This is a genomic window from Streptomyces sp. NPDC001219 (assembly GCF_053597915.1).
On record NZ_JBSFJF010000037.1, the window covers coordinates 1 to 57,671 of the forward strand.

The following is a 57,671-nucleotide window of genomic DNA, read 5'->3' on the forward strand; positions in this document are numbered from 1 at the left end:
CCGCTACGAGAAGACCGCAACCATCTACCTGGCCGGACTCCACATCGCAGGCATCTTCCTCTGGTCAGCCAGATGATCCAAACGAAACTGCCTAGATGACCGACCCCGCGCCACCCTTGCCGTCCGAGACGGGACGGCCGGCGGCCTCCCATGCCTGCATGCCCCCCGCGACATTCACCGCGTCGAGACCCTGCTGGATCAGATACTGCGCCACCTGAGCCGAACGTCCGCCGACCCGGCACAGCACATACACCTTGCCACCGCCGGGAGCCGCCTCGGTCAACTCACCGTAGCGGGCGACGAATTCACTCATCGGGATGTGCAGAGCGCCTTCGGCGTGCCCCGCCTCCCACTCGTCGTCCTCCCGCACGTCCAGGAGGAAGTCCTCCGACGTGAGAACGTCGACACCGACCGTGGGCACAGAACCAAATTGCATGTTCCCGACGCTACCCGACCAGCTGCGCGAGGTACGTCTCGCGTTCCGCGACATCGGCGAGAAGCTTCTCGGCGATCTCCTCCAGCAGCGCGTCCGGGTCCTCCGGCGCCATCTTGATCATCGCGCCGATCGCACTCTCCTCCAGCTCGGCGGCCGCCGCGGCCAGCAGCTCCTTGCGCTCGGCCAGCCACTCCAGCCGCGCGTAGAGCTCCTCGCTCTCGCTGAGCCGCTCCTCGACCGGCGCGGGACCGGCCTCCCACTCCCGCGCCAGCTCGCGCAGCGCCGCCGCGTCACCCTGGGCATACGCCGTGTTGACCCGTGCGATGAAGGCGTCCCGGCGCGCACGCTCCGTGTCATCCCGCGCCAGGTCCGGGTGGGCCTTGCGCACCAGGTCGCGGTAGACCTTGCGGGCCTCTTCACTGGGCCGCACCTTCTGCGGCGGCTGCACCGACTGCTCGGTGAGCATGGCCTGAGCCTCGGCGAACAGGCCGTCCGACCCCATCCACCCGTGGAACAGCTCCTCGACCTCCGGCATCGGCAGCACCGACGCCCGTGCCTCGCGCGCCTTACGGATGTCCGCGGGATCGCCGGTACGCGCCGCCACCGCCTCGGCGATCTGCGCGTCCAGCTCGTCCAGCCGTGCGTACATGGGGCCGAGCCGCTGGTGGTGCAGGCGAGAGAAGTTCTCCACCTCCACCCGGAAGGTCTCCACCGCGATCTCGAACTCGATCAGCGCCTGCTCCGCGGCCAGCACCGCCTTCGCCAGCCGCCGGGTCGCCTCGTCCTGAGCAGCGGTCGCCTTGTCGTCCGGCGCCTCACCCGGCTCGGCCCCTGCCGCAGGCTGCTCCGCGCCCGCATCGGACTCCGCCGCGGCCTGATCGGCACCGGGCTCAGCCCCGTGCCCGGCCTGACCGGCACTCGTGCCAGGCGCTGCCGCGTCCTGATCCACGAGTGGCTCGGTCGGGGCACCCTGACCGAAGTCCAAGCCGTCCGGGCCCGTGGCCTGATCTTCCGAGCCGCCGCCGTGCCCGAGCCGGGTGTCCCGCCCGCCGCCGCGGGCGTCCGATGCCTGCGGGTCGGCCTGGGCGTCCGGGGTGCCCGGTACGTCCGGTCGGTGCTGGCCGTCCTGCGCGTTCTCCGCGTGCGAGTTCGTCACCCGGCCAGCGTACGGCCCCACGTGACACGGCTCTCCACGGCCATTCCCTCGCTTGGGGCGCTGCGCTTGGGGGCCCTCCCCTCCCCCCAGCCCACCCCCTCCCGCCTCCCGCCCCATCGCCCCAGCCCAGCCCAGCCCAGCCCTAAGCAGCCAAGCCAGCAGTCAGACCCCAAACCACCCGTCGCCTCCCCCTCACACCCCCAGCTCTGCCGCGATGCGCCCGTTCTTCACTGCTGTGGTCAGTGCCGCGTGGTCCGCTTCCGTGCGGTCCGCGTAGGAGGCCGCGAAGGTCGCTATGGCGTCGTCCAGTTCTTCGTTCTTGCCGCAGTAGCCGGCCAGCAGGCGTGGGTCGGCGCTGTGGGAGTGTGCGCGGGCCAGGAGGGCGCCGGTCATCCGGGCGTAGTCGTCCATCTGGTCACCGGACAGCTGTGTCGGGTCCACGCTGCCCTTGCGGTTTCTGAACTGGCGGACCTGGAAGGGCAGTCCCCCTTGTGGGCCGTTGTCCGTGCCCGTGCCGGCCGTGCCCGGCGACGCCACGCCCCGCACCGTCGTCCAGCCCAGCAGGATGTCGCTGACCACCTGCATCCGGCGCTGCCCGAGCACCACGCGGCGGCCCTCGTGCACCACCGACGGAACGGGGAAGCCGGCCTTCTCCACGAAGGGGGCCAGCACCGAACGACGGGCCTCCTTCACCTGCAGGACCAGCGGCTCGCCCCGGTGGTCCAGCAGCAGCACGACATACGACCGCAGGCCCACGCTGCCCGTGCCGACCACGCGGAAGGCCACATCGTGCACCACGTACCGCGCCAGCAGGGGCAGCCGGTGTTCGGCGATCGTGTCCAGATAGCCGGTGAGGGACGCGGCCACGGCTGCCGCCTCCTCATCCGGCACCCGCCGCAGCACCGGCTGCGCGTCCACGAACCGGCGGCCGCCGTCCGCTGCCGGCTCCGTCGCCTTGGCCGCGTATCGCGCGCTGGTGTTCTTACGGGCCTTCTCCGCGACCTGCTCCAGCGTCCCCAGCAGATCCCGGGCGTCGCTGTGCGAGACCAGCTCCTCGTCGGCGATCGCGTTCCACGCCTCGATGACCGGCCGCTTGGCCAGCAGCCGCATCGTGCGCCGATAGGAGCCCGCCACGTCACGCGCCGCCTTGCGGCACTCGTCCTCGTCGGCGCCCGCCTCCCGGCCGGCCAGCACGACCGATGTGGCGAGCCGCTTCACATCCCACTCCCACGGCCCGTGCAGGGTCTCGTCGAAGTCGTTGAGGTCGATGACGAGGCCACCGCGGGCGTCGCCGTAGAGGCCGAAGTTGGCGGCGTGCGCGTCTCCGCAGATCTGGGTGCCGATGCCGGTCACCGGGCCGGCGGCCAGGTCGTACGCCATCAGGCCGGCGGAGCCGCGGAGGAAGGCGAAGGGGCTCGCGGCCATCCGCCCGACCCGTATCGGCGTCAGCTCGGGCAGCCGGCCGGCGTTGGACTCCTCGACCGCCGCCACTGCGTCCGGTCGCCCGTCCGTGATCGGCAGCTCGGCCTGCCCGGAACGCGGGAGCCTCTCCCGCAGGGCCCGCCCAACGGCCTTGGGCGACGGCCCCGCTGTCTCTGGATGGGCAAACCCCGGTACGTACGGCACACGCGGCATAGCGGGCCACCTCCCCCTTCACGACCTGTGTTGTCGATGTCCCTGCGGTTGTTGTTGATGTCCCTGCGGTGCAGTGTCGCTGTCCGATGCTGCTGTGTCTCCATGCAGCGCCGCCGTGTTCTGCGCGCTCCGCATCTTCTGCATTGACCTCCGCATGCTCTGCGTTGATCTGTGCATCTTCTGCGTGGTTCCACACTGCTCTGCTCTGCCTGGAACAACGCCCCTGCTGCGTCCTTCCGTGCACCGGGCGGTTCCGGCCCGCCGACACGCATGACGTTACCGAGGCCCCGGCACGCCCCGCAGAGCCTGTGGATAACTCTCCAGAGCCGCTACACGCCCACCGCCTCCGCCATCTCCTCTTCCCCCTCCTCCAGCGCCACGGCGGCATCCCCGGCCCCGTGGACCGGAGCCGCGAGAGCCGGTTCCGGCACCGTCGCCGCCACCGCGGCCGCCGCCACGGCCGCGGCCTGGGCCGTCTCCTCCGCCTCCGCGGTACGCCGCCGCTTCTCGGCCAGCGCCGCCACACCGACCGTCACCAGGCCGACGACCAGCCACCCCACCAGCGACCAGACGTGACCCGGCAGGCCGTAGCCGTCGAAGTAGACATGGCTGCGGGAGCCTTCCACGAAGCCCGCGCCGTTCCAGAAGGAGTGCAGCGCGGCGAAGAACCCGTTCTGCATCTCGGGGCGGAAGATCCCGCCGGAGGACGTGAAGTTGAGCATCACGAAGAGGGTCATCACACCGAGCGTCGTCCAGCGCTTGAGGAAGGTATGCAGGCCGGTGCCGATGAGCAGAATGCCCGCCGAGTAGAGCCAGGCCAGCGCCCACAGTCCGCCGAGGCCGTGGTCGACCAGGTGGAAGACCGGACCGGCGAACGCCGTCCCGATGAGGGCGACCACGAAGGAGACGCCGAGGGCCAGCGCCGTCCGCAGCCGGAGCGGCAGCACGGCTCCGGCGCCGCCGATCACCGCGACCGACGCATACGAGCCGATGCTGATCGCGACCAGCAGGAAGAAGATCCCCTGCCCCGTCGGGTCGTCCTCGGCGGGCGGTGCCACGTCCGTGACCTTCAGCGGGGCACCCTGGTGCGCCGCGATCGGGGTGAAGACCTTCTGGGCGACGGTTGCGCTGGTGTCGGAACCAGCCGTCGCCACCAGCAGCTCGGGCACGGGCGCCGCCAAGCCCGCCGCCCCGCCGGCACCGGCCCTGCCCGCCGATCCACTCGACGCCCCCGCCGCACGCCCCACTCCGTGCGCACCCTGCGCGCCCTTCACGTCCTTCGAAGCCTTCGCCGCCTGCTTGCTCTCCGCGGGCATCACATACGCCCCGAAGATGTCCTGGTGCCTGAGCCGGTCGACCGCCGCCGACCGGTCAGCGACGGTCCGTACCTCCAGCTCACCGTCCGCCTTGTCGTTGATCGACTGGGCGAGCAGCTGGGCGCTGGGGCCCGATCCGACGACCGCGACGGGCAGATGGTGCGGCACGGGGTGCGCGAAGGCCCCCAGATACGCCAGCCCCATCCCGATGCACATCAGCAGCGGGGTGATCAGGTGCGTCAGGACGTGACGCAGCCCGGCGGTGTGGGCGGACCGTGCGGAACGGTGGTCGCTTCGGTGGTCGGGACGTCGGACCGTACTCATGGGGCCTCGCCTTCTCAGCTCGTCGGCTCAGCTGTCGCCACTGGGCTGGTCTTCACCTCAGCCCGAGCCCGCGGAGCCTGGACCGGTCCCGGACCGGCGGGCCCACGGGTAAAACAGTTGGCTTCTACAACTCTCTATCGCGTTGTACTATACAACTACCTCTACGAAAGGCAACCCGTGGCTCACCGCGAGGACTCCGTCGAGACCATCCAGCAGGAGATGACCGCGTTCGCCCGCCGCGCCCGCGCGACCGCCGCCCGGATGCACCCCGAGCTGTCACTGGTCTCCTACACGCTGCTGGCGCACCTCGATGACCAGCAGGGATGCCGCGCCACGGATCTCGCGGCGCACTACTTCCTGGACAAGTCCACAGTCAGCCGACAGATCGCCGCACTGGAGAAGCTCGGGTTCGTCGAGCGCCGCGTCGACCCGGAGGACCACCGCGTCCAGGTGCTGCACCCCACGGACAAGGGCGCCCAGGTGCTCGCCAACGTCACCGCCAGCCGCCGCCAGGCGTTCCACGAGCGGCTGGCCGACTGGGAAGAGGAGGACCTCGACCGCTTCGCGACCTATCTGCGCCGCTACAACGCCGCCCAGGAGCGGCTGGGGTGACACACCCGCCCGAGGGCAGGGACCGCCACGCCGCCCGCCGGCACTCCCGCCCCGGCGGCGCCTACTTCCGGAACCGCTGCGGGCACTGCCCACCGTCGGCCAGGTAGGTCTCCGCCCAGCGCCCCAGCTCCTTGAGTGCGGGCTCCATGGCCCGCCCGGCCTCCGTGAGCCGGTAGGAGACGCGCAGCGGCGGCCCCGCGTCCACCTCACGGACGACCAGGCCGGTCGACGCCAGCTCCATGAGGCGGTCGGAGAGCATCCGCTCACTGATCCCGGGGATGGCCCGCCGCAGATCGGCGAAGTGCACCGGACCCGGCATCAGGGTGGCGACGATCAGCCCCGTCCAGCGCTTCCCGAACAGCTCGAAGACGCGCGTCATGCCGCCGTCGACCTGCCTGCACATCGCCTCGCCGTGGTCCGCCATGCCCCCAGGGTACCGCCTTCCCGTTGGCTACTGCGGAAAAGTAAGTACCTGTGCTATCAATAGTCACGTACGGAATTCAACCAGTGGTCGAGCGCCGCCCGGCCGCCTATGGAAGGACCGGTCCCCATGGCCACTCTTCTGCTCATCGACTCCTCCCTCTTCCCCGAGGGCGGCTCCGCCTCCCGCTCGGTCACCGCAGCCTTCCGCAAGGCCTGGGAGGAACAGCACCCCGACGGCACCGTGATCCACCGCGACCTGGCCGCCGACCCGCTGCCGCACCTCGACGGCATCGGCGCCTCCGCCGGCTTCTCCGACCCCGCCACCCACACCCCCGAGCAGCAGGCGGCCTTCGCACTGCGGGTTCAGCTCGCCGAGGAGCTGGAGCAGGCCGACGCGGTCGTCATAGGCGCGCCGATGTACAACTTCACGATCCCGTCCACGCTGAAGGCATGGCTCGACCAGGTGATCATCATGGGCCGCACGTCGGGTCAGCAGCCGTCGGCCAAGGGCACCCCGGTCACCGTCGTCGCCAGCCGCGGCGGCTCCTACGCGCCGGGCACGCCCCGTGAGCCCTTCGAGTACGTGCAGAACTACCTGGCGGCCGTACTGAACGGCGGGCTGGGCCTCGAGGTCGACTTCATCGTCCCCGAGCTGACCATGGCCCCGAACAACCCGGCCATGGCCGAGCTGATCCCGCTCTACGAGACCTCCCGCGACCAGGCCCACAAGGACGCGGAGGCCAAGGCCAAGACCCTCGCCGAGCAGCTCGCCGCCTGAGCCCGGCCGGGACGCCCGAGCCGGAGTGCGGGCTCCGGCACGGTTTCCCACGCCCTTCCGCAGCCACCTCCGGGCGGGCGGCCGCCCACGGCGCCCCGCCCGCACCCGCAGGAAACCCGGATGTGACGTCGGCCTCAGCGCCCCACCCGAGGCCCGCCACCCGGGACGCCGCCACCCAAGCCGTGACAGCCACGCACCCGTGACATAGCCAACAACGTGACGAGCACAACGAAAGACCCCCGGTCTCCGGATTTCTCCGGAGACCGGGGGTCTCATCTGTGCGCGAGGGGGGAGTTGAACCCCCACGCCCTTTCGGGCACTGGAACCTGAATCCAGCGCGTCTGCCTATTCCGCCACCCGCGCATGAGTGCTGCCGGTTGATTCTCTCACGCGATCCGGGCCGTTCGGTCCGGGTCCGCTGCGAGCGCCTTCCGACATCCAGAACACTAGCACGGTGTCAGGGGTGCCTTCACACGCCTTTCCCCCGGTCCCCGCCTCGCGGCAACCCGGGCGGCCACCAGGGCGGCCACCAGGGCGGCACCCCCTCTCACCGTGGGCATTCGCGGAGCGCTGCCCAAAGGGTCCACACTCGCGGTAGTCGACATCGGGGTGCGGGCCCCCCGGTCCGCCTCCGGGCCGGCCGGGCACGGCCGGCACCCGCGTCACGTCCGACTCCGGCCCCCGCCCGGCCGGAGCGGTCGGCGGTTGCGGGACACTGTGTTCGGGGCACATCTACGATCGCAGTGCACGAACAGTGGGCAGGAGCAAACGAGCACCGGGCAACCCTGTGAGGGGCGACACTCGTCCTCAAGGCGGGAAAGGGGAACCAGCCGATTTCCCGACGCGTGGATACGATCAGTAAGCAGTATCAGGACGACTCGATCAGGACGACCCCGTCGAAGACTGAGGAAGGAGGTGCCCCGTGGGAGTACTGAAGCGTTTCGAGCAGCGTCTCGAAGGTCTCGTCAACGGCACCTTCGCCAAGGTGTTCAAGTCCGAGGTGCAGCCCGTTGAGATCGCCGGCGCGCTGCAGCGCGAGTGCGACAACAACGCCACCATCTGGAACCGCGACCGCACGGTCGTCCCCAACGACTTCATCGTCGAGCTGAGCACCCCCGACTACGAGCGGCTGAGCCCCTACAGCGGGCAGCTCGGCGACGAGCTGTCCAGCATGGTCCGCGACTACGCCAAGCAGCAGCGGTACACCTTCATGGGCTCGATCAAGGTCCATCTGGAGAAGGCCGACGATCTCGACACCGGCCTGTACCGCGTCCGCAGCCGTACGCTCGCCTCCAGCTCGTCGCAGGACCAGCCGGGCCCCGCTGCCGACCGCCGCTCCGCCGCGCCCCCGCGCGGCGGCCAGCCCGGCGGCGGCCATGTGAGCCCGCCCCCCATGCCTTCGGCCCCGCCCCCCGGCGGCGCGCAGTCCGTACCCCGTACGGCACCGCCCGGTGCAGGACCGCAGCCCCAGGCGCAGACACGGCGCTGGATCGAGATCAACGGCACCCGCCACCAGATCTCGCGCCCCACACTCGTGCTGGGTCGCAGCACCGAAGCCGACGTACGGATCGACGACCCGGGTGTCTCCCGGCGTCACTGTGAGATCCGGGTCGGAACGCCCCCCATGATCCAGGATCTGGGCTCCACGAACGGCATCGTGGTGGACGGGCAGCACACCACTCGCGCTAATCTCCGCGACGGCTCGCGGATTGTCGTGGGCAGTACCACCATCGTTTACCGGCAAGCCGAAGGGTGAAGCGGGGGCAATGTCAGAGCTGACCCTCACGGTCATGCGGTTGGGTTTCCTCGCCGTACTGTGGCTGTTCGTCATCGTGGCCGTTCAGGTCATCCGCAGCGATCTGTTCGGCACACGCGTCACACAACGCGGTGCCGCCCGTCGCGGCGGTCAGGAAGCACGTGCGCAGCGCCAGGCCGCCGCGCCACCGCAGCAACAGCAGCGCCGCCAGGAAGGCGGCCGCGGCAACAACAACCGGCAGCGCCGCGGCGCACCCACCAAGCTGGTGGTCTCCGAGGGCTCGCTGACCGGCACCACCGTCGCCCTCCAAGGCCAGACCATCTCCCTGGGCCGTGCGCACGACTCCACCATCGTGCTGGACGACGACTACGCGTCCAGCAGGCATGCCAGGATCTACCCGGACCGTGACGGCCAGTGGATCGTCGAGGATCTCGGTTCCACCAACGGCACGTACCTGGACCGGACCCGACTGACGACCCCGACACCGATTCCGCTGGGAGCCCCGATCCGCATCGGCAAGACCGTCATCGAGCTGCGGAAGTAGTACGACAATGAGCGAGCGGAGCGAGCGAGCCGCGGCGGTCCACTCGGCGGACCCGGGCGTGCTCCCGACCGGAGGGTGGGCAGTGTGGCTCGAAGAGACCGGCTGTACCCCGAGCCGACGGGTGAGGTGCGCATGAGTCTGTCACTGCGCTTCGCCGCCGGATCGCACAAGGGCATGATCCGCGAGGGCAACGAGGACTCCGGCTACGCCGGGCCGCGGCTGCTCGCCATCGCCGACGGCATGGGCGGCCAGGCCGCCGGTGAGGTCGCCTCCTCCGAGGTGATCTCCACACTCGTCCAGCTCGACGACGACGTCCCCGGCTCCGACCTCCTGACCTCGCTGGGGGCGGCCGTCACGCGCGCCAACGACCAGCTGCGGGTCATGGTCGAGGAGGACCCCCAGCTGGAGGGCATGGGCACGACCCTGACCGCCCTGCTGTGGACCGGGCAGCGGCTCGGCCTCGTGCACGTCGGCGACTCGCGCGCCTATCTGCTGCGCGACGGCGCCCTGACCCAGATCACCCAGGACCACACCTGGGTGCAGCGGCTGGTCGACGAGGGCCGGATCACCGAAGAGGAAGCCACCACCCATCCGCAGCGGTCGCTGCTGATGCGGGCGCTGGGCAGCGGCGATCATGTCGAGCCCGATCTGTCGATCCGCGAGGTGCGGGCCGGCGACCGGTACCTGATCTGCTCGGACGGGCTGTCCGGGGTGGTCAGCCACCAGACGCTGGAAGACACCCTCGCCAGCTACCACGGTCCGCACGAGACGGTGCAGGAGCTGATCCAGCTCGCGCTGCGCGGTGGCGGACCCGACAACATCACCTGCATCGTCGCCGATGTCCTGGACGTGGACGGCAACGACACGATGGCCGGCCAGCTCAACGACACCCCGGTCATCGTCGGTGCCGTCGCGGAGAACCAGCACCAGCTCAGCGACCCGAGCACGCTCCAGACGCCCGCCGCCCGGGCCGCCGAACTCGGCCGGCCCGGCGGGCCGAACCCGGGTGCCCCGGGCGGTGCCTTCGGGCCGCCCGGCAGCGGTGACCCGGAGGTCGGCGGACAGCCGCAGGGCTCGTTCGGCGCGTTCATGGACGAGGACTTCGTCAAGCCCCGGCGGCGCGGGCGGTGGCTCAAGCGGTCGCTGTTCATCGCGCTGGCGCTGGCCGTCGTGGGCGGCGGCTGCTACGCGGGCTACAACTGGACGCAGACCCAGTACTTCGTCGGCGCCAAGGACGACCACGTCGCGCTCTACCGGGGCATCAGCCAGGACCTCGCGTGGATCAGGCTCAATGGCGTGGACGAGGACCACCCCGAGATCGAACTCAAGTACCTGCCGCAGTACCAGCGGAATCAGGTCAAGGAGACGATCGCGGTCGACAGCCGCACACAGGCGGGCGAGAAGGTCACCGAGCTGAGCAAGCAGGCCAACGCCTGCCGCAGCAAGGAGCAGCGGGAGGCCGCCGAGCGGGACGCGGCGCGTCATCCCGGCCGCGGCCAGACGGGCACGCCGAAGAAGCCCGGCTCCCCGTCACCGTCCACTTCGCCGAGCGCCAAGCCCGGCAGCACCGGCAAGAACAGCGGCACCGGCACGGCCGGCACGCTGGCGGCGACCACGTCTCCGTCTCCCAATGCCACTCCCAGCCAGGCCCCTTCCCAGGAACAGCTGAAGCTGGAAAAGAATTGCAGCACCCAGCAGTGAGGGCGTAGGGGGCCGTAGATCTCATGAGCAGCAGCACCACCAACACCACCACCATCGGCAATATCGGAGCCCCGAGCCGCCGCAACACCGAGCTGGCGATGCTCGTCTTCGCTGTGCTGATTCCGGTGTTCGCGTACGTCAACGTCGGCCTGGCGAAGGACGGTACGGTGCCGGCCGGTGTGCTGGGCTACAGCCTCGGGCTCGGCCTGCTGGCGGGCGTCGCGCATCTCGTCGTCCGCAAGTGGGCGCCATACGCCGATCCGCTGATGCTGCCCATCGGCACCCTGCTCAACGGCCTGGGTCTGATCTTCATCTGGCGGCTGGACCAGGAGCCCTCGCTGGGCAAGGCGATGGCTCCCAACCAGCTGATGTGGTCGACCTTCGGTGTCGCCCTCTTCCTCGGCATCCTGATCTTCCTCAAGGACCACCGCGTCCTGCAGCGCTACACCTACATCTCGATGGTGGTCGCGCTGGTGCTGCTGGTCGCCCCGGTGTTCTTCCCCGGTGTGAACGGCGCAAAGATCTGGATCACGATCCCGGGTCTCGGCTCGCTGCAGCCCGGTGAGTTCGCGAAGATCATCATCGCGATCTTCTTCGCCGGCTATCTGATGGTGAAGCGGGACGCGCTGGCGCTGGCCAGCCGCCGCTTCATGGGCCTGTACCTCCCCCGCGGCCGCGACCTCGGCCCGATCCTCGTCATCTGGGCGCTGAGCCTGATGATCCTGGTCTTCGAGACCGACCTGGGTACCTCGCTGCTCTTCTTCGGCCTGTTCGTCGTGATGCTGTACGTGGCGACCGAGCGGACCAGCTGGATCGTGTTCGGTCTGCTGCTCAGCGCCGGCGGCGCGGTCGCGGTGGCGACGTTCGAGTCGCACGTCCAGACGCGTGTGCACAACTGGCTCAACCCGCTGGAGCTGCTCAACGGCGGTGTCACCGAGACCGCCCAGGCCATGTACTCCTTCGGCTCCGGCGGCATCCTCGGCTCCGGTCTGGGACAGGGCTACTCCCGCCTCATCCTGGGCATCGCGCCGAAGAGTGACTACATTCTCGCCACGGTCGGTGAGGAGATCGGGCTGGCCGGCCTGATGGCCATCCTGATGCTCTACGGCCTGCTGATCGAGCGCGGTATCCGTACGGCGCTGGCGGCCCGTGACCCGTTCGGCAAGCTGCTGGCGATCGGCCTGTCCGGCGCCTTCGCCCTGCAGGTCTTCGTCGTCGCCGGTGGTGTGACCGGCCTGATCCCGCTGACGGGTATGACGATGCCGTTCCTCGCCCAGGGTGGTTCGTCCGTGATCGCCAACTGGGCACTGATCGCGATCCTGCTCCGGATCAGCGACACCGCGCGCCGCCCGGCGCCGGCCCCCGCCCCGTCCACCGACGCCGAGATGACCCAGGTGGTCCGTCCGTGAACAAGCCCCTGCGCCGGGTCGCGATCTTCTGCGGCCTGCTCGTCCTCGCCCTCCTGGTCCGCGTCAACTGGGTGCAGTTCGTCCAGGGTGACGAGCTCAAGAACGACCCGCACAACCGCCGGGTCGCCATCGAGCGCTACAGCACTCCGCGCGGCAACATCATCGTCGACGGCAAGGCCATCACCGGCTCCACGACCACCGACAGCGGCGACTTCAAGTACAAGCGGACGTACAAGAACGGCAGGATGTGGGCGCCGGTCACCGGCTACGCCTCACAGGCCTTCGACGCCAACCAGCTCGAGAAGCTCAACGACGGCATTCTCACCGGCACCGACGACAGGCTCTTCTTCAGCCGCACGGTCGACATGTTCACCGGCAGCAAGCAGAAGGGCGGCAACGTGGTGACCACCCTCGACGCCAAGGCCCAGAAGGCCGCCTTCAACGGCCTCGGCAAGCAGAAGGGCGCGGTCGCCGCGATCAACCCGGAGACCGGCGCGATCCTGGCGCTGGCCAGCACCCCGTCCTACGACCCGTCCACCTTCGCGGGGATGAGCAACAAGGACGCCGAGGCGTACAACGGGCTGCAGAAGAAGAACAACGCCGACGAGCCGATGCTCAACCGGGCGCTGCGCCAGACCTACCCGCCCGGCTCCACCTTCAAGGTCGTCACGGCCTCGGCGGCCCTGGAGAACGGCCTCTACGACGGCGTCGACACCAACACCCGGTCGCCGCTGCCCTACACGCTCCCCGACACCTCGGGCGTCGAGCTGAAGAACGAGGGCAACATCCCCTGCAAGAACGCCACCCTGCGGGAGGCGCTGCGGGTGTCCTGCAACACCGTCTTCGGCAAGATCAGCGCCGACCTCGGCAACAAGAAGATGAAGGCCGAGGCGGAGAAGTTCGGCTTCAACGACCCGGGGATCAACACCCCGGTCCGCGCCTCGGAGAGCATCTTCCCCGAGGACAACCGGCCGCAGAACGCGATGGCCGGCATCGGCCAGGCCTCCAACCGCGCCACGCCGCTGCAGATGGCCATGGTCGCCTCGGCGGTCGCCAACGACGGCAAGCTGATGAAGCCGTACATGGTCGACCGGCTGGTCGCGACGAACCTCAACGTGGTCCAGCAGCACACTCCGCAGGAGATGAGCCAGCCGCTCAGCCCGGAGAACGCGCAGAAGGTCCAGAGCATCATGCAGACCGTGGTCAAGTCGGGAACGGGAACCAACGCCCAGATCCCGGGCGTCACAGTGGGCGGCAAGACGGGTACCGCGCAGCACGGCGAGGACAACAAGGACAATCCGTACGCCTGGTTCATCTCCTACGCGAAGACCGACAAGGGCACGCCGGTCGCGGTCGCGGTCGTCATTGAGGGATCGGACACGCTCCGGGACGACATCGCCGGCGGAAAGCTCGCAGCTCCGATCGCGAAGCACGTCATGCAGGCGGTACTCGAAGGCGAGAAGTGACGCGGATCATGCCAATACCGGTCACGTATCAGGTTGCGGCTCCGGCCCGGTCCGGTACGGCGTGGCGGGTACGGTATGCCCGGACAGCACACCGCCGGACCACACACCGGTGCGGTCGGGACTGACGGAGAGGGCTGGAGAAGCTTATGGAAGAGCCGCGTCGCCTCGGCGGCCGGTACGAGCTGGGCTCGGTGCTCGGCCGCGGTGGCATGGCCGAGGTGTACCTCGCGCATGACACCCGCCTGGGCCGCACCGTGGCTGTGAAGACGCTGCGGGTGGACCTCGCCCGTGATCCGTCCTTCCAGGCCCGGTTCCGCCGTGAGGCCCAGTCGGCCGCCTCGCTTAACCATCCGTCTATCGTCGCGGTCTACGACACCGGCGAGGACTACGTCGACGGTGTCTCGATCCCGTACATCGTCATGGAGTACGTCGACGGCTCCACGCTCCGTGAGCTGCTGCACTCGGGAAGAAAGCTGCTGCCCGAGCGCTCGCTGGAGATGACCACCGGTGTGCTCCAGGCGCTGGAGTACTCGCACCGGGCCGGCATCGTCCACCGCGACATCAAGCCGGCCAACGTCATGCTGACGCGCACCGGCCAGGTCAAGGTCATGGACTTCGGCATCGCCCGCGCCATGGGTGACGCCGGCATGACGATGACGCAGACCGCGGCGGTCATCGGCACCGCCCAGTACCTCTCGCCCGAGCAGGCCAAGGGTGAGCAGGTCGACGCCCGCTCCGACCTGTACTCCACCGGCTGTCTGCTGTACGAGCTGCTCACGGTGCGGCCGCCGTTCGTCGGTGACTCACCGGTCGCGGTGGCCTACCAGCATGTCCGCGAGGAGCCGCAGAAGCCGAGCAACTTCGATCCCGAGATCTCGCCGGAGATGGACGCCATCGTCCTGAAGGCGCTGGTCAAGGACCCGGACTACCGCTATCAGTCGGCGGACGAGATGCGGGCAGACATCGAGGCGGCGCTCGACGGCCAGCCGGTCGCGGCGACCGCCGCCATGGGCGCGGGCGGCTACGACCAGGACCAGCCGACGACCATGCTGCGTCCGCAGGACCCGGCCGGCCAGACCTCCATGCTTCCGCCGATGAACCCGGACGACGGGGGCTACGACGACCGTGGCGACCGTCGCCGCGGTGGCGGTCAGAAGAAGAGCAACACCTCGACGATCCTGCTGGTGATCGCGGCCGTGCTCGTCCTGGTCGGTGCGATCTTCATCGGCAAGGCGATGTTCACCGGCAACAACAAGGGTGGCTCGGTGACGGTGCCCAACCTCGTCGGCAAGAAGAGCGCCGAGGCGAAGGAGTCCGGACGGAACGCCGGGTTCAAGGTCTCCGAGGACGGTCGCAAGGCCTGCGACAACGTCAAGCGGAACCAGATCACCGAGCAGAGTCCGAAGCCCGGCACCACGATCGACAAGAACGACACGGTCAAGTTCATTCTGTGCACGGGGGCGGTCAAGGTCACCGTTCCCGACGTGGAGGACCTCTCGTACGAGAACGCCGTCGACCGCCTCAAGCGCAAGGGCTTCACGCGCATCCGGCAGGTCAACAAGGAGTCCGAGCGGACCCCGAACACCGTGCTCAGCCAGGACCCCAAGGCCCAGAGCGAGGCGCCGAAGAGCACGGAGATCGTCCTCACCGTCGCCCAGGAGTCCCCCAAGCGGAACGTCCCGGACGTCAAGGGCCAGGACTTCGCGGCCGCCGAGAAGCAGCTGAAGGCCATCGGCTTCGAGGTCAGCAAGAGTGAGCAGGACGTCACCGACCCGAACCAGGTCGGCAAGGTCCTCGCCCAGAGCCCCGACGGCAACACCCAGGCCAGCGAAGGCTCGACGGTGACCCTCACCATCGGCAAGGCGGGGGCGCAGACGCCGGTGCCGAACGTCGTCGGCCAGCCGGTGAAGGTGGCGAAGAAGGCGCTTCAGCAGGCCGGCTTCACCAATATCCAGTTCGCCCCCGGCAGCCAGCAGGACGACAACGCCCGCGTGGTCTCCCAGGACCCGCCGCAGGAGACCCCGTCCGACCCGGCGACCACCACCGTGACGCTGACCACCATCGGTGGCGGTAACGGCAATGGCGGTAACGGCGGCGACGGCGGCGGCTTCCTCGGCGGAGCCTTCGGCTGAGGCCGTTGGCCGGCGGTCCCTTCCGGCCAGGCACAACGAAGCCCCGGCAGCCCTCCAAGGGCGCCGGGGCTTTCGGTTGCGCGCACGCGGCCAGGGCCGTGCGGACCGGCGCCTGCCGTTCGGACCGCGTTAGCGGAGTTCCTTCGGCGGCGTGCGGTCCGCGTCGACCTTCTCGGTCCGCTCCAGCTCGCCCCAGACGACATAGCGGTAGGTCGAGGTGTAGACCGGGGTGCAGGTCGTGAGGGTGATGTAGCGGCCCGCCTTGTGCTTGCCGGATTCCTTGGGGATGTCGTCGAGGACGTCCACGTTGTACTTCGAGGTCTCGGGCAGGGTCGCGAAGACCTTGTAGACGTACCAGGTGTCCTTGGTCTCGAAGACGACCGGGTCGCCGTCCTTGAGCTTGTCGATGTTGTGGAACTTCGCGCCGTGGCCGTCGCGGTGCGCGGCGAGCGTGAAGTTGCCCTTCTTGTCCTTGGGCAGCCCCGACTTGACCGGCTTGGTGTAATAGCCGGCCACGCCCTCGTTGAGGATCTTGGAGTCGGTGCCCTTCTCGACCAGCACCTCGCCGTTGTTCATCGCCGGCACGTGCAGAAAGCCGATGCCGTCCTTGGTGTCCAGCTCCCCCGGCCCCTTCGGCCCGCTGCGCGCCCAGTGCTTGCGCACCTGGTCACCGTGCTTGTGCGCTTCACGGTCGGCGAGGACGTTGGTCCACCAGAGCGAGTAGGCGACGAACAGGCCCAGGATCAGCCCGACCGTGATCAGCAGCTCGCCGATGACGCTGACGGTGGAGGCGATGGCCCGGCGCACTCGGCGCGGTGCGAGCGGCGGCGCGGAACGGTCGCATGCCTCGTCGTTTCCGGTGGCAGTCACCGCGTAGCACCCCTCTTGTGTTTGCTCAGCCGGCGAGCGCGTCCGGTTTGCCCTTGCTCCGCGGCCGCTCGTCGACCATCTTGCCCCAGACGATCATCCGAAAGGTACTGGTGAACTCCGGGGTACAGGTCGTCAGGGTGATGTAGCGGCCGGGCCGGGTGAATCCCGAGCCGGGCGGCACCGGACCGATCACGCTGGTGTTGCTCGGAGACGTCTGCGGGAGGATGCTCTCCATCTCGTACGTGTAGTACGAGCTCTTCGTCTCGACGATGATCTTGTCGCCCTTGGTGAGCCGGTTGACGTAGCGGAACGGCTCGCCGTGGGTGTTGCGATGGGCCGCCACCGCGAAGTTGCCCTTCTTGTCCCAGGGCATCGCGGTCTTGATCCCGCTGTTCTTGTCGTAGTGACCGACCATGCCGTGGTCCAGCACCTTGTGCTTGTCGATCCCCTCGGCTATCGGGGCCTTCACGTCCAGCTTGGGGATATACATGATCCCGAAGCGCTCACCGTCCGCGAGGTTCTTCTTCTCGCCGCCGCCCTTGTCCCACTCGTGCTGAAGGTTGCTGGCGGCGCCGCCCGCCTCCTGTTCGGCCATGACGTTCGTCCACCACAGCTGATAGGTGACGAACAGCAGCATCAGCACACCGAGGGTGATGAACACCTCGCCCAGCGCGCGGCTGGCGATCAGGCTGGGACTGTCCTTGGCGGCGCGTGCGGCCTGGCGGGCCTCCAGCCGGGACATGGGGGCGGACGCCGGTTCCGCGGCGGTGTCAGCGGCCGTTGCCGTAGCGGCGGCGGCGCCACCATGGCGTCCGCGCCTGCCGCCCCGCTTGGCGGCCTCCTGAGCGGCCTTGCGCCGGGCCGCTCGTCCTCCGGGCGCCGGGGCCGTCGTCGTTTCACGTGAAACGGTCGCGCCTGTTTCACGTGAAACGGTGTCCCCGTCGGGGCTCTCGGCCTGGCGCAGCGCCATGGTCTCGTCGTCCTGCCAGGACGCGGGGGTGGCGGCCGCCGGAGCGGGGCTCCCGGCCTGGTCCTGGCGCACCCGCGGAGCGGGGGCCGACGGCGCGGGGGCCTCGGGGGCGGTATCGCGCGGGGGTATCGGCTCGGAGGTGGCCGGGCGGGGGACGTGACCGGAGCCGTACGCCGGGCCGTAGGCGGCCGCCTGAGGGCCGTACGACGGCTGATCCTGCCGGGAGGGCGGCTCGGGCTCCAGATGCGGCCGGAACCACGGTGAGCCCTGCGTCATGCCCTCCTGAGCGGGTTTGCCCCGCCGACGGCCCCGGCCCGGCTGGCCGTACGGACCGGGGGCGGGCGCCTGCGGCGTCCGGCCCGGCAGCGGATCGGTCAGCGGGTCGGCCAGCCGCTCCACCGCAGCCTCGAACGCATCGGGCGGGCCGTACGGGTCCTGCGGAGAGGAGGACCGCGCCGGCTCGTTCGGCTCATAGGGTCTTTCTTCACGTTCGGGGCGCAGAGCGGTCACCCACCGGCCTTGCCGACCACGGGGGCCAGCCCCGTCGAGCGCTCCACCGCCCCCTTGTCGCCGCATTCGACGAGCCAGTTGGCCAGCATCCGGTGGCCCCACTCCGTCAGTACCGACTCGGGGTGGAACTGGACGCCCTCGACCGGGAGTTCGCGGTGCCGCAGGCCCATGACGATCCGTCCGCCGGGGACGTCCTCGGCCTCCGTCCAGGAGGTGACGAGCAGTTCGTCGGGGACGGTGTCCGGCTCGACCGCCAGGGAGTGGTAGCGGGTGGCGGTGAAGGGGGACGGCAGTCCGCAGAAGACGCCGACGTCCTCGTGGTGGACCGGCGAGGTCTTGCCGTGCAGCAGCTCGGGGGCGCGGTCCACCACGCCGCCGTACGCGACAGCCATCGACTGCATGCCCAGGCAGACGCCGAAGACCGGCACGCCGGTGTCGGCGCAGTGCCGGACCATGTCGACGCAGACACCGGCCTGCTCGGGCGTCCCGGGCCCGGGCGACAGCAGCACCCCGTCGAAGCCGTCCTGGGCATGCCGCGTCTCGACCTCGTCGTTGCGCAGCACCTCGCACTCGGCGCCGAGTTGGTAGAGGTACTGGACGAGGTTGAAGACGAAGCTGTCGTAGTTGTCGACGACGAGAATCCGTGCGGTCATCGGGTGGCTGCCATCCCTTCATCGACAGTGACGTCATTGAACGGCAGCAGCGGCTCCGCCCACGGAAAGACGTACTGGAAGAGCACGAAGACGACCGCCAGCACGAGCACCAGGGAAATCAGCGCTTTCACCCAGGTGTTGCCCGGCAGATGCCGCCAGATCCAGCCGTACATGCTGTCGCTGTCCCCTTGCCGATGCCGATGACGATGTCGATTGCGACACCAGAGTAAGGGGCGAGGGTGGGCCCGGGTGGGTCAGCCGGTCAAAGCCGATGGCCTTCCCTGTGCCACGGGTTGGGTGGCGTCCAGGTGTGCCCAGGCGATCAGCCGGTGGCTGTGGCCCCATTCCGGCTCGCAGGTGGTCAGGGTGAGATAGCGCCCGGGCCCGTTGAAACCGGACTTCCGCGGGACGGGGTCGATCACCCCGATGTCGCCGGGCAGCGTCGTGTAGGGCCGGTTGTCGATGCGGTAGGTGAACCAGGTCGTGCCGTCACTCAGCACCACGGCGTCGCCGGGGCGCAGCCGCGGGAAGTCCTTGAAGGGGTCGCCGTAGGTGCGGCGGTGGCCGGCGACGGAGAAGTTGCCGGTCTCGCCGAGCCGGGCGGTGCGGGCGTAATGGCCGAGGCCTCGCTTGAGGACGTCGCTCGCGGTGCCTTCCAGGACGGGCTTGGTCCAGTCGGCGCCCAGGCGCGGGATGTACATGACGGCGAAGGGCGCGCCCGGGGTGTAGCGGCGGGGCCGTTCGGCCGGGGCGGAGTCGCCGTCGGGGGCCGGGGGGCGGTCGGGGACGGTGACCGGGCCCGTGGACCACTGGTGCCGGAGGGTGCCGATCTCGTCGTCCATGGCGCTGTCGGCCCGTACCCCGGTCCAGAAGAGGACGTAGGCCACGAAGAGCACGATCAGCGCGCCGGCGGTGACACAGATTTCGCTGAGCGTCCGTACGATCCACCGCACCGCCGTCCGGCCCCGCAGCGTCATCCGGCCCCGCCCCTCCCCGGTGCCCGCGGCGTGCGGGCTACGGCTTCACAGGCTGTGCGTAGTGGAGATCCACTGTGCCGGAGTAGCCGGGAAGAGTCACCGCCTCGTGCTGGTCGACTTTCCAGCCCAGGCCGTAGGCGTTCACGTACTGGAGATAGTTCTGGATGGCGGGGGACGCGGTCAGCGCGGTGGTGAGGGCCTCGCGGTTGCCGACGGCGGTGACCTTGTACGGCGGGGAGTAGACCCGGCCCTGGAGGATCAGGGTGTTGCCGACGCAGCGCACCGCGCTGGTGGAGATCAGCCGCTGGTCCATGACCTTGATGCCCTTGGCGCCGCCCTTCCACAGGGCGTTCACCACGGCCTGCAGATCCTGCTGGTGGATGACCAGGTCGTTGGGCTGCGGCTCGGGCAGCCCGGGGATCTTGGCGGTGGCGTTCGGCGGGGCGTCGGTGAGCGTGACCGTGACGCCCTGGCCTTTCAGCGCCTTGGTCCCGGCGTTCTTCTCCAGCGACTTGAGCTTGGCTTCCTCGGCCCGGGAGCTGCCGTTGTCGCGCTGTGCGAGCGCGTCGACCTCTTCCCGCAGAGTGGCGTTACGGTCGTCCTGGGCGCCGTTTTTGTGGCTGCGTTCCTGAATGAGGTCGGACAGCCGGAGCATCGAGTCGTCCGAGCGCAGATTCGTACCCCGTGCGGTGTCGAAGCTCAGCCAGAACAGCAGCCCGGCGAGCGCGAAGACGACCAGGGTGAGGAGGCGCACAGGCCGCAGGCGGGAACGAGCGGGGCGGTCGGGGGAGTCAGCGGAATTGCTCAACGTACCCTTACTCCTTACGGCGCCACGGAAGCACTACGCTAACGGACGCCCGGGAAAGGAATCCGCTCCCCACCGCGTCCGCGCCCTGGCGCACACCTCGTACCTCCCCCGCGGATGGGGGCACCGCCCGCTCGAACGAAGCCACGAGCGGGGGAGCAGCGCATCGACAGGAGAGTTCCTCGTGCCGAAGTCACGGATCCGCAAGAAGGACGACTTCACGCCGCCGCCGGCGAAGACCACCAGCCTGAAGATGAGCTCAGGCCGTGGTTGGGTGGCGCCGCTGATGCTGGCGATGTTCCTGATCGGGCTCGTATGGATCGTGCTGTTCTACGTGTCCGAGGGCGATCTGCCGATCGCGGCCATGGGCAACTGGAACATCGTCTGCGGCTTCGGCTTCATCGCGGTGGGCTTCGGCGTATCCACCCAGTGGAAGTAGCGCAAGCCCTGCCCAAGGCCATCCACACGGTTATCCACAGCCGGGGAAAACTTCAGAAGATCTGTGGATAACCCTCCGGATGTTGACGCCGGTGTGATCGACGGCACCCTCCTCCGGCCTCCGGCTCCCCCTGTCCTTGCTGGGGAAACGCAGGCCGGAGCGGACCGGAACAAGAGTTCCGCACAGCTTGCACAAGATCGGCCACGCACTGTGGACAACGTGGCGGTACGGACTCTCAGCCCAGCAGCTGCAGGGTCCGTACCCACACCACCGCGACGATCGCGAGCAGCATCGCCGCACAGGTCGCGCCGTGCACCAGGGTCCGGTGGGCACGCGGCGCATGCACCATCCCGAACGCCACCGCGGCGCCCACGACCAGGCCGCCGACATGGGCCTGCCAGGCGATGTTGGGCCACAGGAACGTGAAGGCCAGGTTGAGGCCGAGCAGGATCAGCACCGGCTTCATGTCGTACTTCATCCGCCGCAGCAGCACCGCCGTCGCACCGAGCAGCCCGAAGATCGCGCCGGACGCCCCCAGTGAGGGCTGGTTCTGCGCGGCGAGCAGATACGACAGGGCACTGCCGCCCAGGCCGGCCAGCAGATAGAGCGCGACGAACCGCAGCCGGCCGAGCGCCGCCTCCAGCGGCGGGCCCAGCCACCACAGCGAGAGCATGTTGAACGCGAAGTGCGCGATGGCCTGGTGCAGGAACATCGCGGTCAGCAGGCGGTACCACTCGCCCTCGGCGACACCGACGAGCTGGTACCGGCTCGGGTCGGCGGCGAGCCCGAGCAGATCGAGGCGGTTGACCAGCGGGCTCAGCTCACCGCCGGTCGCCAGCACGGCGACGAAGACGGCGGCGTTGATGCCCAGCAGGATCTTGGTGATCAGCCGCGGATCGGCCGCGATGGTGCCGCCCGCGATCGTGCGCGGTGCGGCGGCCTGCGGCGGATGTCCGGTGCCGCCACCGCTGCGTACACAGTCCGGGCACTGGAAGCCGACCGAGGCACTGACCATGCACTCGGGGCATATGGGCCGGTCACAACGGGTGCAGCGAATACCGGTGGTGCGATCCGGGTGGCGGTGGCAGCCCGGCAGGCCGTCGTCACCCCGCGCTTCCTGCGGCTCCTTCGGGCTGCCTGGCACCTGGTCCATCCGTCCCTCGTCCTCTTCTCCGTCCGGCGCGTCAGCACCTCGCCTGCCCGCCCGGCTTGACCCCGCGGACGAGCGTCGCGCCCCGCCTGATGTACGACCGGGCGGGGCGCAATGGTTCCCCGGACCTCTCCGGGGCGTATGACGCGGGTCAGCGGGTCTCGATGGCCACCGACTCGATCACGACGTCCTGGAGCGGACGGTCGGTGCGCGGGTTGGTCTGGGTGGCGGCGATGGCGTCGACGACCTTCTTGCTGGCCTCGTTGCTGACCTCACCGAAGATGGTGTGCTTGCCGGTCAGCCAGGCGGTCGCCCCGACGGTGACGAAGAACTGCGAGCCGTTGGTGCCCGGGCCGGCGTTGGCCATGGCCAGCAGGTACGGCTTGTTGAAGGCCAGGTCGGGGTGGAACTCGTCCCCGAACTCGTAGCCGGGGCCGCCGGTGCCGTTGCCCAGCGGGTCGCCGCCCTGGATCATGAAGCCGCTGATCACACGGTGGAAGACGGTGCCGTCGTACAGCCGGTCCGTGGACTTCTTGCCGGTGGCCGGGTGGGTCCACTCCCGCTCACCGTTGGCGAGCTCGACGAAGTTCTTCACCGTCTTCGGTGCATGGTTCGGCAGGAGCCGAATCTCGATGTCGCCCTGGTTGGTCTTCAGGGTGGCGTAGAGCTGCTCAGCCACGGTCTACCTTCCATAAGTCTTCACTGACGGTTCCTGATCCTCGCATGGACCGGCCCGCCGAAGACCTCGTCGCCACATGTGCGCGCCGTCCGTCCCGCACCTCTTCACGTTTTTCGTACCGATTTCCAGCGCCCGGGGCGGCAAATCGTGGCATTGTCGTCAACAGGACTCCGGAACGTCCGCAATGACCCGGATGCCCGCTCGCACATGCCGTACCACGCATGAGCGGGCATGATCTTCAAACGGGTGGACAGGCGACAGAGAAGACACGGGGGACCAACCCCCCAAGCCCCGGACACGCCACCGAGGAGGAGGATCCCGTGACCCGCAAGAAAAGCGTGCGCGCCGCGACCGATACGGCCAAGGACAGCGTGCGGCACGCCGCGGAGGTGGTGGCTCCGTATGCCGGTACGGCCAAGGAAGCCGCCGCGCACTTCGCTCACGAGGCCCGCACACGCGCGGCTCCGAAGGTGGCCGAGGCCGCTCATCAGGCACGTGCGCAGTACGACGCGCATCTGCACCCACGTATCGAGCACGCCCGTGGCACGCTGCCGCCCAAGGTGGACGCCGCGGCGACCCGGGCCGCCTGCCGCACCCGTAAGGCGGCCCGCCAGGCGGCCGACTACACGGCACCGCGGCTGGAGCACGCGGTGACCCACGCCCGCGCCGCGGCCGAACCGGTCCGCGAGGAAGCCTTCGCCCGCGGTACCGCCGCGCTCGCCGCGCTGCGCGGCCAGGTGACGGCCGCCGAGATCGCCAAGCTCCAGAAGAAGCACAGCCGGCGGGCCAAGTGCGGCAAGCTCGCCAAGCGCCTCACCGTGCTGGGCATCCTGGCCGGCGGTGCGATCGCCGCCTGGAAGTGGTGGGACAAGCAGGCCAACCCGGACTGGCTGGTCGAGCCGCCGGCGCCCACCGAGGTCAGCGACCGCGGCCGGCTGAGCGCGGTCGACGGCAGCGAGGGCGCCACGCTGGACCCCGACGTCGAGGCCAAGCAGGCCGAGGCCGACGAACGCCGCGGCGGCAAGGGCTGAAAGCCGGACCACCGGCTTCCCGGGCCGGGCCCGTCATCCCTACGGGGGCGTCGGGCCCGGCCCGGTCGTTTACGGCCCGACGGTGCCGGTGCCGAGCGGTGCCCGATATCTCGTCAGAAACCTGAAAAACCCTCCTGACCAGCGATTTTCGCCGATCGGGAGGGCTTTGAGGAGTGGAGCCTAGGGGAGTCGAACCCCTGACATCTGCCATGCAAAGACAGCGCTCTACCAACTGAGCTAAGGCCCCTTCGCGCACCAGGGTACCCGGTGTCCGGACGCTTTCCCGACCGGGTATCGCCGCGCACCGTCGCTCTCCGTAGGATGCTTCGCGAGATTCGCGGCAGCGAAGCGATCGGGGAGACAGGGGAGAGGGTATGGACTCGGCACAGCAGGAAGCCACCGCGCGGGCCCGGGAGCTACAGCGCAGTTGGTACGGGGAGCCTCTGGGTGCGTTGTTCCGCCGTCTCATCGACGATCTCGGGCTGAATCAGGCACGGCTGGCCGCGGTGCTCGGCCTTTCAGCCCCGATGCTGTCCCAGCTGATGAGCGGGCAGCGCGCGAAGATAGGCAACCCGGCCGTGGTGCAGCGGGTACAGGCGCTGCAGGACCTGGCCGGGCAGGTCGCGGACGGCAGTGTGAGCGCCGCCGAGGCCACGGACCGTATGGAGGAGATCAAGAAGACGGCGGGGGGTTCGGTGCTGAACAACACGGCGCAGCAGACCTCGTCGACGGGGGCGACCACGGTGCGGCGCGTGGTGCGTGAGATCCAGTCGCTGCTGCGGTCGGTCGCCGACGCCGGGGACATCATCGATGCGGCGAACACCCTCGCCCCGGCTCACCCCGAACTGGCAGAGTTCCTCCGGGTCTACGGTGCCGGCCGCACCGCGGACGCGGTCGCCCATTACGAGGCGCACCAGGGTTAGCCGCAGGGGACGTCGCGGATTCAGAAGGCGGACGGGGCGCAATGGGTGAGGTCTTCGCCGGTCGGTATGAGTTGATCGACCCGATCGGACGGGGTGGGGTGGGCGCCGTCTGGCGCGCCTGGGACGCCCGGCGCCGCCGCTACGTTGCCGCCAAGGTGCTGCAGCAGAGCGACGCGCACACCCTGCTGCGCTTCGTCCGCGAACAGGCGCTGCGGATCGACCATCCGCATGTGCTGGCCCCGGCGAGCTGGGCCGCCGACGACGACAAGGTCCTGTTCACCATGGACCTGGTGAACGGCGGCTCGCTGGCACATCTGATCGGGGACTACGGCCCGCTGCCGCCCCGCTTCGTGTGCCTGCTCCTGGACCAGCTGCTGGCCGGGCTGACCGCGGTGCACGCGGAGGGGGTGGTGCACCGCGACATCAAACCGGCGAACATCCTGCTGGAGGCCACCGGCACCGGGCGGCCGCATCTGCGGCTGTCCGACTTCGGCATCGCGATGCGCAAGGGCGAGCCGCGGCTCACCGAGGCCAACTACGTGGTGGGGACACCCGGTTACTTCGCTCCGGAGCAACTGCTGGGCGCCGAACCGGACTTCCCCGCTGACCTCTTCGCGGTCGGTCTGGTCGCGCTCTATCTGATCACCGGCACCAAGCCGGACGGCGAGGCGCTCAGCCGGCACTTCGCCGAGCACGGCATCCCGAACGCGCCGGAGGACGTCCCGGAGCCGCTGTGGCAGGTGCTGGCGTCCCTGGTCCACCCAGATCCGGACGCGCGGTTCAAGACGGCCACCGGGGCGCGCAAGGCGATGCTGTCGGCCGTCGAGCTGCTGCCGGAGTCCACGATCGAGGACGAGGTCGTCGAGGTCTTCGATCACATAGGGCCACTGCCGGCCGGCTTCGGGCCGGACGGGCCGCTGCGTCCCAGGGACACGGCGGGCCCCGCGACGGCCGGTGCCGCCACGGGCAGCGGGACCACCGGTCATGTCTCCATGTCGGACACCGGCAGCTTCCAGCTCGCCCCGCCGGAGCCGAGCACCCCGCAGACACCGCCCCCGGCGCCCACGCCCGCCCCGATGCCGACGGCGATGCCGGGCAGCGCAACCACGGGCCACAGCGGGGCGCCCACCGGCCCACACGGACTGCCCACCGGCCACGGCGACGCATCCACGGGGCACAGCGGCGCTTTCCCGGGCCACGGCGACGCCTTCACCGGCCACAGCGGCACCTTCACGGGGCACAGCGGCACGTTCACGGGGCACGGCGGTGCGCCGACCGGCCACGGCACCCACCACGGCGCCCCGGCCGGTCCGCCCGCATCGTCGGGTCTGCCGCCGGCGCCGCCCCCGGCACCCTCGTACGAGCCGACCGCAGCCCCTCCGGAAGTGGCCGCGACCCGCCCCTACACGGCGGGCCCGCTCCCGGTTCCCGGGCAGCCCCCGGCGGGCGCCCCGGCCACCGTCCCGGGCATGGCCCGCCCCGCGCCGTACCGGAAGCCGGGACCGCCCCCGAAGGTCGCGATCCCGGTGCTGGTCGTGGCACTCCTGTGCATCGCGGTCGGCGTGTGGGCTCTGATCGCCGCCTGACGCCCCGCCACGGCGCCGTGGGGCGCCGGGAGGGCGCCGCCCCTCGGAGCCCCTCTACCAGCCCTGTGGCGGCCCGAACCGGGTGTTCTGCGGCCTCTGTTGTGTGGTGTCCGCCAACTGCCCCGGCAGCGAGGGCTGACCGCCCGGCCCGGCCTGCGCGCCCGCCGCACGTGCCGCCGACCGCCGCGCCACCAGCGTCCACACTCCGAGTCCCACCAGCAGCACCACGCCCGTGCCGATCCCGGCGTAGGCCACCGTCAGCAGGGTGCCGCTCTTCCCCGCCTCCTGCGCGGTCTGGCCCTTCCGTGCCGCGTCCCGGTCCCCGGGCGTGACCGAGAAGTCGCTCGTCGGCGCGGCGTAGCCGGGTCCGGCCTTGGCGGTGCCGCGGACGTCCACCCGGAGGGTCAGTTCCGCGCCCTTGCGGAAGTACTGCGCCGCGTCGGGGTGCAGGCTCACCTCGACGTAGTACCAGCCCGCGAACCGCATCGCGCTGACCGCGCCGGCCGAGCCGAAGCGGTTGCCGTAGTCGACGGGCGCCGTGAACTGCTTGGCGGCGGCCGGTTTCCCGGTGTACGAGACGAAGCGGGGCTCGCCGACCGCACCGCGCGCCGGGTTGTAGACGCCCAGACCGAGCACCCGGGCCAGGAAGGCGGAAGAGCGGGTCGAGGTCGCGTTGGGCAGCTCGGCGCTCAGGTTGAGCCGCTGTCCCCAGTCCACCGGTACGCGGTAGAAGCGGGTCTCGCCGGGCCTGATCCGGTCCGTCCAGACACCCGTGGCGACCGAGCCCGCGTCATTGAAGCCGGTGCCGCCCTTGGCCCTGCGCTTGGTGGTGTCCGTACGCGGTGCCGGTGTCTCGGTACTCCAGGTGCCCTGTCCGGGCCTGGCGGGCGCATTGCCCTCCAGCGGGGGCTCGTTGAGGTAGTCGAGCTCCAGCGGCCAGGTATCGGAGCCGGAGGTCGCCGATCCCTCGCGAGTGATCACGAGGTAGTACGGGCCGGCCTTCTGGCACTCCGTACGGTCGGCGCCGATGCGGCGGGACGCGTAGTCGGCGATCGGGTAGGCCATACCACCGCCGTTGAAGGACGGCCGGGCCTCCGAGCCGCAGGTCGCGCCGTCGCTGTCCTGGACGGTGAGGGTCAGCTTGTCGCCGTAGTCCCTGACCTTGGTGCCGGGCGTGGGCGCTGCGACGGCCGAGAAGTACGCGCTGGTCGTGGCGTCCAGGTTGACGGCGTACCACTTCTGCTCGCCGCGCCTGATGGAGTCGGTGTGCAGACCCGGCTTGAGCGGCGGTGCGTCCGAGGCGCTCCGCCTGCCCTCGATCGCGGTGGCGCCCTGCGCCGTGCGGTAGCGGGGGACGTCTTCGGCGGAGGCCACCCCCACCGTCCCCGGCAGGACCGGCACCACGGCGAGCGCCGTCAGCACGGCTATGCCCCTGTACGTCGTGCGCCCCGTCACCACGAGCCACCCCTCATCGGATCGGAATTCCCGCCGTCGGCAGGCGACTTCCCGCGCGCCCGCCCGTAGGCGACCGCGAGGCCGGCCGGCAGCAGTACGCCACACCGCCGACGGCGACCGCCGCCACACGTCCTGTGGACATCCTCCACCGCCACCCGGCGTCCCGTCCCCCGAGCCCCGGGAATCGCCCTGGGGGCTACCGTCCGCGACCCGTGCTGACGCTGCCGACCGGCGCACGGAACGGTGTGCAGACCTGAGTGCCGCCGGAGGACATCACGGTGCTGCAGCCCCTGGCTGTCGGCTCGTTGGCGAACTCCGCGTCGTAACGCAGCTGCTGCCCACGGAAGCCGGTGCCGCCGGCGACATCCCTGGGGACACTGGTGGGCAGCTTGGCGTCCTTGCCGCCCGCGCCGCACTACCGGCTCCGACTGCGCGGGCGGGACGCCCTCCGGCAGCGGATGTTCCACGTGAAACGTCAGCTCCATCGGCCAGTGTGCGGCGACTGCCCGTTACCGGCCTCGGCCAGGCATTCCAGCCGCGCACAGGCCGTGTCGCCCACCACCATCACCAGCCCGCTGCCCACAGCGGCGGGCACCTGGCCCGGAGGGGCCGCGGTGGCCTGAAGTGGTGGGTTGACCAGGGCCGACAACAGCCCGCCGAGCACACCGCCCCGGCGTGGTCGTTGCCCCACGCCCTGTTCCCCCTTGCGCTCCGCTGGTCACACCACAGAAAGAAGCTTTGCACATGCAAGTAAATGATGTGCTATAGCAAACCCAAGAGGCTCACCGTCAAAGCCCTCCAACGACAATCAGCCACTCCCGCACCGCCCCCGACTCCGGCCTCACCGACCGCTCCACCCGCCCCCGGACGCACGAAACCCCGACCACCGGGAGGCAGTCGGGGTCCGTACGAACCTGCTGTGCGTGTGGGGTCTCAGACACCCGAACCTGCGGGCACGGAGTCGGTCGCCTCCGTCCACAGATCCTGCTCGGCGCGATCCGCCTGGATCTGGCGGTACACGAGGAGCCCGCCGATGGCGGCCAGTGCGACCAGGAGAAGCTTCTTCACCGCGCGACCTCGTCTTTCGTTGACGTAGGGGACCTATGTCGGCCGATGATACACACCGACCGATACCGATCGGTTACCTAGCCCGCGGTCGGCAACACCTCTTCCGGGGCACCTGTCGCGAGCCAACTTCCGTCTCCGTACAACGAATCGGCCCGGCCGGGGAGTTCCCCGGCCGGGCCGATTGTGCAGTGCGGCTACCAGGACTTGAACCTGGGGCCTCTTCCTTATCAGGGAAGCGCTCTAACCGTCTGAGCTATAGCCGCGCGTTCGCTGCACCGAAAGATTAGCGCACTTCAGAGGTGTTCCCAAAATCGGTTCACGGAGCCTCCCGAACGCCCTCCCCCGAGGGGTCACTCATCCTCGGCGAGGGTGAGCTCCACACCCCCGACGAACCCGGCCGACAGGTTGTAGATGAAGGCACCGAGCGTGGCCAGCGCCGTCGCCAGCACCACGTCGATCACCGCGATGATCGAGGTGAACAGCAGCACCCGCGGCAGCGACAGGAACGCCTGGAGATCGAAGCCGCCACCGTCACCGGAGCCGGTGGCCTCGCTGATCGTCCCGCCGACCGTGGAGAAGACGCCCATCGCGTTCATCACCATCCACAGCACCACGACGGCCACGACCGTGCAGATGCCCAGCGCGATGGAGAGCAGGAAGCTGACCTTCATCACCGACCACGGATCGGCGCGGGCCACCCGCAGCCGGGCCTTGCGGGTCCGCGGGGCCGTACGGGCGTCCGTACGGGGCACGCGCACCGCCTGCCCGCCCTTCTGCCCGCCGCCGGTGGGATACGCCTCAGGCGGCTGATACGGCTGCTGGGCGCCGCTCCCGGCCTTCTCCTGCGGCTCCGGCTGCGGCTGTCGGGTGTCGGTCACGGGTCCCCCCTGCTGCGCGCCCTCGTCGTCCCCGGAGGCGGTGCCGGAAACGGCAGAGCCACGGGCGCTGTCCTCCGTCACGGTCGCGGGTCCGGACGAGGAGTCCTTCTCGGCTCCCGACCCACCCGCTGCAGCGCCCGTGGCTCCACTCACGATCTACTCCTCGTGTTACTCCGCGGGCTGCTCGCCCTCGGTCTCCGCGGCCACGGCCTCCGCCGCCTCGGTCCCGTCGGGCTCGTCGCCCCCGTCGACCTCTTCGGCTTCGCGGCTGGCCTCGGCGTTCCATGCGATGCCGACGACGGCATCACGCTTGCCCAGGTTGATCAGTTGGACGCCCATGGTGTCACGGCCCGTCTCGCGCACCTCGTTGACCCGCGTACGGATCACGCCACCCCCGAGCGTCACCGCGAGGATCTCATCCGTCTCCTCGACGACCAGCGCGCCGACCAGCGAACCCCGGTCCTCGACGATCTTGGCGGCCTTGATGCCCAGACCGCCGCGGCCCTGGACGCGGTACTCGTCGACCGCGGTGCGCTTCGCGTACCCGCCGTCCGTCGCGGTGAACACGAAGGTGTTGGCGCGGACCACGTTCATCGAGAGCAGCTCGTCGCCCTCGCGGAAGCTCATGCCCTTCACACCGGACGTGGCCCGGCCCATCGGGCGCAGCGCCTCGTCCGTCGCCGTGAACCGGATCGACTGGGCCTTCTTGCTGATCAGCAGCAGGTCGTCGTGCTCCGACACCATCTCGGCGCCGATCAGCTCGTCGTCGGTGCCGTCCTCCTGCTCGCGCAGGTTGATCGCGATGACACCGCCGGAACGCGGCGAGTCGTAGTCCTTGAGCGGCGTCTTCTTCACCAGGCCGGCCTTGGTGGCGAGCACCAGATAGGGCATGGCCTCGTAGTCGCGGATCGCCAGGATCTGCGCGATCTGCTCGTCCGGCTGGAAGGCGAGGAGGTTGGCCACATGCTGACCCCGCGCGTCCCGGCCCGCGTCCGGGAGTTCGTACGCCTTGGCGCGGTAGACCCGGCCCTTGTTCGTGAAGAACAGCAGCCAGTGGTGGGTCGTGGAGACGAAGAAGTGGTCGACGATGTCGTCTTCCTTGAGCTTCGTGCCCCGTACGCCCTTGCCGCCGCGCTTCTGCGAGCGGTAGTCGTCGGTCTTCGTCCGCTTCACATAGCCGCCACGGGTGATCGTGACGACGATGTCCTCCTCGGCGATCAGGTCCTCGATGGACATGTCGCCCTCGAAGGGCACCAGCTTGGAGCGCCGGTCGTCGCCGAACTTGTCGACGATCGCGGCGAGTTCCTCGCTGATGATCTGGCGCTGCCGCTCCGGGGAGGCCAGGATCGCGTTGTACTCGTTGATCTTGCGCTGCAGCTCGTCGTGCTCGGCGGTGATCTTCTGGCGCTCCAGGGCGGCCAGCCGGCGCAGCTGCATCTCCAGGATCGCGTTCGCCTGGATCTCGTCGATCTCCAGCAGGCCCATCAGGCCCTCGCGCGCGACATCGACCGTCTCACTGCGCCGGATCAGCGCGATGACCTCGTCGATGGCGTCCAGCGCCTTGAGCAGACCGCGCAGGATGTGCGCCCGCTCCTCGGCCTTGCGCAGCCGGAACTTCGTCCGGCGGACGATGACCTCGATCTGGTGGGTGACCCAGTTGCGGATGAACGCGTCCAGGGACAGCGTGCGCGGCACTCCGTCCACCAGGGCGAGCATGTTCGCACCGAAGTTGGTCTGCAGATCGGTGTGCTTGTAGAGGTTGTTGAGGACGACCTTGGCGACCGCGTCCCGCTTGAGGACGATGACCAGGCGCTGGCCCGTACGCGAGGAGGTCTCGTCGCGGACGTCCGCGATGCCGCCGATCCTGCCGTCCTTGACCAGGTCGGCGATCTTCTGCGCGAGGTTGTCCGGGTTGACCTGGTAGGGCAGCTCGGTGACCACCAGGCACTGGCGGTTCTGGATCTCCTCGACCTCGACCACCGCGCGCATCGTGATGGAGCCACGGCCGGTGCGGTAGGCCTCCTCGATGCCCTTGCGGCCCACCACCAGCGCGCCGGTGGGGAAGTCCGGGCCCTTGATCCGCTCGATCAGCGCCTCCAGCAGCTCCTCACTGGACGCCTCCGGGTGCTCCAGCGCCCACTGGGCACCGGCCGCGACCTCGCGCAGGTTGTGCGGCGGGATGTTGGTGGCCATACCGACCGCGATACCGGCCGACCCGTTGATCAGCAGGTTGGGGAAGCGCGCCGGCAGGACCGTCGGCTCCTGGTTACGGCCGTCGTAGTTGTCCTGGAAGTCGACGGTCTCCTCGTCGATGTCCCGGAGCATCTCCATCGACAGCGGCGCCATCTTGCACTCGGTGTACCGCATGGCGGCCGCCGGGTCGTTGCCCGGGGAGCCGAAGTTGCCGTTGGAGTCGACCAGCGGCATCCGCATCGACCAGGGCTGGGCCAGGCGGACCAGGGCGTCGTAGATGGAGGAGTCGCCGTGCGGGTGGTACGTACCCATGACGTCGCCGACGACGCGGGCGCACTTGTAGAAGCCCTTCTCGGGGCGGTAGCCGCCGTCGTACATCGCGTACAGGACGCGGCGGTGGACGGGCTTGAGGCCGTCCCGGACGTCCGGCAGCGCACGCGAGACGATGACGGACATCGCGTAGTCGAGGTAGGAGCGCTGCATCTCCGTCTCGAGCCCGACGGGCTCGACGCGCATCCCGACGCCTTCGATGGCGGCGGGCGCGCCCTCGGCGGTCACGCCGTCCGGGGTCACAGGGGAGTTCTCGTCGGCCATGGTGGTTCAAAGTCCTTTCGAGCTGCGGCTGTTGTACGGGCCGACAGGGCTCAGATGTCGAGGAAGCGGACGTCCTTGGCGTTGCGCTGGATGAACGAGCGACGTGCCTCGACGTCCTCACCCATCAGCACGGAGAACAGGTCGTCCGCGCGGGCCGCGTCGTCCAGGGAGACCTGGCCGAGGACACGGTGGTCGGTGTCCATGGTCGTGACCCGCAGCTCCTCGGCGTTCATCTCACCGAGACCCTTGAACCGCTGGACCGAGTCGTCCTTGATCCGCTTGCCGTTCTGCTTGCCGAGCTCGATCAGCGCGTCCCGCTCCGCGTCGGAGTAGGCGTACTCGAAGTCGTCCCGGCCCCACTTGATCTTGTACAGCGGCGGGCGGGAGAGGTAGACGTGCCCGGCCTCGACCAGCGGCCGCATGAAGCGGAAGAGGAAGGTGAGCAGCAGGGTGTTGATGTGCTGACCGTCGACGTCGGCGTCCGCCATCAGGATGATCTTGTGATAGCGGAGCTTCTCGATGTCGAAGTCCTCGTGCACGCCCGTGCCGAACGCCGAGATCAGCGCCTGGACCTCGTTGTTCTGCAGGATCTTGTCGACCCTGGCCTTCTCGACGTTGAGGATCTTGCCTCGGATCGGCAGGATCGCCTGGTACTCCGGGTTACGGCCGGACTTGGCCGAGCCGCCGGCGGAGTCACCCTCGACGATGAAGATCTCGCACTTGGCCGGGTCGTTGGACTGGCAGTCGCTCAGCTTGCCGGGCAGCGACGCGGTCTCCAGCAGCCCCTTACGCCGGGTCAGATCGCGCGCCTTACGGGCCGCCACGCGCGCGGTGGCCGCCTGGATGCCCTTGCGGATGATGTCCGCGGCCTCGTTGGGGTTGCGGTCCAGCCAGTCGTTGAGGTGCTCGTGGACCACCTTCTGGACGAAGGTCTTGACCTCGGTGTTGCCCAGCTTGGTCTTGGTCTGGCCCTCGAACTGCGGCTCGGCGAGCTTGACCGAGATGATCGCCGTCAGACCCTCGCGGATGTCCTCGCCCGTGAGGTTGTCGTCCTTCTCCCGCAGCAGCTTCTTGTCGCGCGCGTAGCGGTTGATCAGGCCGGTCAGCGCGGCGCGGAAGCCCTCCTCGTGGGTACCGCCCTCATGGGTGTGGATGATGTTGGCGAAGCTGTAGACACCCTCGCTGTACTGGGTGTTCCACTGCATCGCGAGGTCGACGGAGAGGTTCCGCTCCTTGTCCTCGGCCTCCACCGAGACCACCGTCGGGTGCACCAGCTCGCCCTTGCGGGAGTTGAGGTACTTCACGAAGTCGACGATGCCGCCCTCGTAGTGGTACCGCACCGAGAGCGGCGTGCCGTCCTCGTCCACGTGGTCCGGGCGCTCGTCCTTGAGCGAGATGCTCAGGCCCTTGTTGAGGAACGCCATCTCCTGGAAGCGGCGCGACAGCGTCTCGAAGCTGTAGGTGGTGGTCTCGAAGATCTCGCCGTCGGCCCAGAAGGTGACCGAGGTGCCGGACTCCTCGGTGGCCTCGTGCTGGGCCAGCGGGGCGGTCGGCACACCCTGCTTGTACTCCTGGGTCCAGCGGAAGCCGTCCGTGCGGATCTCCACCGCGACCCGCTGCGACAGGGCGTTCACGACGGACACACCCACGCCGTGCAGACCACCGGAGACCGCGTACCCGCCGCCGCCGAACTTGCCGCCCGCGTGCAGCACGGTCAGCACGACCTCGACGGCCGGCTTGTTCTCGGACGGCACGATGCCGACGGGGATACCGCGCCCGTTGTCGACGACGCGCACGCCGCCGTCGGCCAGGATCGTCACGTCGATGGTGTCGGCGTGGCCGGCCAGCGCCTCGTCGACGGAGTTGTCGACGACCTCCTGCACCAGGTGGTGCAGACCGCGCTCACCGGTGGAGCCGATGTACATGCCGGGACGCTTGCGGACCGCGTCCAGGCCTTCGAGGACGGTGATCGCGCTGGCGTCGTACGACTTCTCCACCGCGGAGTCGCCCGTCGGGCCGACAGGAACCTCCTCTTCAGTAGAAGCCGTGTTGTTCTCGTTGAGGTCGCCGGAGTCGGCCACGAAGCGCCCTTTCTGGCACAGCACAAGCCCTTCCGCGCCTGTGCGGGTGACCCCAGGAAGACAGGCGGGAGCGGCTGCGTCGTTCGACATGTTCCGCGAGTGGGCGGGATTGCTACCAGTGTACCGGTGGCGCTGACACTCATGGGGGTTTGCAGGTACCTGAGTCGTCATGTGCCGCCCTGAACTGGCGTCCGCCGACTCCCCATATCCGAGACGGGGCCTCAGGACGCTCACGCGGGCACTCAGCGCTTCGGACTGTCAACCGGTGGCTACCGTGAGCGGAGTCTCATCCGCCTCACCCGTATACAGGGGTCTTCGGCAGGCCGCCCAAGGGGTCCGGGGGTCATCCGTAGGTGTCGCCGGGGCCCTTGCTGCCCGGTGCGCGCAGCGCTCCGTAGCGCCGGGCCGGGCCGCCGGGGCCCAGCACCTTGAGCATCTTCACGGTGCCGTGCCCCAGGTCCTCGTTGAGGCGGGCCACCAGCGTCGGGGCCAGCAGCCGCAGCTGCGTCGCCCAGGCCGTCGAGTCGCACTGCACCGTCAGCACCCGGGCGTCCTCGTCGTACTTCTGCGGCTCGCAGTGCTGGGCCACCTCGGGACCGACCAGCTGGGGCCAGCGCCCCATCACCCCGCCGACCGCCGCCGGGGTCTCCCAGCCGCGCTCGGTGATCAGCCGGTTGATCGCCGCACCGAGCGGCAGCGGATCGCGGCCGTCCGCGCGCGCCCCCGAGCGCAGCCCGCCGCGCCGGGCCTGCTTCTTCTGCTGCGCGGCCGCGCCCCGCGCCCGCGCCTGCTCCTTGGCGGCCACCAGCGCCTGGCGGGCCAGGTCCACCCCGGAGAGCTCCGGCGGCCGCGGCGGGTCGGGCTGCTCCTCGCTCACGGGGTCACCTTCTCCACGGCGCCGCCGGACACCGCGTAGCGCGTCCCGGTCAGCACGCCGGGCACATCGTCGTCCACCGCGGCCGTCACCAGCACCTGCTCGCCCGGGGCCACCAGCTCCGCCAGCCGCTCACGGCGCCGCGTGTCCAGCTCGGCGAAGACGTCGTCGAGGACGAGCACCGGCTCGCCCGCCCGTCGCCCGCCGCCGCCCCCGTTGGAGGGCCCTTCGGGCCCGCCCATGGGACTCTCGGCCCGCAGCAGGTCGTACGAGGCCAGCCGCAGCGCCAGCGCGTACGACCAGGACTCGCCGTGGCTGGCGTACCCCTTCGCCGGGAGCTCTCCCAGCTTGAGCACCAGGTCGTCGCGGTGCGGACCGACCAGCGTCACCCCGCGCTCGATCTCTCCCTTACGGGCCTCGCCGAGCGCCGTCAGCAGCACGCCGTACAGCTCCTCGCGGGTGGTGGCGTCGGCGAGCGCCTCGCCCGCCGAGCCGCGGTACTCCAGTGCCAGCGGCCCGCCGCCGGGCGCCAGCTGTTCATAGGCCTTGTCCGCGAGCGGCCGCAGCGTGGCGATCAGATCGAGCCGCTGCGCCAGCAGCTCGGCGCCCGCGCGGGCCAGATGCTGGTCCCACACGTCGAGGGTGGACAGATCCATCTGCCGGCCGCCGTGCCGCCGCGCCAACGCGGCGGTCTTCAACAGGGTGTTGCGCTGCTTGAGGACCCGGTCGTAGTCCGAGCGCACCCCGGCCATCCGCGGCGAGCGCGCGGTGATCAGCTCGTCGAGGAACCGCCGGCGCTCCCCCGGATCGCCCTTGACCAGCGCCAGGTCCTCCGGCGCGAACAGCACCGTCCGGATGATCCCCAGTACGTCCCGCGGCCTGACCTGCGAGGACCTGTTGATCCTGGCGCGGTTGGCCTTGCCCGGGTTGAGTTCCAGCTCGATCAGCTGCTGCCGTTCGCCCTGGACGACCGCGGCCCGGACGACCGCCCGCTCGGCGCCCATGCGTACCAGCGGGGCGTCCGAGGAGACCCGGTGGCTGCCCAGCGTGGCGAGATAGCCGACCGCCTCGACCAGGTTGGTCTTCCCCTGGCCGTTGGGGCCCACGAACGCCGTGACGCCCGGATCGAGTGGCACCTCGACCCGGGCGTACGAGCGGAAGTCGGCGAGGGACAGATGCGAAAGGTGCATGGCTGGGTGCCGACCTCCCCCGGCTGCTGCGTGCTGTTGCTGGCTGTTGCTTCCGGTCGCCGCGGGTTCTCGCGGCGACCGCTTACTTCTTGCTCTCGACCGCGTGGCCACCGAACTGGTTGCGCAGCGCGGCGATCATCTTCATCTGCGGGGAGTCGTCCTGCCGGGACGCGAAGCGCGCGAAGAGCGAGGCCGTGATCGCGGGCAGCGGCACGGCGTTGTCGATCGCGGCCTCGACCGTCCAGCGGCCCTCACCGGAGTCGGCGGCGAAACCGCGCAGCTTCGCCAGGTGCTCGTCGTCGTCGAGCGCGTTGACGGCCAGGTCGAGCAGCCAGGAACGGATGACCGTACCCTCCTGCCACGAACGGAAGACCTCGCGGACGTCGGTGACGGAGTCGACCTTCTCCAGGAGCTCCCAGCCCTCGGCGAAGGCCTGCATCATCGCGTACTCGATGCCGTTGTGGACCATCTTCGCGAAGTGGCCGGCGCCAACCTTGCCGGCGTGCACCGAGCCGAACTCGCCCTCGGGCTTGAGCGCGTCGAAGACCGGCTGCACCTTGGCGACATCGTCCTTGTCGCCGCCGTACATCAGCGCGTAGCCGTTCTCCAGGCCCCAGACGCCGCCGGAGACACCGCAGTCGACGAAGCCGATGCCCTTGGCCTTCAGCTCCTCGGCGTGCTTCTCGTCGTCGGTCCAGCGGGAGTTGCCGCCGTCCACGACGATGTCGCCCGGCGAGAGCAGCTCGGCCAGCTCGTCGATCGTGGACTGGGTGGCGGCACCGGCCGGCACCATGACCCAGACCACCCGCGGACCCTTGAGCTTCTCCACAAGCCCCTGGAGGCTGTTGACATCCGCCAGGTCCGGGTTGCGGTCGTATCCGATGACGGTGTGGCCGGCACGGCGAATGCGCTCGCGCATGTTGCCGCCCATCTTGCCGAGACCGACGAGACCGAGCTCCATCAGAGACCCTCTTTGCACGTAGTGGTTGCTGGTGTACCCGAGACCGAGCCTACGCCCGCAGGTCCGTGCACACCTGTGGGCTCAGCCGCTCATCAGGGGCCGGGCAGCCGGCCGCCACAAGGCCCGTGGCCAGGGACGTTGTCCGGTGGCGGCCGGCCGGACGGACCGGCGACCGCCACCCGCGTGGCCCGCGCTCTCCCGGCCGTCAGCCCGACAGCCGCACCGGCATGATCAGGTACTTGTACGCGTCGTCCGCCTCGGCGTCCTTGGCCGGCCGGCCGCTCAGCAGCGCGGGCTTGGTGGAGGTCGTGAAGGACAGCTGCGCCACGGGGGAGTCGATGGCCGACAGGCCCTCGAGGAGGAATCCGGGGTTGAAGGCGATCGAGATGTCGTCGCCGTCCAGATCGGCGTCGACCCTCTCCACAGCCTGTGCATCGTCGCTGGAGCCGGCCTCCAGGATCAGCACGCCCTGCTCGAAGCTCAGCCGGACCGGGGTGTTCCGCTCGGCCACCAGCGCCACACGCTTGACGGCCTCGACGAACGGGGCGGTCTCGATCACGGCGACCGAATTGAACTCGGTCGGGAAGAGCGTGCGGTACTTCGGCAGGTCGCCTTCCAGCAGACGGGTCGTCGTCCGGCGGCCGGCGCCCTCGAAACCGATCAGGCCCTCGCCCTGGCCGGAGCCGGACAGCGCCAGCGTGACGGTGTCGCCGCTGCTCAGGGACTTGGCGGTGTCCAGCAGGGTCTTGGCGGGGACCAGCGCGACCGCGGAGGCGTCCGGGCTCTCCGGCTTCCACAGGAACTCGCGCACCGCGAAGCGGTAGCGGTCGGTGGAGGCCAGGGTGACGGTGTCGCCCTCGATCTCGATCCGGACGCCGGTGAGCACCGGAAGGGTGTCGTCACGGCCGGCGGCGATGGCGACCTGGGCGGCGGCCGCGGCGAAGACCTCACCGGGAACGGTGCCGGTGGCGGTGGGCATGGTCGGCAGGGCCGGGTACTCCTCCACAGGGAGGGTGTGGAGGGTGAACCGCGAGGAGCCGCAGACGACGGTGACCCGTACACCGTCGGTGGAGATCTCCACCGGGCGGTTGGGAAGCGCACGGCAGATGTCGGCGAGCAGCCGGCCGGAGACGAGGACCGTGCCCTCCTCTTCCACCTCCGCGTCCACCGAGACCCGCGCGGAGACCTCGTAGTCGAAGCCGGAGAGGCTCAGCGTGCCGTCCTCCGTCTTCAGCAGCAGGCCCGCGAGGACGGGCACCGGCGGACGGGCCGGGAGGCTCTTGGCCGCCCAGGCCACTGCCTCCGCGAGTACATCGCGCTCCACCCGGATCTTCACCGGAAACCGCCTCCTGCTGTTGCTGGCTCTTCGCCCTGCTGGCCTTCGTCGTCGGCTGGGTTGCCGGAGACCAGTCTGACGCACGCCACCGACAGTCGGTGCGGCTCGGGGTCAAGTCGACTCGACCGCGGACGGACGCCGGGCGGCCAACTTGTGCACAGGCCCCGTTTCCGAACGAGTTCCCCGGTAGATATCCGTGGTCGTAGTAGTAGGGGCTGTGGAAACCGTGGACAACCGCTTTTGCGCAGGTCAACGCGGACTTTTTGTCCACCGCCCCTGTGGGTGGCGGCCGTGGATAAGCGGGCGGTTCTGTGGACCGCCGGAAGTTCTGCACACCCGATGCACAGGGGACAGGTACTTCTCCCCAGCGCCGTCCCCAGCTTTACCCACGTTCCCCACAGCCCAACCGGGCACCTTGGTGTGACGGCTTTCACTCGGCCCGGTGAGGGCGGGTGTCGTGTTGCCGAACAGTGGACAGCGATGTGGAGAAGCCGGTGATCGCTGGGGACAACAGCGGTTTGCCTGTGGGCAGGCAGTGGACAAGCGGCCGGCCGCCCTGTGGACGAATCCTCTGTCCACACCCTGTGGAGGACGGTTGGCCACAATTCCACATGCGGCTGACCTCCTCCGATGACCCGTCAGCACACCTGCCTGTGGATCGCACAGGGATAACTTTCCCCTCCCCAGGATGTGGACGGAAGATTCTTGCCCAATCTGTGGAGAGAGGCCGTGACCCGCCCCGGAATCGAACACGGGCGGCGCGCTCCACAGGTTTGGGACGACGGAAGGGCGTATCGGGACGGGGGACCGAGCGGCTCGTAGCGGGTTCGGGAGAGGTGTGCAGCGGACTCGGACGCGCTCGGCAGCAGCGCGCAGAACGGCGCACAGGGAAACGGACGGAAGCGGGAAGCGGCGGGAAGAGAGAGGACGAGCGGGGCGCCGGGCGGGCGGTCCTCGTATGACGAAGGGCGCTCCGGGAGCGGGTCCCGGAGCGCCCTGGGCGTCCTGTGGCCGGCCTCAGCCGTTCTTGATGCGGTTGGTCAGCTCGGTGACCTGGTTGTAGATCGAACGCCGCTCGGCCATCAGCGCGCGGATCTTGCGGTCGGCGTGCATCACGGTCGTGTGGTCCCGGCCGCCGAACTGCGCGCCGATCTTCGGCAGCGAGAGATCGGTCAGCTCGCGGCAGAGGTACATGGCGATCTGGCGGGCGGTCACCAGCACCCGGCTGCGCGAGGAGCCGCACAGATCGTCGATGGTCAGCCCGAAGTAGTCCGCGGTGGAGGCCATGATCGCGGTCGCGGTGATCTCCGGCGCGGCATCCTCGCCGCCGGGGATCAGGTCCTTCAGCACGATCTCGGTCAGCCCCAGGTCCACCGGCTGCCGGTTGAGCGAGGCGAACGCCGTGACCCGGATCAGCGCGCCCTCCAGCTCACGGATGTTGCGGGAGATCCGGGACGCGATGAACTCCAGCACCTCCGGCGGCGCGTTCAGCTGCTCCTGCACCGCCTTCTTGCGGAGGATCGCGATCCGGGTCTCCAGCTCGGGCGGCTGGACGTCGGTGATCAGTCCCCACTCGAAGCGGTTGCGCAGCCGGTCCTCCAGGGTGACCAGCTGCTTGGGCGGCCGGTCACTGGAGAGCACGATCTGCTTGTTCGCGTTGTGCAGCGTGTTGAAGGTGTGGAAGAACTCCTCCTGCGTCGACTCCTTGCTCGCCAGGAACTGGATGTCGTCGACCAGCAGGATGTCCATGTCGCGGTAGCGCTTGCGGAACGCGTCCGCCTTGCCGTCGCGGATGGAGTTGATGAACTCGTTGGTGAACTCCTCCGAGCTCACGTAACGCACCCGGGTGCCCGGATAGAGGCTGCGCGCGTAGTGCCCGATCGCATGCAGCAGGTGGGTCTTGCCCAGCCCCGACTCCCCGTAGATGAACAGCGGGTTGTACGCCTTGGCCGGCGCCTCGGCGACGGCCACCGCGGCGGCGTGCGCGAAGCGGTTCGAGGCACCGATGACGAAGGTGTCGAAGAGGTACTTCGGGTTCAGCCGCGCGGTCGGCTCACCGGGGCCGGTGGCCGGCGCGGGCTGTGCGGCGAGCGGACTGGGCGCACCGCTGGGCGCGGGCAGCACCGCGCCGGGGCCGGAGCCGGGGTTGCCCGAGCGGCCGTTGTGCCCGCCGGGCTGGTGCTCGGAGAGGTCGCGGCGCGACGGGTCATAAGGGGCGCGCGGACCGTCGGAGTGCTGCGGCGGCCCGTTCCGGTCGGGCGCCTGCGCACGGTAGTCGCCCTGCCGCTGCTGATGCTGCGGTACATGGGACGACGGGGAGGCGTACGGGTCACGCTCGGGGTATCCGCCGAGGTGCTGCTGCTGCCAGCCGTAGTCGTCGCGCGGACCGGGGGCGCCGCCCATCTGCGGCCAGCCGCCGGGCTCGTGCCGGGGCTGCTGGTAGTCCGGATAGGCGGGCCGGACGCCGGGCAGGTCGTCGCCCTGGTGCCCATAGCCCTGACGGCTGTCGTGACGGGAGTCGTGGCGGCTGTCGTGCCGGGGTTCGTAGCCGTCGTACGCGTTGTGCTGCTGCGGTTCGTGCTGCTGCGGTGACTGACGCGTCGGCTGGTGGTGCGTGGGGGACTGCTGGGAGGACTGGTGCTGAGGAGCGGGCGGCGCGGACTGCGCCGGGGGCTCCTCGGCGGAGTCGTCCACGGTGATCGCGATCCGGATCGGGCGGCCGCACTCATGGGTGAGGACCTCCCCGATCAGCGGCGCCAGCCGGCCCTCGAGCACGGTCTTGGCGTACTCGTTGGGGACGGCGAGCAGCGCGGTGTCGGCGACCAGCGCCAGCGGCTGGGTGCGCTTGAGCCAGTCCTGGTCCTTGGGCTTGATCCCGTCGATCTCCGCACGAAGGAGGTGATCGAGCACGCGCGGCCACACTGCGGCAAGATCGGCAGGTACGTCAGCCACAGGGCACGCTCTCTCACAGTCCCACGAATGTGTGATTCTCAGGACGGGCGGGAAGGAATCGAAGTTCAGCCACGGTAGTCAGGGCGGGCCTGGGGATTCAAGTTGTTGTCCACAGGCTGTGCATAGTGTGTCCTGACAAGGGGCCGGTGGGCGCTGCCGAGGAGCCGGTTTGACCGGATGGCGTAGCCGCGCGTACCGTGACCAGGTCGAGTTGTCGATGGCTGCTGCCGCCTGCCTCCGATGGGCAAAGATCACGCTCGAGTGATCGTGTAGCGGTGCACTTAGGCGTTGCGAGCTACTCGTGGGCGCACGGTGACAGCCAGTCGACGCCCCACATCTGTCTCTCCTGAGACAACAAGCATTCCTGGAGCCCCCGAGTGAGCAAGCGCACCTTCCAGCCGAACAACCGCCGCCGCGCGAAGACCCACGGTTTCCGTCTGCGCATGCGGACCCGTGCCGGCCGCGCGATCCTCGCGTCCCGCCGTGGCAAGGGTCGCGCCCGCCTGTCGGCCTGAGCAGCAACCTAGGTCCATGACGTGCTGCCTACCGAGTATCGGCTGAGGCGGCGCGAGGACTTTGCGACCGCGGTACGCCGGGGACGCAGGGCCGGGCGCCCGCTCCTTGTCGTTCATCTTCGCAGCGGTGCAACGGACCCGCACGGGTCGGGGGAAAGCGTTCCCCTGGCACGTGCGGGTTTCGTCGTGAGCAAGGCAGTTGGCATCGCTGTCGTACGCAACAAGGTCAAGCGCAGGCTTCGCCATCTCATGCGCGACCGGCTGGACCGGCTGCCCACCGGTAGCCTGGTTGTCGTACGGGCCCTGCCCGCCGCGGGTGATGCGGATCACGACGAGCTGGCCCGCGACCTGGATGCCGCCCTTGAGCGGCTGCTGGGAGGGGTGCCGAGAGGCTGCAATCCCCCGGGGACCGCGACCGACGGCGGCTGCGCCCCGGGCCCCCGGAACCCCGGACGGGACCCGGGAGGGAGCGCACAGTGAAGTACCCGCTGCTGCTTTTGATCAAGATCTACCAGTGGACCATCAGCCCCCTGCTGGGGCCGGTCTGCAAGTACTACCCGTCGTGCTCGCACTATGGCTACACGGCCATCGACCGGCATGGCGCGGTGAAAGGAACTGCGCTGACAGCCTGGCGCATCCTGCGGTGCAATCCGTGGTCGCTCGGTGGCGTCGACCACGTCCCTCCCCGGAAGCGTCCGGTTTGGCATCAGCGGCTGAGGAGCCGCCTGGGCGGGCCCACCGTCCCTGAGCCTGTCGCCCAGCCCGAGACTCAGCCCAACGCCCAAGGAGCCTGATTCGTGGACACGATCCTCAGTCCCCTCTATATCGCTGTTTCCTGGATCATCGTCCAGTTCCACTCGTTCTACAGCCTCATCTTTGACAAGGACAGTGGCGCGGCGTGGGGTCTGTCCATCGTCTCGCTGGTGGTGCTGATCCGTATCTGCCTGATCCCGCTCTTCGTGAAGCAGATCAAGTCGACGCGGAACATGCAGGCGCTCCAGCCGAAGATGAAGGCGATCCAGGAGCGCTACAAGAGCGACAAGCAGCGCCAGTCCGAAGAGATGATGAAGCTCTACAAGGAGACGGGCACCAACCCGCTCTCGAGCTGTCTCCCGATTCTGGCCCAGTCGCCGTTCTTCATCTCGCTGTACCAGGTCCTGAACCACATCGCCCAGAACAAGGTGGTCGGTGTCATCGACCAGCCGCTTCTGGAGAGCGCGCAGAAGGCCCACATCTTCGGTGCGCCGCTGGCGGCGAAGTTCATGGACAGCGCGGAGAAGATCCAGAGCCTGGGTGCTTCCGTGGTCGACGTCCGCGTGGTCACGGTCATCATGATCGTTCTGATGTCGGCGTCGCAGTTCTACACGCAGCGCCAGCTGATGACCAAGAACGTCGACCTCACGGTGAAGACGCCGTTCATGCAGCAGCAGAAGATGCTGATGTACGTCTTCCCCATCATGTTCGCCGTCTTCGGCATCAACTTCCCCGTCGGTGTTCTCGTCTACTGGCTGACCACCAACGTGTGGACCATGGGCCAGCAGATGTTCATCATCCGTCGTAACCCGACCCCGGGCAGCAAGGCTTTCCAGGAGCGCCAGGAGCGGCTGCGTGCCGCGGGCAAGCTCGTCGAGGCCCCGGCGGAGGTCGCGGCGAAGGAGGCCGCCGAGGAGGCGCGCCAGAACCGCCAGCAGCCCAAGCGTCAGACGAAGAGCAAGCGGCAGTCCGGCGGCGCTCCGGCCGGCGACGCGCAGAACCGTACGCGTGCCGGATCGGCCTCGGGTGGCTCGGGCTCCGGTCAGGGTGCTGCGAAGAAGCAGTCGCTGGAGAAGAAGGACACGCAGGACGGCAAGGGGAAGGCCGGCGACTCCGCGTCCCGCACCTCCAAGTCCGGACAGCGCAAGGGCCAGCAGCGCCCCAAGCACCCGACCAAGAAGTAAGAAGGAGTCCTTTCGTGACGGACACGACCCCTGCCACCAAGGGCACCGACACCCTGAGCCGCCTGGAGCAGGAAGGCGAGATCGCGGCCGACTACCTCGAGGGTCTGCTGGACATCGCCGACCTCGATGGTGACATCGACATGGATGTCGAGGCCGACCGCGCCGCGGTGTCGATCATCAGCGACTCGACCAGCCGTGATCTGCGGAAGCTGGTGGGCCGCGACGGTGAGGTGCTGGAGGCGCTGCAGGAGCTGACCCGGCTGGCTGTTCACCGTGAAACCGGTGACCGCAGCCGTCTGATGCTGGACATCGCCGGCTTCCGGGCGCGCAAGCGTGAGGAGCTCTCGGAGCTCGGCGCCAAGGCGGCGAAGGAGGCCAAGGGCACCGGGCAGCCGGTGAAGCTCGACCCGATGACGCCCTTCGAGCGCAAGGTCGTCCACGACGCGGTGGCGGCGGCGGGGCTTCGGAGCGAGTCCGAGGGCGAGGAGCCGCAGCGTCGAGTGGTTGTCCTCCCGGCCTGACCACTCAGCGCTCCCGTTTTCTTTGGCCCCGTCTGCTCGCAGGCGGGGCCAAAACTTGTCAGCGTTCTGTGTTATCCCGGGGCATGACCCGGGTTCCCGGCAGAAAAAGCAGTCCAGAGGAAGGGCGGTTCCCGTGACGGAGGCAGCAGCGGAGCTCCCTCCTGCGCCGAAGACGGCGGAGGAGGTATTCGGTGAGCGCTTTCCGGAAGCCGTGCGGTACGGCGAACTGCTCGCCGACGCCGGGGTGACGCGTGGGCTCATCGGCCCGCGCGAGGTGCCGCGGCTTTGGGAGCGGCATCTGTTGAACTGCGCGGTGCTTTCCGAGGTGGTGCCCGAGGGCGTCTCGGTCTGTGATGTGGGTTCGGGGGCCGGGCTGCCCGGTATCCCGCTGGCGCTGGTGCGCCCGGACCTCAAGATCACGCTGCTGGAACCGCTGCTGCGGCGTACGAACTTCCTCCAGGAGGTCGTCGAGCTGCTCGGGCTGGACCATGTCACCGTCGTGCGCGGGCGGGCCGAAGAAGTCATGGGCAAGCTCCCCCAGGTCCATGTGGTGACGGCGCGTGCCGTCGCCCCGCTCGACCGGCTGGCCGGCTGGGGGGTGCCGCTGCTGCGTCCCTACGGCGAGATGCTGGCGCTCAAGGGCGATGCCGCGGAGGAAGAGCTCAAGGGGGCTCGGGCGGCGCTGAGCAAGCTCGGCGTGGTGGAGACCTCGGTGGTGCATGTGGGCGAGGGCATCGTCGATCCGCCGTCGACCGTGGTGCGGGTCGAGGTGGGCGAGAGCCCCGGTGGTGTGCGCTTCGCGGCCAAGCGGGCGAAGGCGGCGCGCGCGAGCCGTGTGTCGAGGGGGCGCCGACGCTGATGGTCTGATGCCGGCGTGCGAGGGGCCGGCATCGAGGTACGGACATGCCGTTCCGGGAATCAAGGAACGGGCGAATTCCGTAAATGCCACCAAAACGACACAAGACGGAGTGTCGCGGCTCATTCAGGCGCGACGCTGGCATCGTGTTTCACGTGAAACGTCGTTCTCTGCTGCAAGGGATCATCGACCGTGGTCGTGCGGCCGCCGCGCCGCGCGACCGTAGACCCACAAGGGTCAGCGAAGTATCCACAGAAGTGGATTCGTCCACAGGAGAACGGACCTCACTGGTTCACGACACCAAAAGCATGGCACGCTCTGAACATTGCGAGCCTGATGTCGAGGAGAGTGAATCCTTGCGGTCCGACGCCAACATCGCGGGACCGATGACCGATCCGGTCCCCGGTCCCCGTAGCGAGTCGTTCGGGGACGACGTTTCACGTGAAACGCCGCCCCCGATGGACGACACCCCGATCGGTCGTGCAGCTCAGCTGGCGGTGGAGGCACTTGGCCGCGCGGGTGAGGGGCTGCCCCGGCCTGAACAGACCCGGGTCATGGTGGTTGCCAACCAGAAGGGCGGGGTCGGCAAGACCACGACCACGGTGAACCTGGCGGCCTCCTTGGCTCTGCACGGTGCCCGAGTCCTGGTGATCGACCTCGACCCCCAGGGCAATGCCTCCACGGCACTGGGGATCGACCACCACTCCGAAGTGCCCTCCATCTATGACGTGCTGGTGGACAGCAAGCCTCTCTCCGACGTGGTGCAGCCGGTCGTGGATGTAGAGGGCCTGTTCTGTGCGCCCGCCACGATCGATCTGGCCGGTGCGGAGATCGAGCTGGTCTCGCTGGTGGCACGCGAGAGCCGGCTGGACCGCGCCATCAAGGCGTACGAACAGCCGCTGGACTACATCTTCATCGACTGCCCGCCCTCCCTCGGCCTGCTGACGGTCAACGCGCTGGTCGCCGGTGCCGAGGTGCTGATCCCGATCCAGTGCGAGTACTACGCGCTGGAGGGGCTGGGGCAGCTACTGCGGAACGTCGATCTGGTGCGGGGCCATCTCAACCCCAAGCTGCATGTCTCGACGATCCTGCTCACCATGTACGACGGACGGACCCGTCTGGCGTCTCAGGTCGCCGATGAGGTGCGCAGCCACTTCGGCCATGAGGTGCTCCGTACGAGCATCCCCCGCTCCGTACGCATCTCCGAGGCACCCAGCTATGGGCAGACGGTGCTCACCTATGACCCGGGGTCCAGTGGCTCGCTTTCCTATCTCGAAGCGGCCCGGGAGATCGCCTTGCGTGGGGTCCCGCAGACCGGGGGTCAGGGCCTCAGCGTCAACTATGAAGCACAGCACAGCATCTCGGAGGGGACTCAGTGAGTGAACGACGTAGAGGCCTGGGCCGTGGGCTCGGTGCGCTGATCCCCGCAGCACCGCAGAGCACGGATCAGATCGGGTCCGCGGGGCAGGGGGCGAGTTCATCCTCGTCCGCACCCGTCCTGGCCCCGGAACGTGGGGTGGCGGCGGCCAAGGTGACGTCGCTTCCCGCACACGGTGTTTCACGTGAAACGGAAGCACCGGCCGGGACAGAGGCATCGGCGGCGGGCGTCTCGGAGGTGGCCGGCGCGCACTTCGCCGAGGTGCCTCTGGATTCCATCAAGCCGAACCCGCGGCAGCCGCGGGAGGTCTTTGACGAGGACGCCCTGGCCGAGCTGGTCACCTCCATCAAGGAGGTGGGCCTGCTTCAGCCGGTGGTGGTCCGTCAGACGGGACCGGGGCGGTATGAGCTCATCATGGGTGAGCGCCGCTGGCGGGCCTGCCGTGAGGCCGGTCTGGAGAAGATTCCCGCGATCGTACGGGCCACGGGCGACGAGAAGCTGCTGCTCGACGCGCTCCTGGAGAACCTCCACCGGGCCCAGCTCAACCCGCTGGAAGAGGCCGCCGCCTATGACCAGTTGCTGAAGGACTTCAAGTGCACCCATGACGAGCTGGCTGACCGGATCGGGCGTTCGCGCCCGCAGGTCTCCAACACGCTGCGGCTGCTGAAGCTCTCCCCGTCCGTGCAGAAGCGGCTTGCCGCGGGTGTGCTCTCCGCGGGCCACGCCCGTGCCCTGCTTTCCGTGGAGGACACGGAAGAGCAGGACCACCTGGCGCGCCGCATCGTGGCGGAGGGACTGTCGGTCCGTTCCGTCGAGGAGATCGTGACGCTCATGGGGTCGACCCCCACGGGCGCGAGCAAGGCCAAGGGGCCCCGTGCGGGCGCCCGGGTGTCCCCCGCGCTCACGGGTCTCGCCTCCCGGCTGTCCGACCGCTTCGAGACCCGGGTGAAGGTCGACCTGGGGCAGAAGAAGGGAAAGATCGTCGTTGAGTTCGCCTCGATGGACGATCTGGAGCGCATCCTCGGCACCCTCGCCCCGGGGGAGGGGCGCGTCCTGGGCCAGACGCTGGCCGAGGAGAACAGCGACGAGGAGTGAGCTGATGCTCTCGGCTCCAAGGGCGGGCCGTGTTCCGGAACCCATACCGGAACACGGCCCGCCCTTTGCGCGCTTGCGGTACCCGTGCCCGTAAAGGGTGGATACGATGCGTTCGGGTATGGCACGTATCCATGTGGAGACATCTCACACACCGAGGAGAGGGCCATGCGATCGGTGAGCCGCACCGGACTGCTGGCAGCGGGGTTCGGCCTCGCAGCCGTCGGAGGGTTCGTTGGTGGTCTGCTCAGAGAGCAGGTGGCGCTGACGGCGCTTCGGGGTGTGGCAGGCGAGGAAAGCGAGGACCTGGGTTCATGGGCCGTCGGCTCGTACCGCTCACGCTGGACAACCTTCCGGACCTCCCCAAGCGCTGCCGCTCCTGTGTTTTCTGGGAGCTCGACCCCGTCAGCGGTGAGGCCGCGGTAAAGGCGGGTCGCCCCGAGCTGGAGAAGGAAGCCTGGATCTCGGCAGTACTGCTGGAGTGGGGGTCCTGTGGGCGGGTGGTCTATGTCGATGAGGTGCCGGTCGGGTTCGTGATGTACGCCCCGCCGGCCTATGTGCCACGTTCCACGGCCTTCCCCACCAGCCCGGTTTCGCCCGACGCGGTACAGCTGCTGACGGCATGGCTGATCCCCGGCTACCAGGGGCAGGGGCTGGGGCGGGTGATGGTCCAGACGGTCGCCAAGGACCTCATCCAGCGTGGCTTCAAAGCCATTGAGGCCTTCGGCGATGCCCGCTGGAGCGAACCGGCCTGTGTACTGCCCGCAGATCACCTGCTCGCGGTGGGCTTCAAGACCGTGCGTCCTCATCCCCGTTTCCCTCGGCTGCGCCTCGAGCTCCGCACCACGATCTCGTGGAAGGAAGATGTGGAGCTGGCCCTCGACCGCTTGCTGGGAGCCGTCCAGAAGGAACCCGCACTGCGGCCGCTGTAGAGCCGGCGTTTCCCGTGAAACAGAGAACGGGCCCACCCCCTTGTCGGGGGCGGGCCCGTTTCCCGTGAAACGAGGCGGCGTGACTCAGCCGAGGAAGTCCGCCAGGTCGCGCTCGATCGCGGCCTTCGGCTTGGCGCCGACGATGGTCTTCACGACCTCGCCGCCCTGGTAGACGTTCATGGTCGGGATCGACATGACGCCGTACTTGGCGGTGGTGGCCGGGTTCTCGTCGGTGTTCAGCTTGGCGATGACGATCCCGTCGTTCTCTGCGGCGATCGCCTCCAGGGACGGGGCAACCTGGCGGCACGGGCCGCACCAGGTGGCCCAGAAGTCCACGAGAACGGGCTTGTCGCTCTTGAGGACGACCTCTTCGAAGTTGGCGTCCGTGACGGTCACCGTGGCGCCGGCCATGGGATTCTCCTTACTCGGTGGGTGTGGGAAAGCGGGGTGCGCGGATCAGGCGGCGGGGGTCTTCTCCGGCTCGGCCGTCGCCTCGCCGTCCGACAGCGAGGCGAGGAACCGCTCGGCGTCGAGGGCGGCGGAGCAGCCCGTGCCGGCCGCGGTGATCGCCTGGCGGTAGGTGTGGTCGACGACATCGCCGGCGGCGAAGACGCCCGTCAGGTTGGTACGCGTGCTGGGCGCGTCGACCTTGAGGTAGCCGTCGTCGTCGAGCTTCAGCTGGTCCTTGAACAGCTCGGTCCGCGGGTCGTGGCCGATGGCGATGAAGAGGCCGGTGACGGGGAGTTCCGAGGTCTCGCCGCTCTTCAGGTTGCGCAGCGTCAGACCCGACAGCTTGCTCTCGCCGTGGATCTCGGCGACCTCGCTGTCCCACGCGAACTTGATCTTCGGGTCGGCGAACGCACGCTCCTGCATCGCCTTGCTGGCCCGCAGGGTGTCACGGCGGTGGACGACCGTGACGGACTTGGCGAAGCGGGAGAGGAACGTGGCCTCCTCCATCGCGGTGTCGCCGCCGCCGATGACGGCGATGTCCTGGTCCTTGAAGAAGAACCCGTCGCAGGTGGCGCACCACGAGACGCCGCGACCGGACAGCTCGTCCTCACGGGGCAGACCGAGCTTGCGGTGCTGGGAGCCGGTGCTGACGATCACGGTCTTCGCCCGGTGCACGTTTCCAGCGGTGTCGGTGACGGTCTTGATCTCGTCGGAGAGATCGACCGCGACAATGTCGTCGGGCACCAGCTCGGCGCCGAAGCGCTCCGCCTGGGCACGCATGTTGTCCATGAGGTCCGGCCCCATGATGCCGTCGCGGAAACCGGGGAAGTTCTCCACGTCGGTGGTGTTCATCAGCGCGCCTCCGGCGGTGACGGCACCTTCGAAGACCAGCGGCTTCAGGGACGCGCGGGCGGTGTAGAGCGCTGCGGTGTAGCCCGCGGGCCCGGAGCCGATGATGATCACGTTGCGGACGTCGCTCACGGGTGTCTTCCTTGTCTCTGCCGACTGCTTGCTGGGGCTCTCGGTTCTCTCACCCCACCCAACGGATCCTACGGGGCGAGCATTCCCGGAGTGTCACAGCGCACTTCTCGTCGCTCAGTCTCGCTGGAACGAGTGCGACAGCAGAACCTTTCCGGGAGTCGGAGGGGTGGCGGAGACACAAGAGGAAGCGATCACATACGCGGTGACGCGCTGGGTGTCGGACGGATCGGGCAGCACCACGAGGTAGGCGTCCTTGCCCTGGTAGCGGGTGTGGCTGGTCGCCAGCGGGCTCTCCGGACGGGCAACGCCCTGACGGACGCACGACGGAAGGGTGTCGGCGCTGCCGCGCAGCGGCGTGTCGGGGGAGCTCCGGGTGCCGATGCCCGGGGACTTGTGCGACCGCTTGGTCGCCAGCAGATCGTGGACATGTGATTCGAGGCTGGCCGCGGTCAGTGCGCCCGCACCGTGGTTCTTCTCCGGGGCGGCGGTGGTTCGGTCCTGCTTGCCCGTCTGGCTGCCGTCGAGGGTGGCGTTCTGGATGAGCAGGCCACCCACGCTGAAGACCGCAGCGGCCGCCGCGGTGCCGAGCAGAATCCGCGGCCAGCGCCGCGCACGGGACCCGCGGCCGCCCGGCGTCTGGCGTCCCGGTCCGGAGGAGCCCCGGGGGCGTCCGGCGGGCCGGCCGGACGGCGTTCCCCGGCGTGGCGCCTCGTCGCCGGTTTCACGTGAAACCACGACGGGGGCGGCGGCCGTTTCACGTGAAACATGAGCCGTGCTTACAGGAGTGGTGGCATCCAGCAGCGCCTCGGCGGCGAGGGCGGCATCGATGCGGCCCGCGACATCGGTCGGCATTCGCAGCGGACCGGGGAGCGTGCCGAGCAGTGACCGGATTTCCTCCAGGGAGGCATAGACGTCGTCGCACAGGGGGCAGGAGGAGAGATGGTCGCGCAGTTCCGCGGTCCGTGCGGGGGAAAGCAGCCCGTCCGTGAACTCGGAGATCTCGGTTACCTCCGGGTGCTCACCTGTGGGGTGCTCACCCGTGCCGGTCGTCGACGTCACGCTCGCCCACCTCCGCCCTTCACGGCACCTGTGCCCTTGGGTCCTGCCGTCGGTGGGACGGATGTCCCCTGCGCCCGGTTCCTTCCCCGGCTCACGGGTTTGCTATCCCCGTTGCCGGCGCGCAGATGGGTGACCAAGGGGAGGAGCCGCGCCCGGCCGCGGGCGCAGCGGCTTTTCACCGTTCCGGCCGGGATGTCGAGGATCGACGCGGCCTCCGCGACGGGGTATCCCTGCATGTCGACGAGGACGAGCACGGCCCGCTGGTCCTCGGGGAGGGTGCGCAGGGCGCTGAGCAGCTCGCGGTGCAGATCCTGACGCTCGGCGGGTGCCTCAGCGGATTCCTCGGGCTCGAGCAGCTGCTCCAGCCGCTCGGTCTCGGCGACGGGAGAGGTGCGCCGCGAGGCGGCTTTGCGGGCCCGGTCCAGACAGGCGTTGACCGTGATGCGGTGCAGCCATGTCGTCACCGCGGACTGACCGCGGAAGGTGTGTGCCGCTCGGTACGCGGAGACCAGGGCGTCCTGCACGGCGTCGGCGGCTTCTTCCCGATCGCCGAGAGTGCGCAGCGCCACCGCCCAGAGCCGGTCGCGATGGCGCCGGACTATCTCCCCGAAGGCATCGGGGTCGCCTTTTACGTGCAGGGCAAGGAGATCGGCGTCGGTTGGTGTCGAAGCCTCGTCGCTGTCGGTGGACACGGGCCCCCCGGCCGTAGCTGCCTGATCTCGGTCCCATTCAAGCCCGCCAGGTCATGAAAGTAAATGCCGTCGAATGGCAGTGATCAGCAGGCGGGGGCGGAAATGCGCCGTTCTCGGGTGCGGATACGGCCCATGACATAGCGGATCACCATGCGTGGGGGCTCCGGCCGGAAATCCGGCCGGAGCCCCCACGGTCGTCCGTACTCACCGCCTGCTCAGTTGGTGAAGGACACCTCTGTCACACCCTGCCGGTAGCCGGGGTCGGTGTACCCGTCACTCTGCGCGAACGGCATCGCGGTGATCCATACGACCACGAAGCGCGTCTTTGCCGGCTGGTCCAGCTTGACCTTCAGGGTCGACCCCGAGGCCTCCCCCGTGCCGAGCTTCTGCATGGAGCTCAGCGGTTCCGACGGGGAGAGCGAATGGGCCGCGTAGAGCGAAAGGGTCGTGTGGTTGCCGACGAAGTGCAGTCCGATCGACGCGGCGCTTATCTGCTGCTTCGATCCGAGGTCGTAGACGAGGCCGACGCCCTTCTTGAAGGCCGGGTTCAGCGTGGGGCCCTCTTCATAGCTCCTGCTGCCCCAGAAGGTGCTGGGGTCCCCGTCGTAGGTGTCCTTCGCCTGGTTCGCGTGCTGCGGCTGGCCGTCGGGGTAGTACTCCCCGGCGTCCACGATCTTGACCGGCTTGCCCGTGGGCTTCTTGGCCGCACCGCTGCTCGTCTGAGAGTTACCCGGGTCTTCCTGGTCGCTCTCCCGCTTCAGCAGGGTGTCCGCCAGCTGCCAGCTGCCCAGGCCCAGTGCCGCGATGAGCAGCGCAGAGACGGACCACTTCAGGGCCCGTCCGGTGCGGCTCTGCAGCGGGGGCGGCGGAGTGGTGACCGGCTGCGTCGCCCCGACCTGGGCGTTGCGCGCCGCGGGCTGCCGGTAGCTGCCCTGCTGGAAGCCCGTCCGCTGGTACGGCGGAGGTGCGGTGAAGGCGGTCTCCGGGGGCCGGATACGGGGCATGGCCGCGACGGCCTTGGCCAGCTCCTCCGGGGTGGTGCACGGCTGCTCCTGGCGGGAGGCCGTGGCGCCATCGTTGATCAGCGCGCGCATGGCCAGCTCGGACAGCCCGCGGTGAACTCCGGCGCGCACCTGGTCGGGCGCGATCAGCCCGACGCCCTTGGGCAGGCCGGTGAGGCCATGGGCGTCGTTCTCGTACGGCCAGCGCTGGGTCAGCGCGGCGTAGAGCAGTGCACCGATCGCCTCGGTGTCCGTGCGCTGCGGGGACTCGCAGGTGATGCCGCGCAGCGCCGCCATGACGGCCAGGCCGCGGATGCGGTACTGCCCGGACTCCGTACGCAGCACCGAGCCGGGGGTGATCCGCAGATGGGAGAGACCCTCGCGGTGCGCGGCGGCCATGGCCTGGGAGACCTGGCTGACGAGCTGGTAGGCGTCGTGCGGCTCCAGCGGGCCGTTGGCGAGCACCGTGGTGAGCTCGGTGGCGTCCGGCAGCCACTCATGGACGACGTAGACGAGGTCGTTCTCCTCGACGGCGTCCAGGACCTGGACGAACCGGGGGTCACCGAGCAGCGCCGACGAGCGGGCGGCCGACAGCACCGGCCGGGCTCTGGGATGGTCGGCGGGCAGGATGTGCACACCGACGGCGCGGCGCAGCATTTCGTCCACCGCACGCCAGCTGCTGAATCCGTCCAGACGGGTGACGCACTCTTCGAGGCGGTAGCGTCTGGCAAGCTTGTGGCCGCTGTGCAGTTCCGGTGGCTGGGCTTCGATCGCCTCGGCACGCTCCTCATCGGTGCCCGCAGCGTCCTGTTCCCCGCCGGATACCTTCTCGGCCTTAGCACCGTCGTCCGTGGCCTTGCCCGCCTTGGCGGTCAGCGGTTCCTCACCGCTCGTGTCTGCCACGTCGACGGCAGCCGTGCTCCGTTCCGCCACCGTCGTTCCTGCCTCCCCATCCGTTGCAGGCTCAATGAGCCAAGACAATTGTGCCCACAGTCCGCCACTATGCACGACACACGGTGGCAGTCGATGGTTGTGCTCAATCAACGTCCAAGCTTCGACCGGACCATGCCTACCAGGGCGTTGAGTTCCTGGACGCGCATTTTGCGTGCGGCCGCGTAGAACACGGCCACAAGTGCGGCGGCGCCGGCGACCAGAGCGGCGAGCGACCCCAGGAACCCGCTGCCGAGCATCTGCATGATGCCGTACACCACGGCCCCGGAGATCACCGTGGCCGGAATGCTGGCACCGGCCAGCCGTGCGTAGGTCCGCACGACATGGGCGGTGTCGAGATCGCCGCCCATGCGCTTGCCCAGCCGCCGCCAGGCCACACCGACGCCGATGATGTACGCCAGTCCGTAGGAGGCCGCCATGCCGACCACGGCCCAGCGGGCGGGCAGCACCAGGAAGCAGAGGCCGGAGGCCGCTGCGTTGACGGCGGCGACGATCACCGTGTTGTAGAAGGGGGTGCGGGTGTCCTCGTACGCGTAGAAGGCGCGCAGGACGACGTACTGCACCGAGAACGGGATCAGGCCGACACCGAAGCCCATCAGCATGTAGCCCATCGGGATGCCGGCGCCGGACGAACCGTAGACCAGCGTGCACAGCGGGATGCCGAGGGAGAGGAAGCCGAACGAGATCGGGACGATGGCGACGGCGGAGGTGCGCAGGCCCTGCGAGATGTCGTCGCGGACGGCCCCGTTGTCGCCGTCGTGTGCCGAGCGGGCCAGTCGCGGCAGCAGGGCCGCCATCACGGAGACCGTGATGATCGCCTGCGGCATGTTCCAGATCAGCTGTGCGCTGGCGTACGAGATGAAGCCGGTGCCCGGGTGCCCCTGGTCGTTGGCGGTGTTTCCGGCCCAGGTGGAGAGCTGGGTGACGACCAGGACGCCGGCCTGGTTCGCGAGCACGAACAGCACCGTCCACTTGGCGAGCTTGGCGGCCTTGCCCAGGCCGTGGCCGCGCCAGTCGAAGCGGAGCCGGAGCTTGAAGTCGGCGTCGCGCAGGTACGGGATCATGGCCAGTGCCTGGACGACGAGCCCGAGGAGGGTGCCGATGCCCAGGAGCCGGATGCCCTCGTCGGGGACGGTGGTGACGCCGATGTGCGAGGTCTCCGCCGAGCCGTAGACCCAGAGGAACAGGCCGAAGGTGGCGATCATCACGATGTTGTTGAGGACCGGGGTCCACATCATCGCGCCGAAGCGGCCGCGGGCGTTGAGGATCTGTCCCATCACGACGTGCAGACCCATGAAGAAGATCGTGGGTACGCAGTAGCGGGTGAACGCGACGGCGACCTCGTTGGCCGCCGGGTCGCGGGAGATGTCGAAGGAGACCAGCTTCACCAGCAGTGGCGCCGCGAAGACCGACAGGACCGTCAGCACGCCGAGGACCACCATGACCAGCGTCAGCAGCCGGTTGGCGTAGGCCTCGCCGCCGTCGTCGTCCTCCTTCATCGCGCGGACCAGCTGCGGGACGAAGACGGAGTTCAGGCCGCCGCCGATGGTCAGGATGAAGATCATCGTCGGAAGCTGGTAGGCGACCTGCCAGGAGTCACCGAGCACCGCACCGCCGAGCGCCGCGACGATCAGTGCCGAGCGGACGAAGCCCGTGAGACGCGACACCATCGTGCCGGCGGCCATCACCGCGCTGGACTTGAGCAGACCGGACGCCCGGCCGCCGGAGGGCTTGCCGGCCGCCGCCACGGGGGCGGGCTCCGGCTCCGGCGCGGGCTGCTGGGGCACCGCCTCCGGACCGGGCACCGCGCCGGCCGCCGGGGTGCCCGGAGGCACCGGAGCGGGCTGCTGGGGCTCGTAGTGCTGCTGGTCGCGGTAGAGATGCGCGAAGGCGTCGGGCTCCGGACGCTCGCCGGCGGCCTGGGGGGCCAGGCCCTGGACGCCCAGGAACTGCGTCGTCGCCTGGGCATCGGCGTACGGATCGACGTACGGGAGGTGCTGGGTCGCGTCCTGCGGCCCGGACGGCGGGGGCGGGGCCCATTGCTGCTGCGGGTCGGGCGTGTGGCGGCCCGCGGCGGGCTGGTGGTAGAGCGGAGGCGCGGGCTGTCCCGGGGCCGGCGGTGGGTGAGCGGCGCGGTCGTAGCGCGCCTGGGTCACCGGCTCCTGTGCCGTCGGGTCCTGGGCGCGGTGCGGATCGTTGCGGTAGGCGTCCTGGACGTAAGGGTCCTGGTCCGCGGGCAACGGGGGCGTCGGAGGGACCGGGCGGGTGGGGTCGCCACTGGCGCCCCGGCCCCGGTCACCGTCATACGGCGCATTCATCGCTGCCCCACCTCATCCGTCGCCGGCCAACCGGCCCCGCTACCTATCAACGGTCCACTTTCTCACCTGAGCCGGACGGGTCGGAGCTTTCCGATCCGGTGTCCGGCGTGGGGTCACTCGGCTGCTCCGGCTCGTCACCGTCCGTGCCGCCGTTGTCGTCGTCCGTACCGCTGTCGCCGTCGGAACCCTCGCCGTCGGGCCCGTCGTCGGTGCGCTGGGAGGCCGCCCGCTTGCGCTGGAGGTAGATCCGCACACCCGCGAGGACCAGCAGCAGCACACCCCCGGCGATCACGAGCATCACCGTGGCGGTGATCTCCGTGACGTTCACCTGGAACCTCATGGGGGCACCGTAGGGCTTTCCGTCCGCCGTGTAGAGCTGGGCGGTCACCCAGGCCCGGCCGTTGGCGTTCGCCGTGGTGGCGAACTTGAACGACTGGCTGTGGCCGCCGTCCACCGTGATCGTCTGCGCCTTGCCCGCGTCCAGACGGTTGGGCTGGGACGAGGTCAGCTTCAGCGTCATGTCCTTGACGCCCTGGACCAGGTTGTTCTGGACCGTCACCGGAATCGTGGCGCTGCGCCCGGAGAGCGTCGCCCCCGACTTCTGGATCAGGTGCACCTTCCTGGTCAGACCGTCGAGGTAGTTGCGGACGGAGTGCCGGTAACTCGCGGCACCGCCGGCGTCGCCGCGCCACTCCGTCGACATCTCCCGCATTATGGCGCTGCCGAACGGGGTCACCACGCGCTGCGGCTGGGCCAGGATCACGCGGTAGTCGTCCAGTGCGGCCTGGGTGCCCTGGATCTGCCGGAAGGCGGAGGTGGGGAGTTCCTGCCGGCGGAGTGAGGAGGGGTAGGCGGCGCCGCTCGGGACCCGGCGGGTGGCCGAGCGGTCGGGCTTGGCCTTGGCCGCCTTGCCGAGGCTCAGCGGCTGGGACCAGCTCCCGGAGTCCTCCAGGGTCCGCAGCGCGGTGGCCATGGCGTGGGCCTGGCTGACCGACGGCATGCGCTGCGGCGCCACGACGACGCTGCGCTGCCGGCCGGGGTCCTCCAGGCTGATCATCTGGGTCTGGGCGACGAAGTTCTGGACCGCGTGGGCGGCCTTTCCGGTCTTCGACATATCGCCTTCGA

At 69.4% G+C, this 57,671-nt stretch carries 51 protein-coding genes, 3 tRNA genes and 1 pseudogene (1 of these 55 running past the window's edge); 21 read left to right on the forward strand and 34 right to left on the reverse strand.

Annotated elements, in window-relative coordinates; translation table 11 throughout:
- Positions 1 to 91 precede the first annotated feature (91 nt).
- The 4 genes from ACWC9R_RS22775 to ACWC9R_RS22790 all read right to left on the reverse strand — a co-directional run bounded on the left by ACWC9R_RS22775 (position 92) and on the right by ACWC9R_RS22790 (position 4,867).
- On the reverse strand, positions 92 to 436 hold the full coding sequence (locus tag ACWC9R_RS22775; protein WP_450734037.1) for a rhodanese-like domain-containing protein: 345 nt from the start codon (positions 434 to 436) through the stop codon (positions 92 to 94).
- Between the two features lie 10 nt (positions 437 to 446).
- A complete protein-coding gene (locus ACWC9R_RS22780) occupies positions 447 to 1,592 on the reverse strand; it encodes a J domain-containing protein (RefSeq protein ID WP_450734039.1) in 1,146 nt (381 codons plus the stop codon).
- A 192-nt stretch (positions 1,593 to 1,784) separates the two neighbouring features.
- The gene (locus ACWC9R_RS22785) at positions 1,785 to 3,227 is read right to left on the reverse strand and encodes a DUF2252 domain-containing protein (protein WP_450734041.1); all 1,443 of its coding nucleotides are present in this window, start codon (positions 3,225 to 3,227) and stop codon (positions 1,785 to 1,787) included.
- Positions 3,228 to 3,556: 329 nt separating this feature from the next.
- On the reverse strand, positions 3,557 to 4,867 hold the full coding sequence (locus ACWC9R_RS22790; RefSeq protein ID WP_450734043.1) for an ABC transporter permease: 1,311 nt from the start codon (positions 4,865 to 4,867) through the stop codon (positions 3,557 to 3,559).
- Positions 4,868 to 5,044: 177 nt separating this feature from the next.
- Here ACWC9R_RS22790 and ACWC9R_RS22795 point away from each other — a divergent pair, with 177 nt between their 5' ends.
- Positions 5,045 to 5,479: a MarR family winged helix-turn-helix transcriptional regulator gene (locus tag ACWC9R_RS22795; RefSeq protein WP_450734045.1), complete on the forward strand. Its 435-nt coding sequence runs from the start codon at positions 5,045 to 5,047 to the stop codon at positions 5,477 to 5,479.
- A gap of 61 nt (positions 5,480 to 5,540) precedes the next feature.
- On the opposite strand, the gene ACWC9R_RS22800 is transcribed toward ACWC9R_RS22795, so the two are convergent.
- Complete coding sequence (locus ACWC9R_RS22800) at positions 5,541 to 5,903, reverse strand: winged helix-turn-helix transcriptional regulator (protein ID WP_450734047.1); 363 nt, start codon at positions 5,901 to 5,903, stop codon at positions 5,541 to 5,543.
- 126 nt (positions 5,904 to 6,029) lie between these two features.
- Here ACWC9R_RS22800 and ACWC9R_RS22805 point away from each other — a divergent pair, with 126 nt between their 5' ends.
- Positions 6,030 to 6,680 carry an FMN-dependent NADH-azoreductase gene (locus tag ACWC9R_RS22805; protein ID WP_450734048.1) on the forward strand — a complete coding sequence of 217 codons (651 nt, stop codon included), beginning with the start codon at positions 6,030 to 6,032 and terminating at the stop codon, positions 6,678 to 6,680.
- Positions 6,681 to 6,959: 279 nt separating this feature from the next.
- Here ACWC9R_RS22805 and ACWC9R_RS22810 read toward each other — a convergent pair.
- Positions 6,960 to 7,043, reverse strand: a tRNA-Leu gene (locus ACWC9R_RS22810).
- 559 nt (positions 7,044 to 7,602) lie between these two features.
- Here ACWC9R_RS22810 and ACWC9R_RS22815 point away from each other — a divergent pair.
- From ACWC9R_RS22815 to pknB, 6 genes are all read left to right on the forward strand, one after another.
- Positions 7,603 to 8,436, forward strand: coding sequence for an FhaA domain-containing protein (locus ACWC9R_RS22815; protein ID WP_450734049.1), 834 nt, complete (start codon positions 7,603 to 7,605; stop codon positions 8,434 to 8,436).
- Positions 8,437 to 8,446: 10 nt separating this feature from the next.
- Positions 8,447 to 8,980 (forward strand): FHA domain-containing protein FhaB/FipA, encoded by a 534-nt coding sequence (locus ACWC9R_RS22820; protein WP_362600470.1) that lies wholly within the window; start codon positions 8,447 to 8,449, stop codon positions 8,978 to 8,980.
- A 132-nt stretch (positions 8,981 to 9,112) separates the two neighbouring features.
- A complete protein-coding gene (locus ACWC9R_RS22825; protein ID WP_450734050.1) occupies positions 9,113 to 10,681 on the forward strand; it encodes a PP2C family protein-serine/threonine phosphatase in 1,569 nt (522 codons plus the stop codon).
- Between the two features lie 23 nt (positions 10,682 to 10,704).
- Positions 10,705 to 12,090, forward strand: a complete 1,386-nt coding sequence (locus ACWC9R_RS22830; RefSeq protein WP_450734052.1) for an FtsW/RodA/SpoVE family cell cycle protein — start codon at positions 10,705 to 10,707, stop codon at positions 12,088 to 12,090.
- Entirely contained in the window at positions 12,087 to 13,556 is a 1,470-nt protein-coding gene (locus tag ACWC9R_RS22835; protein WP_450734054.1) for a peptidoglycan D,D-transpeptidase FtsI family protein, read from the forward strand. Before ACWC9R_RS22830 ends, ACWC9R_RS22835 begins: the two co-directional genes overlap by 4 nt.
- 146 nt (positions 13,557 to 13,702) lie before the next feature.
- Positions 13,703 to 15,688 (forward strand): Stk1 family PASTA domain-containing Ser/Thr kinase, encoded by a 1,986-nt coding sequence (pknB, locus tag ACWC9R_RS22840; protein ID WP_450734056.1) that lies wholly within the window; start codon positions 13,703 to 13,705, stop codon positions 15,686 to 15,688.
- A 129-nt stretch (positions 15,689 to 15,817) separates the two neighbouring features.
- On the opposite strand, the gene ACWC9R_RS22845 is transcribed toward pknB, so the two are convergent.
- From ACWC9R_RS22845 to ACWC9R_RS22870, 6 genes are all read right to left on the reverse strand, one after another.
- On the reverse strand, positions 15,818 to 16,558 hold the full coding sequence (locus ACWC9R_RS22845; RefSeq protein WP_450734057.1) for a class E sortase: 741 nt from the start codon (positions 16,556 to 16,558) through the stop codon (positions 15,818 to 15,820).
- Between the two features lie 25 nt (positions 16,559 to 16,583).
- A complete protein-coding gene (locus tag ACWC9R_RS22850; protein WP_450734059.1) occupies positions 16,584 to 18,038 on the reverse strand; it encodes a class E sortase in 1,455 nt (484 codons plus the stop codon).
- The gene (locus tag ACWC9R_RS22855) at positions 18,035 to 18,691 is read right to left on the reverse strand and encodes an aminodeoxychorismate/anthranilate synthase component II (protein ID WP_450734061.1); all 657 of its coding nucleotides are present in this window, start codon (positions 18,689 to 18,691) and stop codon (positions 18,035 to 18,037) included. Before ACWC9R_RS22855 ends, ACWC9R_RS22850 begins: the two co-directional genes overlap by 4 nt.
- The gene (locus ACWC9R_RS22860; protein ID WP_362600449.1) at positions 18,688 to 18,864 is read right to left on the reverse strand and encodes a hypothetical protein; all 177 of its coding nucleotides are present in this window, start codon (positions 18,862 to 18,864) and stop codon (positions 18,688 to 18,690) included. The genes ACWC9R_RS22855 and ACWC9R_RS22860 overlap by 4 nt, the downstream gene beginning before the upstream one ends.
- A gap of 81 nt (positions 18,865 to 18,945) precedes the next feature.
- Positions 18,946 to 19,668 carry a class E sortase gene (locus ACWC9R_RS22865; RefSeq protein ID WP_450734063.1) on the reverse strand — a complete coding sequence of 241 codons (723 nt, stop codon included), beginning with the start codon at positions 19,666 to 19,668 and terminating at the stop codon, positions 18,946 to 18,948.
- 37 nt (positions 19,669 to 19,705) lie between these two features.
- A complete protein-coding gene (locus ACWC9R_RS22870) occupies positions 19,706 to 20,476 on the reverse strand; it encodes a DUF881 domain-containing protein (protein ID WP_362600443.1) in 771 nt (256 codons plus the stop codon).
- A 181-nt stretch (positions 20,477 to 20,657) separates the two neighbouring features.
- On the opposite strand from ACWC9R_RS22870, the gene crgA reads away from it, so the two are divergent.
- Complete coding sequence (crgA, locus tag ACWC9R_RS22875) at positions 20,658 to 20,912, forward strand: cell division protein CrgA (RefSeq protein WP_450734065.1); 255 nt, start codon at positions 20,658 to 20,660, stop codon at positions 20,910 to 20,912.
- Between the two features lie 235 nt (positions 20,913 to 21,147).
- Here crgA and ACWC9R_RS22880 read toward each other — a convergent pair whose 3' ends face one another.
- A complete protein-coding gene (locus ACWC9R_RS22880; protein WP_450734067.1) occupies positions 21,148 to 22,065 on the reverse strand; it encodes a rhomboid family intramembrane serine protease in 918 nt (305 codons plus the stop codon).
- A 148-nt stretch (positions 22,066 to 22,213) separates the two neighbouring features.
- Positions 22,214 to 22,741: a peptidylprolyl isomerase gene (locus tag ACWC9R_RS22885; RefSeq protein WP_362600434.1), complete on the reverse strand. Its 528-nt coding sequence runs from the start codon at positions 22,739 to 22,741 to the stop codon at positions 22,214 to 22,216.
- A 320-nt stretch (positions 22,742 to 23,061) separates the two neighbouring features.
- Between ACWC9R_RS22885 and ACWC9R_RS22890 the strand changes: the two genes are divergently transcribed.
- Positions 23,062 to 23,772 carry a DUF5324 family protein gene (locus ACWC9R_RS22890; RefSeq protein WP_450734069.1) on the forward strand — a complete coding sequence of 237 codons (711 nt, stop codon included), beginning with the start codon at positions 23,062 to 23,064 and terminating at the stop codon, positions 23,770 to 23,772.
- A gap of 174 nt (positions 23,773 to 23,946) precedes the next feature.
- Here the strand turns inward: ACWC9R_RS22890 and ACWC9R_RS22895 are convergent.
- Positions 23,947 to 24,019, reverse strand: a tRNA-Ala gene (locus tag ACWC9R_RS22895).
- 127 nt (positions 24,020 to 24,146) lie between these two features.
- Between ACWC9R_RS22895 and ACWC9R_RS22900 the strand changes: the two genes are divergently transcribed.
- Entirely contained in the window at positions 24,147 to 24,695 is a 549-nt protein-coding gene (locus tag ACWC9R_RS22900) for a helix-turn-helix domain-containing protein (protein ID WP_362600428.1), read from the forward strand.
- Positions 24,696 to 24,736: 41 nt separating this feature from the next.
- Complete coding sequence (locus ACWC9R_RS22905; protein WP_450734071.1) at positions 24,737 to 26,281, forward strand: protein kinase domain-containing protein; 1,545 nt, start codon at positions 24,737 to 24,739, stop codon at positions 26,279 to 26,281.
- Between the two features lie 54 nt (positions 26,282 to 26,335).
- Here the strand turns inward: ACWC9R_RS22905 and ACWC9R_RS22910 are convergent, their stop codons facing one another.
- The 12 genes from ACWC9R_RS22910 to dnaA all read right to left on the reverse strand — a co-directional run bounded on the left by ACWC9R_RS22910 (position 26,336) and on the right by dnaA (position 41,863).
- Positions 26,336 to 27,739 carry a hypothetical protein gene (locus ACWC9R_RS22910; protein WP_450734073.1) on the reverse strand — a complete coding sequence of 468 codons (1,404 nt, stop codon included), beginning with the start codon at positions 27,737 to 27,739 and terminating at the stop codon, positions 26,336 to 26,338.
- A gap of 472 nt (positions 27,740 to 28,211) precedes the next feature.
- Entirely contained in the window at positions 28,212 to 28,427 is a 216-nt protein-coding gene (locus ACWC9R_RS22915) for a hypothetical protein (protein ID WP_450734074.1), read from the reverse strand.
- A 242-nt stretch (positions 28,428 to 28,669) separates the two neighbouring features.
- Positions 28,670 to 28,804, reverse strand: a complete 135-nt coding sequence (locus ACWC9R_RS22920) for a DLW-39 family protein (protein WP_003958712.1) — start codon at positions 28,802 to 28,804, stop codon at positions 28,670 to 28,672.
- 189 nt (positions 28,805 to 28,993) lie between these two features.
- Positions 28,994 to 29,067, reverse strand: a tRNA-Ile gene (locus ACWC9R_RS22925).
- Between the two features lie 87 nt (positions 29,068 to 29,154).
- Positions 29,155 to 29,835: a DUF3566 domain-containing protein gene (locus ACWC9R_RS22930; RefSeq protein ID WP_450734076.1), complete on the reverse strand. Its 681-nt coding sequence runs from the start codon at positions 29,833 to 29,835 to the stop codon at positions 29,155 to 29,157.
- A 15-nt stretch (positions 29,836 to 29,850) separates the two neighbouring features.
- A complete protein-coding gene (gene gyrA, locus ACWC9R_RS22935) occupies positions 29,851 to 32,469 on the reverse strand; it encodes a DNA gyrase subunit A (RefSeq protein ID WP_450734078.1) in 2,619 nt (872 codons plus the stop codon).
- A 50-nt stretch (positions 32,470 to 32,519) separates the two neighbouring features.
- On the reverse strand, positions 32,520 to 34,574 hold the full coding sequence (gene gyrB / locus ACWC9R_RS22940) for a DNA topoisomerase (ATP-hydrolyzing) subunit B (RefSeq protein ID WP_450734080.1): 2,055 nt from the start codon (positions 34,572 to 34,574) through the stop codon (positions 32,520 to 32,522).
- Between the two features lie 319 nt (positions 34,575 to 34,893).
- The gene (locus ACWC9R_RS22945; protein WP_362600414.1) at positions 34,894 to 35,427 is read right to left on the reverse strand and encodes a DUF721 domain-containing protein; all 534 of its coding nucleotides are present in this window, start codon (positions 35,425 to 35,427) and stop codon (positions 34,894 to 34,896) included.
- The gene (gene recF / locus ACWC9R_RS22950; protein ID WP_450734083.1) at positions 35,424 to 36,614 is read right to left on the reverse strand and encodes a DNA replication/repair protein RecF; all 1,191 of its coding nucleotides are present in this window, start codon (positions 36,612 to 36,614) and stop codon (positions 35,424 to 35,426) included. Before recF ends, ACWC9R_RS22945 begins: the two co-directional genes overlap by 4 nt.
- 82 nt (positions 36,615 to 36,696) lie before the next feature.
- Entirely contained in the window at positions 36,697 to 37,575 is an 879-nt protein-coding gene (gene gnd / locus ACWC9R_RS22955; protein ID WP_362600409.1) for a phosphogluconate dehydrogenase (NAD(+)-dependent, decarboxylating), read from the reverse strand.
- Between the two features lie 205 nt (positions 37,576 to 37,780).
- Positions 37,781 to 38,911 (reverse strand): DNA polymerase III subunit beta, encoded by a 1,131-nt coding sequence (gene dnaN / locus ACWC9R_RS22960; RefSeq protein WP_030075713.1) that lies wholly within the window; start codon positions 38,909 to 38,911, stop codon positions 37,781 to 37,783.
- A 1,017-nt stretch (positions 38,912 to 39,928) separates the two neighbouring features.
- Positions 39,929 to 41,863 (reverse strand): chromosomal replication initiator protein DnaA, encoded by a 1,935-nt coding sequence (gene dnaA, locus ACWC9R_RS22965; protein WP_450734085.1) that lies wholly within the window; start codon positions 41,861 to 41,863, stop codon positions 39,929 to 39,931.
- A gap of 377 nt (positions 41,864 to 42,240) precedes the next feature.
- On the opposite strand from dnaA, the gene rpmH reads away from it, so the two are divergent.
- The 9 genes and pseudogenes from rpmH (at position 42,241) to ACWC9R_RS23010 (ending at position 49,094) form a co-directional block, all read left to right on the forward strand.
- Complete coding sequence (rpmH, locus tag ACWC9R_RS22970) at positions 42,241 to 42,378, forward strand: 50S ribosomal protein L34 (RefSeq protein WP_003949374.1); 138 nt, start codon at positions 42,241 to 42,243, stop codon at positions 42,376 to 42,378.
- A gap of 21 nt (positions 42,379 to 42,399) precedes the next feature.
- Positions 42,400 to 42,768: pseudogene (gene rnpA, locus ACWC9R_RS22975) on the forward strand (ribonuclease P protein component); the annotation flags it as partial.
- Between the two features lie 86 nt (positions 42,769 to 42,854).
- The gene (gene yidD / locus ACWC9R_RS22980; protein WP_006604423.1) at positions 42,855 to 43,172 is read left to right on the forward strand and encodes a membrane protein insertion efficiency factor YidD; all 318 of its coding nucleotides are present in this window, start codon (positions 42,855 to 42,857) and stop codon (positions 43,170 to 43,172) included.
- Positions 43,173 to 43,175: 3 nt separating this feature from the next.
- Positions 43,176 to 44,315 carry a membrane protein insertase YidC gene (gene yidC / locus ACWC9R_RS22985; RefSeq protein ID WP_450734088.1) on the forward strand — a complete coding sequence of 380 codons (1,140 nt, stop codon included), beginning with the start codon at positions 43,176 to 43,178 and terminating at the stop codon, positions 44,313 to 44,315.
- A gap of 14 nt (positions 44,316 to 44,329) precedes the next feature.
- Positions 44,330 to 44,836, forward strand: coding sequence for a Jag family protein (locus ACWC9R_RS22990; RefSeq protein ID WP_450734090.1), 507 nt, complete (start codon positions 44,330 to 44,332; stop codon positions 44,834 to 44,836).
- 133 nt (positions 44,837 to 44,969) lie between these two features.
- Positions 44,970 to 45,695 carry a 16S rRNA (guanine(527)-N(7))-methyltransferase RsmG gene (gene rsmG, locus ACWC9R_RS22995; RefSeq protein ID WP_362600394.1) on the forward strand — a complete coding sequence of 242 codons (726 nt, stop codon included), beginning with the start codon at positions 44,970 to 44,972 and terminating at the stop codon, positions 45,693 to 45,695.
- 305 nt (positions 45,696 to 46,000) lie between these two features.
- Positions 46,001 to 47,071 carry an AAA family ATPase gene (locus tag ACWC9R_RS23000; RefSeq protein WP_393357866.1) on the forward strand — a complete coding sequence of 357 codons (1,071 nt, stop codon included), beginning with the start codon at positions 46,001 to 46,003 and terminating at the stop codon, positions 47,069 to 47,071.
- Positions 47,068 to 48,165, forward strand: coding sequence for a ParB/RepB/Spo0J family partition protein (locus ACWC9R_RS23005; protein ID WP_450734092.1), 1,098 nt, complete (start codon positions 47,068 to 47,070; stop codon positions 48,163 to 48,165). The genes ACWC9R_RS23000 and ACWC9R_RS23005 overlap by 4 nt, the downstream gene beginning before the upstream one ends.
- A 311-nt stretch (positions 48,166 to 48,476) precedes the next feature.
- Positions 48,477 to 49,094, forward strand: a complete 618-nt coding sequence (locus tag ACWC9R_RS23010; protein WP_030075726.1) for a GNAT family N-acetyltransferase — start codon at positions 48,477 to 48,479, stop codon at positions 49,092 to 49,094.
- Between the two features lie 84 nt (positions 49,095 to 49,178).
- Here ACWC9R_RS23010 and trxA read toward each other — a convergent pair whose 3' ends face one another.
- The 7 genes from trxA to ACWC9R_RS23045 form a co-directional block, all read right to left on the reverse strand.
- Positions 49,179 to 49,505, reverse strand: a complete 327-nt coding sequence (trxA, locus tag ACWC9R_RS23015) for a thioredoxin (RefSeq protein ID WP_450734094.1) — start codon at positions 49,503 to 49,505, stop codon at positions 49,179 to 49,181.
- Between the two features lie 45 nt (positions 49,506 to 49,550).
- On the reverse strand, positions 49,551 to 50,525 hold the full coding sequence (trxB, locus tag ACWC9R_RS23020; protein WP_450734095.1) for a thioredoxin-disulfide reductase: 975 nt from the start codon (positions 50,523 to 50,525) through the stop codon (positions 49,551 to 49,553).
- A gap of 114 nt (positions 50,526 to 50,639) precedes the next feature.
- Entirely contained in the window at positions 50,640 to 51,584 is a 945-nt protein-coding gene (locus ACWC9R_RS23025) for an anti-sigma factor family protein (RefSeq protein WP_450734097.1), read from the reverse strand.
- On the reverse strand, positions 51,581 to 52,276 hold the full coding sequence (sigM, locus tag ACWC9R_RS23030) for an RNA polymerase sigma factor SigM (RefSeq protein WP_450734099.1): 696 nt from the start codon (positions 52,274 to 52,276) through the stop codon (positions 51,581 to 51,583). Before sigM ends, ACWC9R_RS23025 begins: the two co-directional genes overlap by 4 nt.
- Before the next feature lie 215 nt (positions 52,277 to 52,491).
- Entirely contained in the window at positions 52,492 to 54,210 is a 1,719-nt protein-coding gene (locus ACWC9R_RS23035) for a protein kinase family protein (RefSeq protein WP_450734101.1), read from the reverse strand.
- A 107-nt stretch (positions 54,211 to 54,317) separates the two neighbouring features.
- Positions 54,318 to 56,546 carry a murein biosynthesis integral membrane protein MurJ gene (gene murJ, locus ACWC9R_RS23040; RefSeq protein ID WP_450734103.1) on the reverse strand — a complete coding sequence of 743 codons (2,229 nt, stop codon included), beginning with the start codon at positions 56,544 to 56,546 and terminating at the stop codon, positions 54,318 to 54,320.
- Positions 56,547 to 56,592: 46 nt separating this feature from the next.
- Positions 56,593 to 57,671 carry the 3' portion of a DUF6049 family protein gene (locus tag ACWC9R_RS23045; protein ID WP_450734105.1) on the reverse strand. It continues 1,177 nt past the right edge of the window, so 1,079 of the gene's 2,256 nt are visible here — the last part of the coding sequence; the start codon falls outside the window, past its right edge; the stop codon is at positions 56,593 to 56,595.

Coding starts and splice junctions, on each gene's coding strand:
- ACWC9R_RS23000 (WP_393357866.1), top strand. CDS start 46,001: ATGGCACGCTCTGAACATTGCGAGCCTGATGTCGAGGAGAGTGAATCC.
- ACWC9R_RS22820 (WP_362600470.1), top strand. CDS start 8,447: ATGTCAGAGCTGACCCTCACGGTCATGCGGTTGGGTTTCCTCGCCGTA.
- ACWC9R_RS22900 (WP_362600428.1), top strand. CDS start 24,147: ATGGACTCGGCACAGCAGGAAGCCACCGCGCGGGCCCGGGAGCTACAG.
- gnd (WP_362600409.1), bottom strand. CDS start 37,575: ATGGAGCTCGGTCTCGTCGGTCTCGGCAAGATGGGCGGCAACATGCGC.
- ACWC9R_RS22790 (WP_450734043.1), bottom strand. CDS start 4,867: ATGAGTACGGTCCGACGTCCCGACCACCGAAGCGACCACCGTTCCGCA.
- ACWC9R_RS22785 (WP_450734041.1), bottom strand. CDS start 3,227: ATGCCGCGTGTGCCGTACGTACCGGGGTTTGCCCATCCAGAGACAGCG.
- ACWC9R_RS22805 (WP_450734048.1), top strand. CDS start 6,030: ATGGCCACTCTTCTGCTCATCGACTCCTCCCTCTTCCCCGAGGGCGGC.
- gyrA (WP_450734078.1), bottom strand. CDS start 32,469: ATGGCCGACGAGAACTCCCCTGTGACCCCGGACGGCGTGACCGCCGAG.
- ACWC9R_RS22865 (WP_450734063.1), bottom strand. CDS start 19,668: ATGACGCTGCGGGGCCGGACGGCGGTGCGGTGGATCGTACGGACGCTC.
- recF (WP_450734083.1), bottom strand. CDS start 36,614: ATGCACCTTTCGCATCTGTCCCTCGCCGACTTCCGCTCGTACGCCCGG.
- ACWC9R_RS22905 (WP_450734071.1), top strand. CDS start 24,737: ATGGGTGAGGTCTTCGCCGGTCGGTATGAGTTGATCGACCCGATCGGA.
- trxA (WP_450734094.1), bottom strand. CDS start 49,505: ATGGCCGGCGCCACGGTGACCGTCACGGACGCCAACTTCGAAGAGGTC.
- ACWC9R_RS22825 (WP_450734050.1), top strand. CDS start 9,113: ATGAGTCTGTCACTGCGCTTCGCCGCCGGATCGCACAAGGGCATGATC.
- ACWC9R_RS22880 (WP_450734067.1), bottom strand. CDS start 22,065: ATGGACCAGGTGCCAGGCAGCCCGAAGGAGCCGCAGGAAGCGCGGGGT.
- pknB (WP_450734056.1), top strand. CDS start 13,703: ATGGAAGAGCCGCGTCGCCTCGGCGGCCGGTACGAGCTGGGCTCGGTG.
- ACWC9R_RS23010 (WP_030075726.1), top strand. CDS start 48,477: ATGGGCCGTCGGCTCGTACCGCTCACGCTGGACAACCTTCCGGACCTC.
- ACWC9R_RS22830 (WP_450734052.1), top strand. CDS start 10,705: ATGAGCAGCAGCACCACCAACACCACCACCATCGGCAATATCGGAGCC.
- ACWC9R_RS22775 (WP_450734037.1), bottom strand. CDS start 436: ATGCAATTTGGTTCTGTGCCCACGGTCGGTGTCGACGTTCTCACGTCG.
- ACWC9R_RS22800 (WP_450734047.1), bottom strand. CDS start 5,903: ATGGCGGACCACGGCGAGGCGATGTGCAGGCAGGTCGACGGCGGCATG.
- ACWC9R_RS22860 (WP_362600449.1), bottom strand. CDS start 18,864: ATGTACGGCTGGATCTGGCGGCATCTGCCGGGCAACACCTGGGTGAAA.
- murJ (WP_450734103.1), bottom strand. CDS start 56,546: ATGAATGCGCCGTATGACGGTGACCGGGGCCGGGGCGCCAGTGGCGAC.
- ACWC9R_RS22855 (WP_450734061.1), bottom strand. CDS start 18,691: ATGACCGCACGGATTCTCGTCGTCGACAACTACGACAGCTTCGTCTTC.